Below are 57671 nucleotides of genomic sequence, written 5' to 3' on the forward strand. Positions count from 1 at the left end.
TCCTCGTCGAGGACATCACCGCCGCGCAACTCACAGTGGACGATTTCACATTCCTCTAGAGCGGGCTGCATCTGATCCGGGTCACATCGCCCCGGCCCCCGAGCCGGGGTCTCTGCACCGCCTCATCGAGGCCCCGGGTCAAGCCCGAGACGGGTGCGTTTTCGACGGGGCGCAACACGCCCTAAGGCGTCTCCGTCACTTCCTGCGCTGGCACCGCGCCCGGTGACAGCACGGTTTGGTCCTTTTCCAGAATAACTGGCAGATAGCGATGCGGCTCGGTCACGGCCTGTCCGGGCAGACGGCGATACCGGGCGCAGCGCACCACCTCGCCATGGCAAAGCACCCGCACCGCCACGCCATCCACAATATCCCGCAAGGATGGGTGCAGCGACAGCCCAGCCTCCTCAGACATCGACAGATCATAGAGCGGTACCAGAGCTGCCCTGCGCCCCGCCGCGCGGTCCTCTTCCAACCAGTCCAGCAATTGCGTCACCCCCGCATCCCGCATGGTCATCAGCCCCGCGTAAACCCGGTCGCATGTCACCTCAGCCCCCCCGGAGCAGAGCCGCGCAGGGGCGGGAAAGGGTCGTGCGCCACCGGGCCGATACCACAGATGCAGGGCGCGCGCGTGATGGTGCCGCTGCGCCTCGTAATATTCGCGCCGCACCCCGTAATAGAACCAGTCCATGCCGGTGGCCCCCTCCCCCGTCGCACTTCCCCCGCTCGCGCGTTGCAGGGCAAGGGGGCCGGTCTCGGGCATGGCCACCGCGCTCTCGCCAAAGAGATGCCGCACCCGGCGCAAAAGCTCGCTATCGGCAGAGACGCGCACCGCGTCCCACCCCCCCAGACAGTCGCGCACCAGATCGGTGGGCAGCATGAGCGAGGTCATGTTCTCGAAAATCAGCGCGCCGGTGCCGGTCCAGCGACAGGGGCGCAGATCGGGCATGCACCGCGCCTGTTGGCTCAGACAGCCGACATGGCCGGGATTGCTCAGCAGAAATTCCACCTGATGCCGCAGCCGGTCAGGATGCGACCAGTCATCGGCATCATGCAGCGTCACGAACCGGCCCCGCGCCTCGGCCAGCCCTGCATTGCGCGCACCATAAGCCCCCCGGTTCTGCGCCAGCCGGATCAGGCGGATACGCGGATCGCGCGCGGCATGGGCGGCCACGATGTCAGCCGTGGCATCCGTGCTCGCGTCGTCGATCACCAACAGCTCGAACGCCCGCCAGCTTTGCGCCTGCATCGCCCGGAGCGCGGTTTCAATCGTCGCCGCACTGTCATGCGCGGCCATCAGCACGCTGACCAGCGGGCCTTGCGCGGCCCCCCCGCCGCCCGGTGTCGCCGGGATCAGCCGATCCATCAGCGCCCCCGCCCCGTCCGCCAGCGCCACGGGCGCATGACCGGCCAGCCCCAGCGCAGCGTTGAGAGAGGCCAGCGCCTCGGCCTCGGTCCCCGCCCACCAGATCCGCGCCAGATGCAGCCCCGGCGAGGCTGGCGCCTGCGCGGCCAGGGTTTCTGCCGCCGCTCTATCCCCATCCCGCGCCGCCGCAATCGCCATCACCGGCGCCAGTCGCGCCAGCGCCGCGCCCGAAATCTCCTGGCGGCGTGTCAACCAGGCCCGCGCCTCGGCGACCTCGCCCCGATGCAAGGCCATGAGGCCCAGCGCCTCGGCCGCACCGGCGGCGGCCTCGGGGTCCGCCTCTCCCATGGCCATCTCTGCCAGGGCCGCGCGCGGCCCTGCGTCAAGCCCGCCGGTTTCCAGCAAATCGCGCAGATGCTTGAACCGCCGCAACGCGGCAGGCGCGCGCGCAGGCCCAGCGCCGGGATGCGCCGCACGCCCCTCGGCCCGCCCGGCGCTCTGGTAATGGGTCAGCGGGTCAAGCCCTGCCGCCGCGACATCGGGATTGGCCGCAAGATAGGCGCGCGCCGCGAATTGCGGCCCCGGATCACGCGCCAGATAGGCCCCGAGCCAGGCATAATGCGTCGCCGGGTCCAGCGGCAGACGCGCCACATCCGCATAGGTGCGCGCATACCACGCCGCATCGAACCACGGGGATCGGCGCAGCCGCGCCACCGCCTCGGGATCAACCTTTGGCCGCATGGATCACCGCCACCGGGGGCGCAACCGCGCCAAGAGACCGTGGGGCGCGGGAGGCTCGCTCTCACGATCCAGCAACCGCGCACTCAGCCGGGTAATTTCGTCCTCGCGCGTGGCCAGTGCCGCGCGCAGGGCCTCGACCTGCTCCAGCAACAGCCGGTTCTGGGCGCGCAGCGCGGCGATGGCCCGCGCGCTTTCATCCTCTGGCTCGCTCACGTGACCTCCGGAATGCTGCCGTGCTTGGCACGGATACGGGCCAGGTTCGGCCCCAACGCCTCGCGCGTGGTGATGTTGTCAAGGCCAAGACTGTCCACCACGTGATGCCCCGTGATGACCGGCAGGGCAACGGGTGCCGACCCGGCCGCAAAACGCAGGATCAGGTCCCAATCCACCAGCCGCGTCAACGCCGTGTCAAACCCGCCCAGCGTCTCGACCAGCGCGCGCCGATGCACGAAACTGTTCAGGTCGATGAAATTTTCCTCGGCCAACTGCGCCCAATCAAAGCGCTGAAACAGAACATCGCTCCATCCTTGCGAGAGGTTGTGGCGACAGATCGCGGTATAGGCGCTCTGCGCCTCCGGCACCGCCAGCAACCCGCCCACCGCATAGAGCAGATGATCCGAGTCCCAGTGATTGTCACTGTCGAGATAGGCGATCACATCACCCCGCGCCTGCGCCAGACCGGCATTGCGTGCCGCCGATACGCCTGCGTTTTCCTGCGTGACGATCACGAGACGCCCCGCCGCCACAGGCTCGGGAAACCGCTGCTGCAACAAGGCGACCGTCGCGTCCTGGCTGCCATCGTCGATCACGATGACCTCCTTGGGCGCATAGGATTGCAAGAGCGCCGAGGCGACCGCCGTCGCCACCGATTGCGCCCGGTTCCACGTGGGCAGGATCACGCTGACCTTCGGTCTTTGCTGCCCCAAGAGTGCCAGCGCCTCTGCCCGTACGGTCGCAGGCATGTCGCGACAGAACCTTGGCGGCGGGCAGGTCTCGACCAGTGTCATCAGACCTTCGCCTGTCTCATCCATCCGTTGCGGCGCGCGCCCCTCTGCCGCCCCGCCTGTCAAGTAATGCGCAAGAGGGTCAACCCCGGCCGCCGCCACATCGGGGTTCTGCTCCAGATAATCCCTGGACGAGAAAAGCACGGCTTGCCGGTCTTGCGGCAGATCGGCCAGCGCCTGTGCAAACAGCAGGTTGAGTGCCTGCGCCTTCCCCGAGAGCCTCTCGGTCTCTTCCGCCGCGCGCGCGGCGCGCAGGGTCAAAAGCTCGAATTGCGCGGCCTGCGCGGTGATCCGGCCCTTGAGCCCGTCCTGCGCCAACCGCACCCCCAGCGCGCCGATGAAATCCGCCAATGCGCCCGCGTCATCGGCCTCTTGCTGGCAGAGCCAGGCTTGCGCGGCCTGTAGCTGCGCACCGAGGTCCAGCGATGGCGCGCCGGTCTGATCGGGCTGCGGATGCCCGAGAAACCGCGCAAGCTCTGCCAGAAGCGCCAGCATGTCAGGGGGCGAAACGGGCATGGCAGCGGCCTTCTGTCCGGCCGGACATCCTGTCCGGGGATTGCGGGTCAGGACAACGGCCAGACCAGCCGCTGTCCCTTCCGTCTTACTGCGCTGCCTTCGGTGCTGCAATCCTTTCCCCGGACGCGCTCAGGCTGCCTTGCGCTCTCCCGGCCGATCGCCGCTGCCCTGCCACGTCAGATCCCCCCGATAGCGCGCCGCGATCCGCCCCGCGTCATCGAGCAACATCAGATGCAGCCAGCCATTGTCGAACAGCGCGCGCAGATCGGGATGCCGTGCCAGAATATCCGTCACAGCCTCCGCCGGGGCCGCCACGCAGACCGTCAGGCGCAGCGGCTCATGCACAAAGTCCGTCCCGTCATGCACAGATTGCCAGGGCAAGCCCACCCGCAAGGCACCGCCATTGCCCTCGACCACACCAACCCCGCCGGTGACATTGTGCAAGAGCTTGTTGCCCGCGCCAAACACCTCCGCAGCCACCACCGATCCGTAATATTGCAGGCTGATCCAGCTTGCCACCACCACCGGCGCGGTCAGGATCAATTCCAGCACTCCAAAGCCCTCGTCCTGCCGCCAGTCATAGTCATGCAGAAAGGCGCGGCCCCCCAACGGCTTGCCCCGCGTGACATGGCGCGGCGCGGCAACAAAGGCCCTGCACCCCGCCAGCCCCCATTCAGGCCGGGTTTCGGCCCAATCGGTGCTGCGCGCCGCAACCGCATCGCCGGTGCCCGCTCGCGGCAGACGCAAGGCCCGCTCCGCGCGGGCCAGCGCCCCCGCCTCTTGCAGCCATGCGCGCGCACGCCGCAGCAGATCGGGCGACACCGCACACCCGGGGTCTTGCGCATAGAGCGTCACCGCATCCGTGGTCGTGTCGTGCAACGCGCCAAGGAAAACCGTGTCATGCGGAATGGCGATGCCTTCTGCCGCCAGCCCCGCGCGCACCTCGGCATCGTTCAGCAACCCCGCCAAAAGCCGTGCATTGGCGTCGCCCCGGTAGCCGCCACAGGCCCCGCAGTGCAGCGCGCTGGCATGCGGATTGTTGACCACGCTTGCCCCATGCCCGACCAACAGCACCACGGGCGCGAATTCTTGTGTCAGCGACATCGCCCGCAGGATGGCCGCCGCCGTCGCAATCCGCTCGGGCAGGGTGAATTCGGCGCTGAACTGCGGCGCAGGGGCCTCGGTCGCGCGTGGCACGACCCCCAGCGCATCGCGCAAGAGCTTGCCCAGATAGACCGGCCCCGTCGCCTCGACAAAGGCAAAGGACGACACCGCCGCCAGCTTGAACCGCCCCCAGGCCCGCGCCGCCCGCGCCCCGAACCGTGCCGCCTGATCCGACTCCACAGCACTCGGGGCAGTGGCCGTGCTCCACAGTTTCGGCGCAAGCAACACCGGTAACCGCGCCTCGCTCACATCGGATGCGAAATCCCGATGCGCATGGGCCAGGCCAAAGAACCCGGCAAAACCAAGGGTCTGAATACCGGGATCAAGGCTTTCGAGCGCACGCCGGAACACCTCTGACCGCACGTCGATGCAGAACGCCGCCTGAAGCTGCGGCCGTGCCCCGGCCCGTTCCGGCGCTGCCGCCTCCAGAATCCCGGCCAGATCGCGCTGCGCCGCCCGCTCTGCCGCGTCTTGCAGCACGCAGGCGGCCATCTGCGCCGCCGTAGCGCGCGGCGGGGTGGCGTGGGTGGCGCGGATTTCGGCCCAGCGTTCCGCGATACGGTCGCCATATTGCGCCCATAGCGCCGCGTCCCAGATCACCCGGATGGTCAAGAGATCGGTGGTGATCGGTTCTGCCCGCCCGTCCATCTCGGCTTGCCATAGCCGCTGCCGCGCCAGTTGCGCCCAGCCACCAAGCCCCAGCAAAAGCTGGTGAAAATAGCTTTCCGCCGCCGCCGCCTTCAGCCCCAGGGCATCGCAGGCCAGCGACAGTGCCACCCTTGCCCGTCCCGGCTGTGTCGCCACATGCGCCGCGAACCCGGCCAGACCCGAGATTTCCGGCGTCAGATCCCGGCTGGCAAAGATCTGCCAGCTTTCATAGGCCCCGCGCCCCGCCGTCACCTGCCAGAGCGCTTGACCGGCATCGAAATAGCCCGCCGCCCAGGCCCCGATGCGCGCCTCGATCAGCCCCGGCCAATCCACGCCCGACACCGCCTGCGCCAGATGCGCGATCGTGGGCAAGGCCTCGGGCGTGCCATCCTCGGCCTCGGCGGCAGCTTTCAACGCCGCCACCGTCGCAGGCGCGCCCGCCGGGGCCTCTGCCAGCGCCGCCTCAAGGTCGGCATCGGTGATCCGCCCATCCGCGATCCGCGCGCGATACCAGGCATTCGGCATTGTCACCCGCATCCCGCCAATCCGCCCCAACAGCGCCGAAACCTGCGACAGGCTCTGCCCCGTCTGGCCAAGGAAGGGATTGACCGCAACGGTCGCCTCCAGCGGCCAGAGGGGCGGAAGGACGCGGCTCACCTTCTCGGACAGGGCGATCAGTTCCAGATGGGGGCCGGTAAACCCGGCGTGCGTTTCGATCTTCATGATGCCGCTCCCTTGCGTGCCCGTGGCCGCGACCAGACACGCAGCAGGCGGTCCTCGACGGCGTTGATGTAAAACCCGTTGGTGATATGAACCCGCAGCCCCTGCGCCGCCGGATGATGCGCCCAGAGCGGCAGGGTCGATTGCGCCACCGCCACCGCGCCGAAACTGACCAGCGCCAGAATGATCAGCGCCCATTCGAGCGGCCCCGCCGCCGGTGCGGGTGGCAAGACACCCGAGGTCAGCCATTCCGATCCCCGTTGCAGCGCCAGATAGGCCAATGTGGCCAGCACCGACATCTGCGCCGTGCGCCGTGTGAGCGCGCGCGGGGCCGCATCCGCAAGGCCCTGCGCCAAGAGATAGGCCACCCCAAAGATCAGGATCGCGCCCAGCGCCACCGCCTGCGGCGATTTCGCGCCAAAGCCGATGAGCGCCCCCGAGGCGAGGTAAACCAACCCATAGATCGTGATCGCCAGACCAAAGGCGCGCGCCACAGACCGCAGGCCCGGCACCGCCACCGGCCCCGGCCGCCGCTGCGCCGCCACCCGCTCGACCGCACCGCCCGCCGACAGGAACGCATGCGCCTTGTAGAGCGAATGCGCCACGATATGCAGCAAGGCGAGCGGAAAGAGCGCGAGACCGCATTGCAGGATCATGAACCCCATCTGCGACACGGTGGACCACGCCAGCGAGACCTTGACCGTCGGTTGCGTCAGCATCACCACCCCGCCAAAGAGCGCGGTAAACCCACCGATCCCCACCAGCACGGCCAGAACCAGCGGCGACAAGAGCATGACATCGGCAAAGCGGATCAAGAGAAACCCGCCGCCATTCACCACCCCCGCATGCAACAGCGCCGAGACCGGCGTCGGCGCCTCCATCACCTCGGTCAGCCAGCCATGGCTCGGGAATTGCGCCGATTTCAAGAGCGCCGCCAGCGCCAAGAGCCCGGCCGCCGTGGCGGCCATCCCGCCACCTTCACCCAGACGCGCGGCACTCAGGATCCCCGCGATCTGGGTTGTGCCATAGGCCAGGACCAACAGCACAGCCGCCCCGATCAGCGCGGCATCGCCCAGCCGTGCGGTCACGAATTTCTTGTAGGCCGCGCGCTGTGCCCCGATCCGCTCGGGGTAGAACAGCAGCAGGCGGTGCAGACAGAGGCTTGTGGCAATCCAGGCCCCGACGAATTGCACGACCGAACCCGACAGCACGAGGATCTGAACCGCCGCCAGCGTCGCCAACAGCCAGACCGCAAAGCGCCGTTGCCCCGGTTCGCCATCCAGATAGGTCCGCGCATAGCGCGCCACGACCCATCCGATAACGGCCACCAGCACCAGCATCACGGCGCTGACCACATCCACCCGTACCGCGATGACATGGCCCAGCACCCCCGGCAAGGCGCCGTCGCCCGCCCCTGCACCGATCAGGATCACAGGCATCGCCAAGGCCAGAAAGAGCGCCATCAGCGCGGCCACCTCGCCCCACCTTGCGGCGCGGCTCTGGACCATCTCGCGGCGCAATTGGATCACGACCGCCACTGCGATCAGAACGACAGGTGCGAGCAGGGGGAACAGATGGATCAGCATGAAACCTCCGGGGGCGAAACTTGGGTTGCCCGGTGATAGCCAAGCCCGGAACATAATAAAAATTCATTGTTCCAAACAAATCCTTCTTTTATATAGAACGATATGACCGAAATGAACTACAACCACCTGCGCTATTTCTGGGAGGTCGCCCGCGACGGGAACCTCACCCGCACCGCGGCGCGCCTCAATCTCTCGCAATCCGCCCTCTCGGTGCAGATCCGCAAGCTCGAGGATCGTCTGGGCCAACCGGTGTTCGAGCGGCGCAATCGCCAATTGCACCTGACCGAGGCCGGGCGCATCACGCTCGACTACGCCGAAACCATCTTTGGCGCGGGGCAGGAACTCATCGCCACGCTGCGCCAGACCGGCCATGCGCAACAGGTGCTGCGCGTGGGCGCGCTCGCCACGCTGTCGCGCAACTTCCAGATCGAGTTTCTGCGCCCTCTCCTTGGCCAGCCCCAGATCGAGCTTGTCCTGCGCTCCGGCACCTCGATCGAATTGCTGCAGGGGCTCGAGGCACTCAGCCTCGATGTCGTGCTCACCAATCTGGCCCCCAGCGCCGATGCGCTGACCAGTTTCATCGTGCATCCCGTGGCCCAGCAACCCGTGAGCGTGATCGGCACCCCCGCCCGGATTGACGCGGCCGATAGCCTTGCCGCGCTGCTCACGGCCAATCCGATCATCGTGCCCACGCTCGAATCTCCCGTGCGCGCGGGCTTTGACGCGCTTTGCGCCCGCCTATCCGTCCGCCCCGTGCTGGCCGCCGAGGTGGATGACATGGCCATGATGCGCCTTCTCGCACGCGAGGACATCGGCCTTGCGGTGCTGCCCCCCATCGTGGTCAAGAACGAACTGGAATCCGGCCTCCTGCAAGAGGCCGCCTATCGCGTCGGCCTCACCGAGCATTTCCACGCCGTCACCGCCAAACGCAAATTCCCCAACCCCCTCCTCGCGCAACTCTTCGACCGGGTGTTGTGAGGGCATCTGACCCGTTTTCTTGAAAAGAAAACGAACCGGACCCTTTTAAAGGGTCCGGCGGCAATCCCTCAGCCCCCACCCAGCCCCTTGCCTGCCCCCCGTAAAACCCCTAAAGCCAGCCCATGCTAGACGAGACCGAAGAGATCCATCCGCTGTTCCACGGGGCGCCCAGCAGCACCGAATTCAAAAAGCTGCGCAAACGGATCGTGCGCCACACCCGCGAGGCGATCGAGCAATACGGCATGGTTGCTCCCGGCGGCAAATGGCTGGTCTGTCTTTCGGGCGGCAAGGACAGCTACACGCTGCTTGCCGTGCTCTACGAACTCAAATGGCGCGGTCTCCTGCCGGTCGAGTTGCTCGCCTGCAATCTCGATCAGGGCCAGCCCGGTTTCCCGGCCACCGTCCTGCCCGAGTTTCTCGAACGCATGCAGGTGCCCCACCGCATCGAATACCAGGACACCTATTCCATCGTCGTGGACAAGGTGCCGCAGGGGCGCACCTATTGCGCGCTCTGCTCGCGCCTGCGCCGGGGCAATCTCTACCGCATCGCCCGCGAAGAGGGCTGCACGGCGGTCGTGCTCGGCCATCACCGCGACGACATTCTCGAAACCTTCTTCATGAACCTCTTTCACGGCGGGCGGCTCGCGACCATGCCGCCCAAGCTGGTGAACGAAGAGGGCGATCTCTTCGTCTATCGCCCGCTTGCCCATGTCGCCGAAGAGGATTGCGAGCGGTTTGCCCGCGCCATGAACTATCCGATCATCCCCTGCGATCTGTGTGGATCACAGGACGGCCTGCAACGCCAGCAGGTCAAACAGATCCTCGACGGCTGGGAATCACGCAGCCCAGGTCGCCGTCAGGTCATGTTCCGCGCCCTGATGAACGCGCGGCCCTCGCATCTGCTTGATCCCAAACTCTTCGATTTCATGGGCCTGACCACAGAATCGATAAAATCCGACGCAAATCCCGAAGGATTGCCCAAACTCCGTTAACTCCTGCCGCGCTAGGCTCAACGCCAGATTGCGGGAACAGGGTTGATGGTCAGAACGGGGCAAGAGCGGATAGCAGGGATCGCGGCACGGCTGCGCGCGGGCCATTGGCCACAATCGCTGGCGCTGATCGGCGCGGCGGGGCTGGCGACCCATTGGTTCGGGCTTGCGGCGCTGATCCTGGCATTGCCACTGGCTTTTCTGGCGCTTGCCCTCTCGGATCGGCGCCAAACCCCGCCCCTGACGGATGAGGCGGCGCGCAGCGTGCCCATGCGACAGGCCATCGCCGATACCCTCGGCACTGCGCGACAGGGGCGCGCGCGCACCGCCTGCCTCCTCCTGCAGATTGACGAATTCCAGACGCTGACGGATCGTCACGGCCTCGCCACCGCCGACCGCGTGATCGTTCAGAGCCTTGAACGCCTCGCGCGCACGCTGCGGCCCGCGGACCAGCTTTTCGATCTCGGCGCGGGGCGGCTTGGGGTGCTCCTGGCCCCGATGCCGGGCCTCACACTCGGCCCGCTTCTGGCCCTCGCTGAACGGCTGCGCGCGGCGTTGACTGACCCGATCCCGCTTGATGCGGCCACGCTGCATATCTCTGCCTCGCTAGGTCTCTGCCTTGATGCACAGGCCCCCGCGCGCACCGCCCCGGCGCTCTATGACGCCTGCCTCGCCGCCCTGCACGACGCGCAGCACCACGGCCCCTCGGCGATCCGCGCCTATGGCCGGGGCATGACCGCGCCCGCGCCCCTGCCCCGCGCCCTCGCAGAGGAGGTGACGACCGCCTTGCAAGAGAGGCGGCTCATCACATGGTTTCAGCCGCAGATCTGCACCGACACCGGCCAGATCACCGGGTTCGAGGCGCTCGCGCGGTGGCAGCATCCGACGGCGGGGCTCATCGCTCCGGCGGAATTCCTGCCGCTCCTTGCTGCCTCGGGGCGGATGGAGGTGCTGGGCGATGCCATGCTCGCCAATGCGCTGCGCGCCCTGCAAACCTGGGATCACCTCGGCCTCGACATTCCGCGCGTCGGCCTCAACCTCTCTCCCGAGGAATTGCGCAATCCCACTCTGCCGGAGAAATTCGCGTGGGAACTGGATCGCTGCGATCTGGCCGCGCACCGGCTGGTGATCGAGGTGCTCGAAACCGTGGTCGCCACCTCTGCCGATGACGTCATCACCCGCAATATCGCGGCGCTGGCGCGCATGGGCTGCCCCATCGACCTTGACGATTACGGCACCGGGCACGCCTCGATTGCCACCATCCGCCGCTTTGCCGTCCAGCGTCTCAAGATCGACCGCTCCTACGTCACCGCGATTGACCGCGACCCGGACCAACAGCGCATGGTGGGGGCAATCCTGTCGATGGCGGACCGCCTTGGCCTTGGCACCCTCGCCGAGGGGGTCGAGACGGCAGGCGAACATGCCATGCTCGCGCAACTGGGCTGCGCCCATGTGCAGGGCTTTGGTATCGCCCGCCCCATGCCGCTCGAGGCGACGCCGGACTGGATCGCGGCGCATCGCGCCAAACTCGGCCCCGTGCCCCGGATCGCCCGCGCCAAGGGCTGACCCCTGCGATGAATCCCCGCGCCAATGGCCAAAATCCCCGGAATCCGCTTGACCTTTGCCGCCGCACTCTGTTGAACCGCCCCTGACACGCAACACAGGGATGGCCATCGACGATGGATGATCAGAACAAGAACCTCATCTTGGCAACAGCACTCAGTTTCGTCGTGATTCTGGTGTGGTTCGTGATGTTCCCGCCACCCGAGCCCGCCCCGGTCGACCCCAACGCCGCCGTGCCCACGGCGACCGAGAGCCTGCCCACCCCCACCGCCCAAGGCAGCACCGAGGCAACCACTTCCACAACCGCGGTCCCCGCGGCCGAGCCGGACGCGCCGCGCCTCACCATCGACACATCCAGCCTGAAAGGCACGATTTCCCTGCAGGGCGGCCGGATCGACGATCTCTTTCTCAAGAATTACCGCGAGACGATCGACCCCACCTCAGAGATCGTGCGCCTGCTCTCGCCGGTGGGCACCGAGACCCCCTATTACGCGCTCTATGGCTGGGCCCCCGGCGCGGGCCTGACCCCCGATCAGGTGCCCGGCGCGAATACGCTCTGGCAGATCGAGAGCGGCGACACACTGACCACCGCCACGCCCGTCACCCTCTCCTGGGATAATGGCGCGGGCCTCATCTTCCGCCGCGAACTCAGCGTGGACGAAGATTTCATGTTCTCCGTCCGCCAGTCGGTCGAAAACACCGGTGCCAATGCCGTCAGCCTTGCGCCCTACGGTATCCTTGCCCGTCATGGCCGCCCCGCCGACCTCAAGAAATTCTTCATTCTCCACGAGGGTCTCATCAGCATGGCCGATGGGACGCTTTCGGAAATCAAATATGACGATGTCGAGGAATATCCGTTCAACGCCCGCGAAGGTGCGCCCGCCGAAGTCACCCAAGTGACCGAGAATGGCTGGATCGGCTATACCGATCATTATTGGATGACCACCCTCATCCCAGCCGCTGGCAGCCCGTTCAAGGCCGTGGCCAAGTTCGATCCGCAGCGTGGTATCTACCAGACCGAGGCTGTGCAACCGACCCAGACGGTCGAGCCGGGCCAGACCGCCATCGCCGAAACCCGCCTCTTTGCCGGGGCCAAGGAATGGGCCACCATCCGCAACTATCAGAACGAACAGGGCGTCGACCGCTTTCTCGACTCGATCGACTGGGGCTGGTTCTTCTTCCTGACCAAACCGATCTTCGCGGCGCTGCACTGGCTGCATGCCGTGATCGGCAACATGGGCTGGGCGATCATTGCCCTCACCCTGCTGATCAAGGCACTGGTGCTGCCCTTGGCCTATAAATCCTACGTCTCGATGGCCAAGATGAAGGAACTCCAGCCCCAGATGGAGAAGATCAAAGAGACCGCCGGCGACGACCGCCAGAAACTCCAGAAAGAGATGATGGAGCTTTACAAGCGGGAAAAGGTCAACCCGGCGGCGGGCTGTTTGCCCATCTTGCTGCAAATCCCGATCTTCTTCTCGCTCTACAAGGTGATCTTCGTCACGCTCGAACTGCGCCACGCGCCTTGGGTGGGCTGGATCAAGGACCTGTCCGCCCCCGATACCTCGTCGCTCTTCAATCTCTGGGGCATCCTGCCTTGGGCGGCACCCGAACCGGGCTCGATCCTCGCGCTTATCTTCATCGGCATCCTCCCGCTCTGCTTGGGCATCTCGATGTGGCTGCAACAGAAACTGAATCCAGCCCCCACCGACCCCACGCAAAAGATGATTTTTGCCTGGATGCCATGGGTCTTCATGTTCATGCTGGGCAGCTTTGCCTCGGGTCTCGTGATCTATTGGATCGCCAACAACGTGATCACCTTCTCTCAGCAATACCTGATCATGCGCAGCCAAGGCTATAAACCCGACGTCTTCGGCAACATCACCTCAAGTTTCAAGCGCGACAAGCCTGCGCCCGAAGCCCCGAAAAAGAAGAAATGACCGCGATTCGCGCCCTCTGGCGGCACCCCATCAAAGGCCACGGGCGCGAAGCGCTGACCGCCGTCACCCTCACCGCCGGGCAGGCGATGCCCGGCGACCGTCTTTGGGCCGTCGCCCTCGAAATCGCCCGGCTGACGACCGGCGAATGGGGGCCTTGCGTCAACTTCTCGCGCGGGTCCAAGACCGGGGCGATCATGGCGATCAACGCGCGGTTCGATGAGGCATCCGAGACCGTCACCCTCTCCCACCCCGACCGCCCCGACCTGACCTTTCGCCCCGATCACGACGGGCAGGCGTTTCTTGATTGGGTGCGCCCCCTGATGCCCCCCGAGAGCACGCAGCCGACCCGCCTCTACCGGCTCGACGGGCGCGGCTTTACCGATACCGAGTACCCGTCGGTCAGCCTGCTCAACCTCGCTTCCAACGCCGATCTCGCGGCCAAGATGGGGGCCGATGTCTCGCCTCTGCGCTGGCGCTGCAACATCCACCTCGACGGGCTTGCCCCTTGGGCAGAGTTTGACCTTATCGGCAAGACGCTGCGCCTTGGCACCGCCGAGATGATCGTGCGCGAACCGATCCGCCGCTGCCTTGCCACCACCGCCAATCCGGCCACGGGCCTGCGCGACCTCGACACGCTGGCCGCGCTCAACAAGAACTGGGACCATCAGGATTTCGGCATCTACGCCGAGGTGATCACCGGCGGCACCCTCACCCTTGGCGACCAGATCGAGGTGCTGTGATGGAACTGCGCTTTTCCCTTGCCCCCGACCCCGATCACGAGACCTCCGAACAGGGGCGCAAGCTTTTCGCGGGGCCTGTGGACTTCGTCAAAGGCGTTGTCGCGATGTCCGGCCTGCCGCCCGCCGACCGACTCGAGGTGTGCTTTGCCGGGCGCTCCAATGTCGGCAAATCCAGCCTGATCAACGCCCTCACCGGGCGCAAGGCGCTGGCGCGCGCCTCCAACACGCCGGGCCGCACGCAGGAAATCAACTTTTTCGCCCTGGGCGAGAGCCACTATCTCGTGGACCTGCCGGGCTATGGCTATGCCAATGCGCCCCTCGCCGTGGTGCAAAAATGGCAGGCGCTTCTGAAGCAATACCTCTCGGGTCGCCAGACCCTGCGCCGCGCCTTCGTGCTGGTCGATGCCCGCCACGGGATCAAATCCGTGGACGAAGAGATCATGAGCCTGCTCGACGCCTCCGCCGTGACCTTTCAATGCGTACTGACCAAGACGGACAAGATCAACGCCACCGAGCGGGCGCGTGTGCTGGATCAGGTGCGCGCCAAACTCGCGCCGCATCCAGCCGCCTTTCCCGAACTGATCCTCACCTCCAGCGAGAAGTCAGAGGGTCTGGCCACCCTTCGCGCCACCATCGCCACGCTGGAATAAGGCGCGCGACCGGGCTTCGCGCCCCGGGCCTGACCCGGGGCCTCTCCCCCTCTGCGTGCCATAACCGCAAAACAAAACAGCCCGCGAACCCCTCCTGATCCGCGAGCCGCTCCTCCCGTTGCCAAACGCGCCTTACCGGCCCGCGTCCAGCACATCCTCGACCGTGCGCAGCCCGGTGCGCGGCGCTTGCACCAGCACCGCCATATTCCCCGGCTTATGCTCGTTGCGCAGCATCTTGACATGCGCCTGCGGAATCTCGTCCCACGGAAACACCTCGGACATGCAGGGATCTAGCCGCCGCTCGACCATCAGCTTGTTGGCCGCCGCCGCCTGCTTGAGATGGGCAAAGTGGCTGCCCTGCAAACGCTTCTGGTGCATCCACATGTAACGCACGTCAAAGGTGCAGTTGAACCCGGAGGTCCCGGCGCAGATCACCACCATGCCGCCCTTCTTGCACACCAGCGACGAGACCGGGAATGTCGCCTCGCCCGGATGCTCGAACACCATGTCCACGTTGACGCCCTTGCCGGTGATGTCCCAGATCGCCTTGCCGAACTTGCGCGCTTCCTTGAGCCACTCGTTATATTCCGGCGAATTCACCTTGGGCAGTTGCCCCCAGCAGTTGAAATCCTTGCGGTTGATGACGCCCTTCGCGCCCTGATCCAACACGAATTGCCGCTTGCTCTCGTCCGAGATGACGCCAATCGCATTGGCCCCTGCCGTATTCGCCAACTGGATCGCATAAGAGCCCAGACCGCCCGACGCACCCCAGACCAGCACGTTCTGACCGGGCTTGAGATCGTGCGGCGCGTGGCCGAACAGCATCCGATAGGCGGTGGCCAGTGTCAGCGTATAGCAGGCACTCTCTTCCCATGTCAGATGCTTTGGTCGCGGCATCAATTGCTGCGCCTGAACGCGGGTGAACTGTGCGAACGATCCGTCCCCGGTCTCATAGCCCCAGATGCGCTGCGTGGGCGAGAACATCGGATCGCCACCGTTGCAATCCTCGTCGTCGCCGTCGTCCTGATTGCAGTGGATCACCACCTCATCGCCGACCTTCCAGCGCTTGACCTTGTCGCCCACCTTCCACACGATCCCCGAGGCATCGGACCCCGCGATGTGATAGTCCTGCCCATGCACGTCAAAGGGGCTGATCGGCTGGCCCAGACCGGCCCAGACGCCGTTGTAATTGACGCCCGCCGCCATCACCAGAACCAGAACCTCCTGGCTGTCGATATCCCAGACATCGACCACCTCTTTCTGAAACGATACGTCCGGCTCGCCATGCCGCTCGCGGCGAATTGCCCAGGCGTACATCTTCTTGGGCACATAGCCCAAGGGCGGCATTTCCCCAACCTCATAGAGGTCCTTTTCGGGGGCGTCGTAGGGCGCAATGCCCGTCTTGGTATCCAGGGCCATGGTCAACCTCCTGTCTCAGAATGCCGCGATGCAGAATCGTCCGTCTTGACCCGAGATACAAACGGCCTCGCAATAATGCAATAGCATTTGATCGTTTTTTGTAATTTTATAACCGAGCGGATGCAGAAAATCCGCTCATCCCCCGCTGCACCCGCGAAATAGATGGTCGATCGAGGCGGCATAATAGGCCACCACGGGCCGCTCCGCCTCGGTAATCACAAAGGCGCCATGCCGCTCTTGGATCATCCCGCGCTTGCGCAGCACCTGTATCCCGAACCGCGCCGCATAGCCCAGATCCTTGCGCGGCAGATGCACATGCGCGCGCGGCGCCTCTGCCAGCATCTCCGCCAGCGCCGCATCCAACCCCTCGCGCGTCAGCGGCCCCTCGGCCCGGATCAGCGCGCGCGCCACCAAGGGCACCGGCAGCACCGGCACCTCGGCCCCGATCCGCGCCATCAGCGCCCGCGCCAGCCCCTCGACCCCCGCCGCCGGATGATCGCGCTCGAACTCCGCCAGCGACATCGGCGCGCCAAAACTCACCGCCGCATAGCCATGCCGGTGATAGCGCCGCCTCAGCCGCAGCCAAACCTGCCGCAGCACGAATCCCGCCACCACGGAAATCCGCGCCGGAAACCGCCGCCCGCCCGCCTGTTCTGCGGCCACCAACAGCCGATCCTCGAACACCCGGTCGTAATTGATCGCCACAGGCACAAAAACCACATCGCGGCCACCGGGGCGGCGCTCCTCCACCAGATATTTCAAGAGACCCAGCTTGGGCGGCTGCAACCCGCCTGACAGGCTCAGCCCGCCTTCGGGAAACATCGCCTGCGTCACGCCGCCATCCGTGGCCATGCCCACATAGCGCGCCAGCACCCGCCGATAGAGATCGCCGCGCGATTTGCGCCTTATGAAATAGGCCCCCATCGCCTTGATCAACCGGCTCAGCGGCCAGACCCGCGCCCATTCTCCCACCGCATAGCTCAGCGCCGACCGCTCCGCCGCAAGCCACGTCACCAGCACATAATCCATGTTGCTGCGATGGTTCATCACAAAGACCACCGTCGCCTCGCGGTCCACCGCCGCCAGCGCCGCCTCGTCGAAATGCCCCAGCCGCACGCGATAGAGCGACCGGCTCAGCCATTTCGCGAGGCGGATCGCAATGCCGAAATAGGCCGTGGCGGAGAAACTCGGCACGATCTCGCGCGCATAGCGCCTGGCCTGTTCAAAGGCCACGTTCTCGGGGATGCCCTCGGCCTGCGCATGGGCGGCAATCGCGACGCTCACCTCGGGATCATAGATCAACCGCTGGATCATGTCATAGCGCCGCGCCAGCTTGAACGGCTCGATGGGGCGCTGCAACCGCGTGTTCAGCCGCGCCACCGCCCGCTCCAGCCTGCGCCGCAGAAACCACCGCACCGAGGGAAAGAGAAAATGACTGGCAAAGGTGACGGCCGCAAACCCCACCAGCAACACCAACGCCCAGAGCGGCATCTCCACGGTCTGTCCCATGACGCCACCAAATCAGGGTTTTGGGTTTTCGTAAATGCCCCAACCCATATGCCGCAACGCAGCGAATTGACAGCGCAACCTTCTTGCCTATACCCTGCGTCGAAACGAAACAAAATTGCGCACCCTGATTCACGAGGCCCCGTATGTCGCAGCCGCAGAAAGACAAGCCTTGGTTGATCCGCACCTATGCGGGCCATTCCACCGCCGCGAAATCCAACGCGCTCTACCGCGCCAATCTTGCCAAGGGGCAAACCGGCCTCAGCGTAGCCTTCGACCTGCCCACGCAGACCGGCTATGACAGCGACCATATCCTGAGCAAAGGTGAGGTGGGCAAGGTGGGCGTGCCCATCTGCCATCTGGGCGACATGCGCACGCTCTTTGACGCGATCCCGCTCGACCAGATGAACACCTCGATGACCATCAACGCCACCGCACCCTGGCTCTTGGCGCTCTATATCGCCGTGGCCGAGGAACAGGGCGCCGATGTGACCGCCCTGCAAGGCACGGTGCAGAATGACCTCATCAAGGAATATCTCAGCCGGGGCACCTATATCTGCCCGCCCGCGCCCAGCCTCAAGATGATCGGCGACGTGGCCGAATACTGCTACACGAATGTCCCCAAATGGAACCCGATGAACGTCTGTTCCTACCATTTGCAAGAGGCGGGCGCCACGCCCGAACAGGAACTGGCCTTTGCCCTTGCCACCGCCATCGCCGTGCTTGATGAGTTGCGCCCGCGCGTGCCCGCCGCCGATTTCCCGGCGCTCGCGTCGCGGATTTCCTTCTTCGTCAACGCGGGCATCCGCTTTGTCACCGAAATGTGCAAGATGCGCGCCTTCGTCGATCTCTGGGATGAAATCCTCGAACAGCGCTACGGCATCGAGGACGCCAAGTACCGCCGCTTCCGCTACGGCGTGCAGGTCAATTCGCTGGGCCTCACCGAACAGCAGCCGGAAAACAACGTCTACCGCATCCTGATCGAGATGCTGGCCGTGACCCTCTCGAAACGCGCCCGCGCCCGCGCGGTGCAGCTTCCGGCCTGGAACGAGGCGCTGGGCCTGCCGCGCCCCTGGGACCAGCAATGGTCGATGCGGATGCAACAGATCCTCGCCTATGAAACCGACCTCCTGGAATTCGACGACCTCTTCGATGGCAACCCTGCGGTCGATGCCAAGGTCGAGGCGCTCAAGGACGGCGCGCGGCACGAGCTTGCCAATCTCGATTCCATGGGCGGCGCGGTGTCCGCCATCGCTTACATGAAATCCCGCCTGGTCGAGTCGAACGCCGACCGCCTTGGCCGGATCGAGCGGAACGAGACCATCGTCGTCGGCGTCAACCGCTGGCAGGAAGGAGAGCCCTCGCCGCTACAAACCGAGGATGGCGGCATCATGACCGTCGATCCGGCGGTCGAGGCCGAACAGATCGCCCGCCTCAAGGACTGGCGCGCCGCCCGCGACGAGGCCGCCGTCAAATCCACCCTTGCCGCCCTGCGCGCCGCCGCCGCCGAGGGGCGCAACGTGATGGAGCCCTCCATCGCCTGCGCCCGCGCCGGTGTCACCACCGGCGAATGGGCCGCACAGATGCGCGCGGTCTTTGGCGAGTATCGCGGGCCCACGGGCGTGTCTGCCAGCCCCTCGAACCGGACCGAAGGCCTGGATCACATCCGCGACGCCGTCAACGCGGTCTCGGACCGGCTTGGACGCCGCCTCAAATTCCTTGTCGGCAAACCCGGCCTTGACGGGCACTCCAACGGGGCCGAACAGATCGCCTGCCGCGCCCGCGATTGCGGCATGGACATCGGATACGAGGGCATCCGCCTCACCCCGGAACAGATCGTCAATGCCGCGCTCGAAGATCACGCCCATGTCGTCGGCCTCTCGATCCTCTCGGGCAGCCATATGCCGCTGGTCGAGGATCTGATGGGCCGCATGCGCGCCGCGGGCCTTGGCGATGTGCCGGTGATCGTCGGCGGCATCATCCCCGAGGATGACGCCCGCCGCCTGCGCGAAATGGGCGTGGCACGGGTCTATACCCCCAAGGATTTCGAGCTGAACACGATCATGATGGATATCGTCACCTTGGTCGATCCGCAGGCCGTGGCGGCGGAATGACCGCGGCCCTCACCATCCGCCCGATAGAATCCGCCGATCGCCCCGCTTGGGGCGACCTGTGGCGCGCCTATCTCGATTTCTACGAAACCACCCTGCCAGAGGCGGTTTATGACACCACCTTTGGCCGGTTGCTCTCGCCCGATCACCCGGATCAGAACGGGCTGATCGCGCTCCTTGATGGCCGCGCCGTGGGTCTCGTGCATTTCATCTATCACGCCCATAACTGGCGCGTGGAACAGGTCTGCTATCTTCAGGATCTCTACGCCGCCCCCGAGGCCCGCGGCATGGGTATTGGCCGCGCCCTGATCGAGGCGGTCTATGCCCGCGCCGATGCCGATGGGCGCCCGGCGGTCTATTGGATGACGCAAGAGTTCAACGCAACCGCGCGCCAGCTTTACGATCGCATCGCCACAGTGACCCCGTTCATCAAATATAGCCGTTAGAGCGGCTTGCGCCCCATCGAAGACACACCCGCCCCGCAACCTTTGGGTGGCGTCGCAAGGGGCTTCTCGCCTATGCTCCTATGACGTGCCTTTCGTTTCATCCCCATAGGCCGCCATGACAGACACGGCTAAATACCGCCGCCAGATCGAAATCCTCCGACACGCGGACGCCACCTCCGTGACCGAGATTCTCACGCGCCACGCCATCGTCGTCGGAGGCGCTGTCCTGCTCTGGATCGGCACGGGGCAGGCGCTCATGCTGGCATGGGGCTTTGGCTATAGTCTCCTCAACGGGATTTACATTCTCTTCCTGCGCTCCCCAAAACTGCCCAAAGGGCGCGCGACCTATTGCGCGCTCTTTCTCGCCAGCATGATCATCTCAAGCTGGTATGCAGCCATGACCGTTTATCTAACCACGCTCGATGCCCGGGTGTTCGAATTTATCGGTATCTGCGGGCTGATCGGCCTTGGCCTCTACAATCTCAGCCGGCACACCGATCTGACTTATCTGGCGATGTGGGACACGCTCCTGATCACATTCTGCGTCATCGGCATCGTGCTGGCCTTTGTCGCAAAGACCGAGACCCAGAGCCATCAGATCGCCATCGTCTTTGCCGGGTTCGGCATCAATGCCTATTATATGATGACCTATCTGTCGATGATGCGCACCCGCGCCACCCTGCGCAGCGCCCAAGAGGCCGAAGTGCAATCGCAAAAAATGCGTGCGGTCGGTCAACTGACCAGCGGCATCGCCCATGACTTCAACAATATCCTGACCGTGATCCGCGGCAATCTCGATCTGGCCTCGGAATTGCCCGATCCTGCAGAGCGGGAAACCATGTTGGATGAGGCCCGCACCGGATGCGACCGCGCCGCCCATCTGGTGCGGCAACTGCTGGCCTTTTCGCGCAAATCCCAGATGATCCGCAGCAACATCGCCCTTGGCCCCTTTCTCGAGGAATTTGCCCTCTCACTGCGCCGCCTGCTGCCTGAATCCGTGCGCGTCGTTCTCTCGGGCAACTTGCCCGATCTCACCCTGCACGCAGACCGTCAATTGCTGGAAACAGCCCTCTTGAATTGTGCTATCAATGCCCGCGATGCGATGCACCCCGAGGGGGGCGTTTTGCGACTGTCGGCTCAGGACAATCCCGACGCGCGCGAGGTGGCTTTCCTGATCGAGGATACCGGCCCCGGCGTGCCCCTCGCCATGATCGACCGCATAACAGAGCCTTTCTTTACCACCAAGCAGGTGGGCGAGGGTTCGGGCCTTGGCCTCTCGATGGTCAAGGGCTTTGCCGAGCAGTCAGGCGGACGGCTCGAATTGCGCAACCGGCCGTCGGGCGGGTTGCAAGTTGCGCTGATCTTGCCGCTGATTTGAGGCACGGCCATGCCCCCGCAGATCCCCGCCCCGAACCTGATCCGAGGCTCTCTGCCGATTTAATCGTCACGAGGCCCCCAAAATGCCCCGCGACCTTACAAAATCCCCTTACAAAGCTTACAGAACTTACACAGGCAAACCGCCCAATCAAAAGGGCCGTCCCATCTGGGAACGGCCCTCTAGAAGTCGCGGAGGTGGGCCGGTTAGGCGCACCAATTCAGGTCGTTTTCACCCAAGGGCTGCCTCAGGCGATCCCCTCCCGAACTGTTCCGACACCTCGCTCCAATCCCTCTATAGACACTGGACCACCTCCTTTCGCTTGTTGAACTTATCCACAGGTTGCCACAGATTTTGTGCTTGTCAAAACAAAATCATGTGGTGCCCGCAAAAATTTTCGCATCATGCTGATTTATTCAGCCTGCAACACCGCAACGCACTGGCCCGGCAAATCGGCCATGGTCAATTCGCGCTTGGGCTTGGGCGCGGGCGCATTGGGATCGGGCGGTGGCGGGTTCAGGATATTGCGCACCCACTCTTGCGCATCGGCACAGCCATCCCCCGGCGGCATCGGCTCTTGTGGCACGCAACCCGTTGCTCCGCTTGGACAATTCAGCCTGACATGGAAATGGTAGTGGTGCCCGTACCACGGCCGAACCTTGCGCAACCACTCTCGATCACCGCCCTGTTCATCCTTGCACATCTGCACCTTGGCCCCCGGAAAAATGAAAATCCGGGCTGTGCGCGGGTCCTTGGCGGCGGCCTTTACGATCTCGTGGTGGGCGCGGGTCCATTGGCTGTTGGTATAGGCGCCATTCGCCCTCTGCATTGAAATAGAAGAGATATTTTCCCTCTGCGTCGCACTCAGATTCAGATTGTCCGCCGGTCTCAGCCATATATCGGCATCCAATCCCATCTGATGACTGGCATGCCCTGTCAGCATCGGACCGCCCCGCGGCTGGCTGATATCCCCGACGTAGAGCCCGCTCCACCCCGGCTGCTGCGCCGCGACGCGCGACAATTTCTGAACCAGATCAATAGTTTCCGGGTGTCCCCAATTGCGATTGCGGCTCAGGCGCATGGCCTGCCAGGTGGGTCCACTCTCGGGCAGGGCGACGCCGCCCGCCAGACAGCCCTTGGCATAGCTGCCATAAGCCGCCGGGCTATGCTCTGACGCGCCGCGCTGCGCGCCGAAAAGTTGTTTGGCATGAACACCTTGCATCGCGGCGGGGATACTCTGACTGGACAAGACACCGCTTGCCTCAGGCTCCGGTTTGGATTGCATACAGCCCGCAAGCCCTAGCAACAGCGCACTTATGACGACGATCCGACCCATGTTTCCCTGTCCCCTTCCGCCTTGACCCAGCGTAACAGAACAAGGCCGATCACAAAAAGCAAAATCACCGGCGAAACCCCGATGCGCGCCGACCCGCTCAGCGTGGTCACAAGGCCGATGAGCGCCGGTGCCATAAATGCCGTCGCCCGCCCAGATAGCCCATAAAGTCCAAAGTTTTCAGTGGGTAAAGCCGGATCAGTATGCCGCACCATCAGCGACCGACTGGCCGATTGCAACACCCCACCAAAGCCACCGATCAGCACGCCACACCCGAAAAAGATCATATCCGGCAACTTAGACCCCTCCGCCAGCGGCATCCCAAAAATCTGGCTCCGGTCCATACCCACGACGATCACGCAGACCCCGATCAGCGCCCAGATCGCCAGTTTGATCACCGGCTTGGGGCCGAACCGCTTATCCGCCTTGCCGCCAATCCAGCTGAACACCGCCCCGGCAATCGCCCCGATGATCCCGAAAATGCCCACAGAGGTGATCGACCAGTTCAACACCAGGATCGCATAGGTGCCGCCAAAACCGTAAAGCCCGTTGAGCGCATCGCGGTAGAACATCGACGAGCCGAGATAGGTGCTCAGGCTCAGCCTGTGGCGTAAGCTCTTGATTGTCTTGAGCAATGTTCCAAGTGCCTTGGTCACACCCCCACCCGGCCCCCGTGGCCCCGTATCCCGCACCCAGAGAAAATAGGGCACCATGAACACCACGAACCAGAGCGCCGTGAACGGCCCCACGGCCCGGGTCCCCTCGCGCTGCGTGGCATCGAGCCCGAGGATCGGATCAAGCCCGATCAGGGTCTTGCCGCTCGATTGCTCGACCAAGAGCGCCAGCACGATCATCAGCGACAGGACGCCCCCCAGATAGCCAAAGGCAAAGCCCGAACCAGAAATGTCGCCCACTTCCTCTGGCATCCCAAGAGAGGGCAATTGCGAATTGATGAAGATCAGCGCGTATTCCGCCCCGATGAAACCAAACCCAAAGGCAAAAAGCCCCCACCAGAGGTTCGATCCATCCGGCTGCATGCCCCAGATCGCCGTGGCACCCAGAACGTAAATCATTGAAAATACAATGATCCATGGCAACCGCCGCCCCGTGGTATCGGCAAAGGCGCCCATGATCGGTGCCCCCAACCCGATGATCAACCCCGTCACCGTCAGGCACCAAGACCACATCGCCTGCGCCTGCGCATCCGCCGCCTCTTCGATCAGCCCGCTGCCCATGAAATACTCGGACGCAACAGAGGCGAAATAGGGCCCAAAGACAAAGGTCACAAGCAGCGTGTGATAGGGCTGGCTAGCCCAGTCAAAGAAATACCAGCCCCAGATCCGCTTGCGCTGCGATATGCCTGCCATGCCCCAACCCCTTTGGTTTCAAGGGGATATGACAACCCTTGCAGGGTTTGCGCAAGCTATTCCTGTGTGTCCGGCATGGGCGGCCAAGGACGTGTGGCATCTGCCGCGATCCAGGCAGCGGCCCAGTCCGGCAGATCGGGGGCGCGTATGTCCTGCCCCATTTCGGCAACGGCACGGTCCGGCGCGATGATCCCCTCGCGCCCCGTGATGGCCGCGCGGAGCAGGATGTGGTTGGCGCATTCGCCCGATGCTTTCCACATGGACTGCTCGACGTAGACGAATTTATCATCCCAGGACAGCAGGCGAGACCGCATTTCGATCCGCTCGAACATGGTGATCCGGCGGCGATAACGCACACTCGCCCCGGCAATCGCCAAACCCCAGCGATTGCGCTTGAGCGCGCCAATCAGGCCCACACGCCCCGCCAGTGGTATCCGTCCCAGATCAAAGATCGTCAGCGTCCGACCATTGTTCAACTCTCGCCACAGGTCGATGTCCCAAGGCATGCAAATGTGGTGCGACACATGCGTCCCCGTCAGCGGCAGGCGCGGGGAATTGCGGTGCAGGTAGAATTGCCACATCAGGCGCAGAACGGGATACATGCTCGGTCTCCTTCGCGGGCGGCTTGGCATCCGCGTCGGGGCGCGTCAACCGCGACCGCGCGTCAGGCTTGCGCTTTGGCGCGCGCTTGCATAGGTCATAGGCGGCCAGACCCAGAGGATATCCGCCCATGCAATCGCTTTTCCAGATCCTAATGCTCATTCTCGACATCCTGTGGTTCTTCATCATCGCGCATGTGATCATGTCCTGGCTGATCAATTTCCAGGTTCTGAACCCGCGGCAGCAATTTGTGGCGCAGGTCTGGTATGGCCTCAATCGCCTGCTAGAGCCGATTTATGGCCGTGTACGCCGCATCCTTCCGCCCATGTCCGGGATTGATCTGGCCCCACTGGTGGTTCTGGTGGCGGTTTATGCCCTGCGAATCGTGCTGATCAACAACGCTGCGGCATTTTACTGATTTCCAGGGCTTGTTCACCTAATCTTAGTATGAAAAACCTCTTGTAAGAGCAGATATAGTCAAACCTTACAGGGGTCTCATGCCAAGCGCCGCCACGCTTTTGCGCGATGTGTTCGGATTCGATGCCTTTCGTCCCGGGCAGGAAGAGATCATTCACACCGTCGCCACCGGCTGCAACACGCTGGCTATCATGCCCACTGGAGGCGGCAAATCCCTGTGCTTTCAAATCCCTGCGCTGATGCGCGAGGGTGTGACCGTGGTCATATCCCCCCTCATTGCCTTGATGCGCGATCAAGTCCGAGCGCTCAGGGCGGCGGGGGTCGAGGCCGGCGCGCTTACCTCTGGCAATACCGACGAAGAGACGGCCGAGGTTTGGCAGGCACTGGAGGCGGGTCGTTTGCGTCTGCTCTACATCGCGCCCGAACGACTTGCGGCGGGCTCTGCCCTTGGCATGCTGCGCCGCATCGGTGTAGGCCTCATCGCCGTGGACGAGGCCCATTGTGTGAGCCAATGGGGCCATGATTTTCGCCCCGATTACCTGCGCATCGGAGAACTCAGGCGCGCGCTCAACGTGCCGCTTGCCGCCTTTACCGCCACCGCCGATGCCGAAACCCGCGACGAGATCGTCGACAAGCTCTTTGACGGGCAGCCGCCGCAGACCTTCTTGCAAGGTTTTGACCGGCCCAATATCCACATGGCCTTTGCCGCCAAGGACAATCCGCGCGCGCAGATCATGGAGTTTGCCGCCGCGCGCAAGGGGCAGTCGGGCATCGTCTATTGCGGCACCCGCGCCAAGACCGAAACCCTTGCGCGCGCGCTCTCTGACGCCGGCCATTCCGCCTGCGCCTATCATGGCGGGATGGAGGCCGAGGCGCGGCGTATCGTCGAAGGGCGGTTCAGCAGCGAGGACGGGCTGATCGTGGTGGCCACCGTCGCCTTTGGCATGGGCGTGGACAAACCGGATATCCGCTGGGTCGCGCATGCCGACCTGCCCAAATCCATCGAAGGCTATTATCAGGAAATCGGCCGCGCCGGGCGCGATGGTGCCCCCGCCGAAACGCTCACGCTCTTTGGTCCCGATGACATCCGCCTACGCCGCACTCAGATCGACGAGGGATTGGCCCCGCCTGACCGGCGCATGGCCGACCACGGACGTCTCAACGCCCTTTTGGGTTTAGCTGAGGCGTTGGAATGTCGCCGCGCCACGCTCTTGCGCTATTTCGGAGAGAGTGCCACGCCTTGTGGCAATTGCGATCTCTGCGACACCCCGCCCGAGACATTCGACGGCACAGAGTCGGTGCGCAAGGCGCTCTCGGCAATTCTGCGCACCGGCGAGAGTTTCGGTTCTGGCCATCTGATCGACATCCTGACCGGCACGGCCACCGACAAGGTGCGCCAACGCGGACATGAGGCACTGCCCACCTTCGGCGTCGGGCGTGACATGGACAAACGCGGGTGGCAGGGCGTGTTTCGCCAGATGATGGGGCGTGACCTCATTCGTCCTGACCGCGAGCGGCATGGCGCGCTGGTGATGACTGAGACCGCCCGCCCGATCCTGCGCGGTGAAGAGGGCGTGACCCTGCGTCGGGATACGATCGACCATACCCCCCGCCCCGTCGTGCGTGCGCTGGTGTCTGACGAGGATGCGCCGCTGCTCTCGGCGCTCAAGGCCAAACGCCGCGCGCTGGCAGAGGCGGCGGGCGTCCCAGCCTACATCGTCTTCAACGACCGGACCCTGATCGAAATGGCCGAAAACCGGCCAGAGACACTCGATCAAATGGCCCGGATCAGTGGCGTGGGAGCAAAGAAACTGGAACGCTTTGGAGCGGAGTTTCTTGAGGTGATCACGGGGGCACGAGAGCTTGTTCATCCCACCCGCCGCAAGCTTGCGGGCAGCTCCGCAGGCGAGGTTTACGACCGCCTGATGCAAGCACAGGCCGATCTGAGCCGGGGCGAAACGGGCATTGATCGCCCGCTCAGTTGTTCTGCCGCACTTGTTGCGAAGGTCGCAAGCCAACGACCCCGCACCGCGCAAGAAATGGAGCGCCTCTTGGGCGAGAAGTATGCCGCCCGTTTTGGCGCCGCTTTTCTGGACGTTCTTCACGCCGCGCCCTAAATCACAGACTGCGTCACCCAAAGGAACATTGCATGCTTGTCGTCGTCTCCCCCGCCAAGAAACTGGACATGACCCCGGTCGAGGGGATCATGCCGACGCGCCCCGCCTTTTCCCAGCAGGCCGAGGATTTGGCACAGGTTGCACAGGGGCTGAACGTGGGCGATCTGCAAAAACTGATGCATATCAGCGAGAGCCTCGCGCGCCTCAATGCCGACCGCTTTGCCGAATTTGGCCAGATGGAGGAGAAGCCCGCCGCGCTCGCCTTTGCCGGCGACACCTATCAGGGGCTTGAGGCAGGATCGCTAGACCCGGACGAAATGTCTTGGGCGCAGGATCATTTTCGCATTCTGTCCGGGCTTTACGGGCTATTGCGCCCCCTCGATGCAATCCAGCCCTACCGCCTTGAAATGGGCAGCCGGCTGAAGACCGCGCGCGGCAAAACGCTCTATGACTATTGGGGCACGCAGATCTCAGAGGCACTGAATGCGCAGGCGGAAACGCTCCGAACCGACACGCTGATCAATTGCGCCAGTCAGGAATATTTTGGCGCTGTTGACCGCAAGGCGCTGCGCCTGCGGGTGGTCACGCCGGTGTTCATGGAGGAAAAGGCGGGCACGCCAAAGATCGTCAGCTTTTACGCCAAGCGGGCACGGGGCGCGATGGCACGCTTCATCATCCAGAACCGCCTGACGGATCCCGACGCCATTCTGGATTTTGACAGCGGCGGCTATCGCCATGAGGCCAGCCTGTCGAAACCCGATCAGCCAGTGTTCCTGCGTGATCATCCGACCGCCTGAACCGAGCGGGGCACGCCGTCGGGCGCACGTGCGCCGCTGGGACAGGCCGCGCGGATGTGGCCAAGGATCATCTCCTTGCGCAGCGGCTTGGTCAGGTAATGATCAAGACCCGCCGCCATGATATCCGTGTCATCCCCGGTCATCGCATGGGCGGTCATTGCCACGATGGGAACGTGGCCACCGCTGTGCGCCTCAAGCGCGCGAATGGCGCGCGTGGCCTCTTTGCCGTCCATCTTGGGCATCGAAATATCCATGAAAATCACGTCTGGCGCCAGAGCGCGAAAGAGGTCAACCGCCTCGCAACCATTCTCGGCAAAGCTCAGCTCGATGTCCAACCCCTTGACCATGTTGGAAAATACCAGCCGATTGGTGCGGTTATCCTCAGCCGCCAGCACCCGCATCGCGCGGTCGGGCGCGGTGACAGGGGGCATCACGGCGGCCAGGGCAGCAAAGAGATCCTGCCGCGCCACAGGCTTTTGCAGCACCGCCTGCACATGGACGCGCGCCGGATCCTGTTCGGCATAGCCGGTGTTGGGACTGAGCAGCAGAAAGGGTATGTCCTGCCCACTCTCGCGCAGCGCCTCTGCCAACTCCAACCCATCCATCCCGACCATGTTGTGATCGCTCACCACCAGGTCAAACCCCGCGCCCACCTGCGCCAAGGCCTCTGCCGCGCTCTGGCAAGAGACCGCCGTGATCCCCAACTGGTCCAATTGTCGCTCCAGAATGGCGCGGCTGGCTGTCTGCGGCTCGACGATCAGCGCCCTGCACGGGCCGTTGATCAGGTTGGGCACGTCGACCTCGACAATCTCTGCCAGTGGCAAAGAAACCGAAAACCCAAAGATCGACCCTTTGCCCTGCTCGGACTCGACCCAGATCTTGCCACCCATCATCCGGATCAGCTTTTGCGAGATGGCAAGGCCCAGACCCGTGCCCTCGAACTTGCGGTTGCGTTCGTCGTCGACCTGATTGAACTCACCAAATATGTGGTCAATCTTGTCCGGCGGAATCCCGATCCCGGTATCCTCGACTGTGACATGAATGCTCGCCCGCCCCTCGGCATCAGGATGCAGGCCCGTCACCCGCACCAGAACATGACCCGTTTCGGTGAATTTCACCGCATTGCCCAGAAGGTTGGTCATGATCTGGCGGATACGCCCCGGATCGCCCACGAAGCGCGTCGGCAGGAAGAGATCGTAATCCACTAGAACATCCAGCCCCTTATCACGGGCATTGACCTGCATCAGTGTCACCAGCTCGTGAATACATCGTTCCAGATCAAAGGGTTCTGCGTGCAGAACCAGCTTTTCAGCCTCGATCTTGGAGTAGTCCAGCACATCATTGATGATCACCAGGAGAGCTTCGCCAGAGTTCTTGATGGTCGAGGTAAACAGCCGCTGTTCTTCGGTCAGCTCGGTCTCCATCAACAGTTCTGCCATGCCGACAACCCCGTTCATCGGCGTGCGGATTTCATGACTCATATTGGCGAGAAAGGATGATTTCGCCCGGTTCGCGGCCTCCGCCCGACGGCGGGCATCCTTGAGCTCTTTTTCATAGCGGATCGTGTCGGTAATATTGAGCGCGAGGCTAACGACATCGCCCCCATGGCCGCGTTGATCAATCAGCTTGATATACTGGCCATTCCAGAGGCGGATCACCTCTGGTTCAGGTTGCGTCCCCTGCCAACGGTCCAGCATTTTCTCGCGCCATTCATGCGGCTTGAGCGCCCCGATGTTGACGATCCCCTCTTCGGTGATGAATTGCAGGATCTCGATGTAGCTGACACCGGGCTTGACCGCCTCCAACCCGTCAAAGACCGCGAGGTAGGCATTGTTGGCGGCAATCATCCGGCTATCGGCGTCGAAAAAGGCGAAACCGTCCTGAATGGTCTCGATCGAATGCCAGAGGCGGCGCTCGGCAATCTCGACCTTTTGATAGGCGACGTTCAGATCGGATTTAACACGCTGGTTCTCGTCTCGGACGGTTTGAACCTCTGCCCGTGTTTCGTGAATCTCGTGCGAGAGAGCCAAGGCATGCTTGCCCAGCTTGCGATTGGCGGCCTGTAATTCGGCCTGTTTCTGTTCCAATAGCCGCTCTGCGGCCAGTCTGGCGCGCCGTTCTTCTGCCAGTTTGTTCGCAAGGCTCATGCCCGTTCTCCGACATGCCGGATCGTGATCGTGTCACCATCCGGCATCGTCGTGAACATGCGGTTAAAGCCGCTGAAAATACCCGCTCAGAGACGCTCGATCGCGAGGGCAATCCCCTGACCGCCACCGATGCACATGGTGATGATCGCACGCTTGCCCCCGGTCCGCTCCAGCTCATAGAGCGCCTTGACCGTCAGGATCGCCCCAGTCGCCCCAACCGGATGGCCAAGCGCGATCGCGCCGCCATTGGGATTGACCCGGGCGGGATCAAGACCAAGCCCCTTGTTGACCGCAAGCGCTTGGGCCGCAAAAGCTTCGTTGGATTCGATCACATCAAAATCGGATGCCTCTTGTCCAATCCGCTTGAGCAGCATCTCCACCGCAGGCACCGGGCCAATGCCCATCACCTGAGGGCGCACACCGGCGTGGGCGTACCCAAGGATACGCGCGCGCGGCTTGAGACCGGCCGCCTCAGCGGCATCGGCACGCGCCAGAACAAGGGCGGCAGCGCCATCGTTGATGCCGCTCGCGTTACCGGCGGTGACGGAGCCGTCCTTCTGAAACACCGGCTTGAGACCGGCAAGCGCCTCGGCGGTGGTGGCCTTGGGATGCTCGTCGGTGTCAAAGGCCACCATGTCACGCTTCACGCGCACCTCGACCGGCACGATCTGGGATTTGAAACGGCCCTCGGCGATAGCCGCGGCGGCGCGGCTCTGGCTTTCGAGTGCGAAAGCATCCTGATCGGCCCGGCTGATATCGTGCTCTGCCGCGACATTCTCGGCGGTGACGCCCATATGCCCGGTGCCAAAGGGACAGTTGAGCGCGCCCAGCATCATGTCGAGCGTCTTGATGTCGCCCATCTTGGCCCCCCAGCGTTGATCGGGGATGATGAAAGGCGAGCGGCTCATGTTCTCGGCCCCACCAGCAAGACCGAAATCGGCATCGCCCAGCATCAGGGATTGCACGACCGAAACAATCGCCTGCGCGCCAGAGCCGCAGAGGCGGTTGACGTTCATCGCCGGCGTGGTGTCGGGAATACCCGCCTCCATCGCCGCTACCCGGCTGACATACATATCGCGCGGTTCGGTGTTGATGACATGGCCAAAGACCACATGCCCGATTTGCCCGCCCTCAACGCCCGAGCGCGCCAGAGCCTCGCGCGCCACGATGGCTCCGAGAGCGGTGGGCGGCGTGCCCGCAAGCGCCCCACCGAAAGTACCAATCGCCGTGCGGCATCCGTCCAGAATCACGATGTCAGTCATGGGTATCCTCCCCCCGGGTTGCTTTGGCACGAGCCTAGCGGCAGGGGCACACCCATGGCAACGGGGACGTGTCGTCAGAGGCTAGACATGCCCCAATCAGAGAGGGATTCGGCCCGTCTCCGTCAAGAGCCAGGCATCGCGCCCCTCGAACACCGCAGGCCAGAGCGGACGGCCATAGGCAGCCCCGCCATCAAGGTCGATGCGGTTGCCGAAATGAGTGGGCATTTCGAGGGCGGTGTGCCCATGAACCACAAGCCAGGGGTGCGGGGCCTCGTAATCCAGAAATCCGTCCCTGATCCACATCAGGTCGGCAGGGTCTTGGGCGGGCAGGCTGAGGCCGGGGCGGATACCGGCATGGACAAAGAGCAACTCCCCCGCCTCTTGCCAGAGCGGCAGAGCGGTCAGCCAGTCACGATGCGCCGGGGGCACGGCACGGCGGGCGGCCTCCCACTCTGTCGTGTCTTCGCTCACGTCGAGCCCGTATGAGGCGAGCGTCGCGGCCCCACCCAAGCGGTGATGCAACCACGACAAGCCAGAGCGGATATGCGGGGACTGAATCACGCCGCTATCCAGAAAATCGACGAACATCTGGTCGTGATTGCCGCGCAGCACGGTCCATGGCCGCCCCTGTGCCTGACCCGTCATAAGACGGTCGATCACGGCCCGGCTATTCGGCCCCCGATCCACCAGATCACCCAGAAATATGATCTGCGCGTCTTTCCCACCATCGCGAGCAATCCGGTCAAGCGCATCTTCGAGCAGGGCATCCTGCCCGTGAATATCGGGAATGGCATAAATCGCTTCAGTCATGGTGCCGTTGAACCCCTGTGCGCGGCGGATGTCCAGCGATTCCCACTAGGGTTACAGGATGCAGGCCAAACGCTCGCGCAGCCAACGATGGGCGGGATCATTTTCCGACCGGACATGCCACATCATCGCCACCTCGGTCGCGGGAGATGGATCAGGCAGGGCGTACACAGCCAGACCCTGACGCGCGGCCAGATGCTCGGCCAAGGGCCGTGGCAGTATCGACACCAGCGGAGTGCACCCCAAGAGGGTCGCAAGCGTATGCAGATCAGGCAGAGTGATCACCGCCCGCCCGTGCCCATTGCCGGGGGCAGCGACACAATCCGCACGCGGCAATTCTGCCACCAGGTCTGGAGAGAGCGTGTCACCGGGGGCAATCCCTGCCGCGGCCAAACGCGGATGATCGGCCCGCGCCAGCACCATAGGACCCGCGCGATAGAGCGGCTGTGCCGCCGCCCAATCCGGCAGGTCGCACATCGGGCAAAGCGCCATATCAGCGCGCTTGAGCAAAAGCGCTTCAGTGGGATCAGCGCCGGGCATTGTCGCACAAAAAAGAGTGACGCCTGGCGCCTCGGAAGCCAGATACGCCATCAGCTCGGGCAAGAGATGCGCACCCCAGAATTCCGCCCCCAAGATATGGAAATGCCGTTCGGACCGAGCAGAATCAAAGCTCGTTGGACGTGCCAGCAGCGCTTCGGCTTCGGCGAGAATGGCCCGTACGGGTTGGGCGAGGGATTGCGCATAATCTGTTGGTACCAGATGCCGTCCTTCACGCAGAAAAAGAGGATCATTCAACGCCTGTCGCAACCGCCCAAGGGCCGAAGACACGGCTGGCTGGGAAAGGCCCACCTGTTGCGCTGCAATGGTCGTGGAACGGGTGATAAGCAACGCGTCGAGTACGCGCAAAAGGTTCAAGTCAAACTTTGCAAAATCCATCGGGTTCAAGACAGCCTGTCTGGCAGATTTTCCTGATCTTAAGATGCCCACACCAAGAAATTAGGCAGGCACCGAGTGGTTTTAGAGCGGCGAAAGGCGCTATCAAGAAATTTTTACCCAAAACTTCAGCAAGACAGAAAGCCGCCGCCCTGCGCATGCAGGACGGCGGTCAATCGGTAGAAATAGGGCCCTAAGCCAAGTCTGGGTGGGGCGTCAGCTCACGTCGAATTTCAACTCGCGAATTTGCTGGAACTTTCCCGTGTCATGCAATGCCTTGATCGCCTCAGAGGGCACCGGGGCATCAACATAAAGAAGCGCAATCGCCTCACCGCCCGCATCGGCGCGCCCGAGGGTAAAGTTGGCGATATTGACGCCATGATCGCCCATCGTCTGACCAAGCGTACCAATAATGCCCGGCACATCCTCGTTGGTGGTATAGAGCATGTGACGACCGATTTCGGCGTCGATGTTGATCCCCTTGATCTGAATGAAACGCGGCTTGCCATCCGAGAACACCGTGCCGCCGATCGAGCGCTCGCGCTTGTCCGTGACCACGGTGATCTTGATATAGCCTTCAAACGCGCCGGATTTGTCCTGCTTGGTGGTGCTGATCTTGACACCGCGTTCCTTGGCCACGACGGGGGCCGAGACCATGTTGACCTCGGGGTTGACCGATTTCATGATCCCCGCCACCGCGGCGGAGGTGAGCGCGCCAAGGTTCATCTCGGAAACGACACCATCGTAGAGGATGTTGATGGCCTTGATCGGCTCATCGGTCATCTGGCCGATGAAATTGCCCAAGTGATCCGCCAGCTTGATCCACGGCCCCATCACCTTGGCCTCTTCTGCCGTGACCGACGGCATGTTGAGGGCATTGGTGACAGCCCCGGTCAGAAGGTAATCGGACATCTGTTCCGCCACCTGCAAGGCAACATTTTCCTGCGCCTCTGTCGTGGCAGCCCCAAGATGCGGCGTGCAGACCACATTAGGCAGGCCAAAGAGCGGGTTTTCCACCGCCGGTTCCTCGGTGAACACATCAAAGCCCGCGCCCGCAACATGGCCGGATTTCAGGAGGTCCGCGAGCGCCTGCTCATCCACCAGACCGCCACGCGCGCAGTTGATGATGCGCACGCCCTTCTTGGTTTTCTCCAGGTTTTCGCGGCTGAGGATATTACGGGTCTGATCGGTCAACGGCACATGCAGCGTGATGAAATCGGACCGCTTAAGCAATTCCTCAAGCTCGACCTTTTCCACGCCCATCTTGTCGGCCTTTTCCTGACCAAGGAAGGGATCGTAGGCGATCACCTTCATCTTGAGGCCGCGCGCCCGGTCACAGACGATGCCACCGATATTGCCTGCGCCAATCACCCCAAGGGTCTTGTTGAAAAGCTCAACGCCCATGAACGCGTTCTTTTCCCATTTGCCAGCATGGGTCGAGGCAGAGGCCTCGGGCAGTTGGCGTGCGACGGCGAACATCATCGCAATCGCGTGCTCGGCGGTCGTGATCATGTTGCCAAAGGGCGTGTTCATCACGATCACGCCCTTCTTCGAGGCGGCTTCCTTGTCGATGTTGTCGGTGCCGATACCGGCGCGCGCGATCACCTTGAGTTTATGGGCATTGGCAAGGATTTTCTCCGTGACCTTGGTCGCGGAGCGGATGGCGAGGCCATCATAGTCACCGATCACTTCGGCGAGTTTTTCCTTGTCCTTGCCCAGTTCCGGGCGAAAATCCACCTCGATGCCCCGATCACGAAAGATCTGGACGGCGGTTTCAGAGAGTTTGTCGGATACGAGAACCTTGGGGGCCATCTGTCTGGTCCTTTTATGAAAACTTTGGGGGAGGGGCCCGGAGTCTTTGAAAGACTCCGGACCGATTTCTTTTCAAGAAATCGGGATCAGGCTGATACGGACAGCGCTGCGATCTCGGTCTCGAACGCCCATTTGATCCACGGCATGAGGGCCGCGACATCAGCGGTCTCGATCGTGCCACCACACCAGATGCGCAGACCAGCGGGCGCATCTCGATAGGCGCCGATGTCATAAGCCACACCCGCTGTTTCCAGCCGCTTGGCAACCGCCTTGGCGAACGCGGCGCCATCGGTGATCCGGGCATCCTCAAAGGTCAAACACACCGATGTATTCGAGCGGATCGCCGGATCAGCCGCGAGAAACGCCAGCCAATCATTCTGCGCCACGAATTCCTCGACCGCCGCCAGATTGGCATTGGCGCGCGCTTGCAGACCGGCCATGCCGCCCACCGAAGCCGCCCAATCGAGCGCAACAAGGTAATCCTCGACCGCCAGCATCGAAGGCGTGTTGATGGTCTCGCCGACAAAGATGCCGTCGATCAGCTTGCCACCCTTGGTCAGGCGGAAAATTTTGGGCAGGGGCCATGCGGGGGTATAGCTTTCGAGCCGCTCCACAGCGCGCGGGCTAAGGATCAGCATACCATGCGCCGCCTCGCCCCCCAGCACCTTTTGCCAAGAGAACGTCGTCACATCGAGCTTGTCCCAGGGCAGATCCTGCGCAAAGGCCGCGCTGGTCGCGTCACAGATCGTCAGACCCTTACGATCCGCCTTGATCCAGTCGCCATTCGGCACGCGCACGCCAGAGGTGGTGCCGTTCCAGGTAAAAACCACATCCTTGTCGGTATCGACCGAGGCCAGATCGACGATCTGCCCATATTCGGCGGTCTTAACCACCGCGTCGAGCTTGAGTTGCTTGACCACGTCCGAGACCCAGCCTGCGCCGAAACTCTCCCACGCCAGCATCTCGACCGGCCGCGCCCCCAAGAGGCTCCACATCGCCATTTCCACGGCGCCGGTGTCAGAGGCGGGCACGATGCCGATCTTGTAATCGGCAGGCACGCCCAGAATGGCGCGCGTATTCTCGATTGCGGCCTTCAGCTTGGCCTTGCCCACGGCAGCACGGTGGCTGCGGCCCAGAGGGGCGTCAGACAGCATGTCGAGCGTGAATGTGGGGATCTTGGCACAGGGGCCAGAGGAAAAACGCGGATTTGCCGGCCGCGTCGCCGGTGCTTCAATAGCCATTTAGCTACCCTCTCAGATAAGCGCCCCTCGTTGGGGAGGGGTGTCCCACGGACCGGATTACGGGCAACCGGGGTCTTTCGCAAGCGCAGAAATGACGCTAGAACGCCGCTTGAGTGAGAAATTGCGACACCGCGCGCCTACGATCGGAAACTTGCCCCATGTTCACCACCACCTTGATCGCCGCACCCGGCGCGCTGCAACCCGCTCTGGCCGAGGCGTTGCGCAACGCTTGGGGCGGCGGCGTTTTGCAATGGCTAGCCCCCGACGAGGCGGCAGAGTTCAACTTACCCGATCTGCCTAGCAACCGGTGGGAGGTCTGGGCCGAGTTGCAGAACATGCGCGTCGATCTGGTGGTCCAGCCCGCCGAGGGGCGGCGCAAGAAGATGCTGCTCGCGGATATGGACAGCACCATGATCCAGCAGGAATGCATCGACGAGCTGGCCGAGGTTGCGGGTGTGGGCGCCCATGTCCGCGCCATCACCGCGCGGGCGATGAATGGCGAGCTGGATTTCGAGGGCGCGCTGATCGAACGCGTTGCGCTGCTGCGGGATTTGCCCGAAACGGTGATTGGCGAGGTCCTGACAAACCGGATTACCTATATGCCCGGCGGCGCTGCCTTGGTGGCCACGATGCGGGCCAACGGTGCCTATTGCGCGCTGGTCTCGGGCGGGTTCACCGCCTTTACAGCCTCTGTCGCTGCGCATCTCGGATTTGACGAAAACCGCGCCAATACGCTTTTGGCCGAGAATGGGCGTCTGCTGGGTGATGTTGCCCGGCCCATTCTGGGGCGCGCGGCCAAGGTGCAGGCGCTGGAAGAGATCAGCGCACGGCTGGGGATCACAGAAGCCGACGTTCTCGCGGTCGGGGATGGGGCCAATGATCTGGGCATGCTGGGCCGTGCGGGCGCGGGCGTGGCGCTTCATGCCAAGCCAAGCGTTGCCGCCCAATGCGACATCCGCATCAATCACGGCGACCTGACAGCGCTGCTCTATCTCCAAGGCTATGCCCGGGATCAGTTCGAGACCTGAGCCCCACGCAGAGGATTAGAAATTGGCGGTCACACCCGGCAGGTTCAGTGCCTTGATCAATTCGCGCAATTCCTGACGCGCGGCGATGTTCGAGATATTGAGACCCTTCACGCCAATATCCTTGAGGTCAAGCAAGGTCAGGCCGCGCGGGAACAATTCGCGAAAGATCACCCGCTCGTTGAACCCTGGCGCCACGCGAAAACCGATCCGCTTGGCAAGGTTATCGACGGCATCGCCCATCTTCTTCTTGTTGACCATCTGTTGCGCGCCAAGACGGTTGCGCACCACGACCCAGTCAATCGCGCGCAATCCGGCTTGCGCCCGCAGTTGTCGCGCGCTCCAGACCATTTCGGAATAGACCGAGGGGCCAAGGATCTTCTTGCCGTCGCTGTCGATCCGGGCCAGCAGGTCAAAGTCGATGAAACTGTCATTGAGCGGTGTGACCAGCGTATCGGCGAGGCTATGGGCCACCTGGCTCAGTCGGGTGTGCGAACCGGGACAGTCGATCACGATGAAATCGCTGTCCGCCTCCAGTTCCGCCACCGCCGCCGAGAGGCGCCGATCATAGACATTCTCGCCCGGCTTGAGCTGATCCGCGGCCACTTCGGGCAATTCGTGATACCGTGGGCTGGGCAGGTCGAGGCCAGACGCCGCCATGAACTTGGCGCGGTTTTCGGCGTAGCGCCCAAAGGTACGCTGGCGCAAATCGAGATCAAGCGCGCTGGTCTTGTGGCCCATCCGGGCCAGAGCCGTCGCCACATGCATCGACACGGTCGATTTGCCCGCGCCGCCCTTTTCATTGCCGACGACGATGATATGCGCCATAGTCCATTTCCCCTTGGTCGCGAGGTGCGGATCGTTGCCGCCCCCGGTCTTTTTGCCGGACATTACCCGGCTGCGCTGCAATAGGGAAGTGCGCGCCGGCTGGTCAAGCGCCTTTGGCTCTGGCACCTGCCGCACACCAAGGCTAGGGTCGCGCCATGACGCAAACCGCACTGACCTATTCGCCCGATCAGGCCGAGGCGCACGATCGTATCGCCGCGGCGCTGCGCGGTGTTGGCGTGGATATCGACACCGTTATGTTGACACCGCCACGCGAAGGCAAGCGTGTGGTTCTGGCTGTTACCGGCAAGGCGGGATCTGGCAAGACGCTGCTCTTGGCGGCCCTCTACCGCGCGCTGGAGGAGGCCGGCGTCGAGATCGTTTCGGGCGATTACGAAAGCCGCAAACGCCGGGACAAACGCACCCTGGCCATTCTTGCCCCCACCAACAAGGCGGCGAGCGTATTGCGCATGCGTGGCGTGCCGGCCACCACCATCCACCGCATCCTCTACACCCCAGTCTATCACCCGGAGTACGAGAAGATCGCCGAATGGCTGGCCGGTCAGGGTGAACGCCCCGAGATCGAGGGGTTGACAGATCTGGCGCTCGACCGAGCCTTTGCGTTTTATCAGAGCAACAAATCCATTCCCGGCGCGCTCGCGGCGGCTGGCCTGCGCGGGTCGGATTTCATCACCGGCTGGAAGCGCCGTGAAGAGCCGCTGGATATTGGCTTTGTCGATGAAGCAAGCATGCTTGACGCACAGCAGTTCGAAGACCTGCAAGAGATTTTCCCGACCCTTCTGCTCTTTGGCGATCCGGCACAATTGCCGCCTGTCAAATCTACGGGCGGGATGGTGTTTGAAACCTTGCCCTCTCCTGCGCGGCTGGAGCTAAGCCGTATTCATCGGCAGGACGCGGATAACCCGATCCTTGATCTGGCCCACGCCCTCGCCGATCCTGCGCTGGAATTTCACCATTTCGAGCGGATGATCGAGGACGCAGCGCGAAAGGATGAGCGGGTAAGATGGGCCGAGCGGGTTGAGGTCGATCTGATGGCGCGATCACCGGTTCTGGTTTGGCGCAATGCCACGCGCATCCGCCTGATCAATGCCTTTCGTGCCGTGCATGGCGCGCCCGAAACCGCGCTCTTGCCAGGCGAGCCGCTGATCTGCGACGGAATCGAACTGCCGCTCAAGCATCGCAAGAAGCGGCTTGATCTCGAGGCGCGCGGGCTGATCAAGGGGGCGCAGGTGGTTTACCTGGGGCCGGGGCGCAAACCCGGCTTTTCGCGTCTGCATGTGATCGGGGCCGAAGACCCGCAAATCTCGGCCGCTTCCATCGTCAAGATCGAAAAGCCGGATGAGGAAGAGCCGTTCATCCCCTTTGCCGCAAACATGGGGGCCACCTTTTTGCATGGCGCAGCAGTGACAATCCACAAGGCGCAAGGAAGCCAATGGTCCGATGTACAGGTGTTCGCCCCAGACATCTATGCCGCCGCGCAGATGGGCCGGTCAGAGGCGGGCCAACCCCTCTGGAAAAGGCTGGCCTATGTTGCGATCACCCGCGCCGAAGAGCGCCTGCACTGGATCGTGCGCAACCGACTGTCCAAACCGACGGCACCGCTCACGGTCGATGATTTGCGCGGAGGGCCTGCACCTCTGCAACTCGAACAGGAGGAAGAGACATGAAAACCGTGCTGATCACCGGGGCGAGCGCCGGTATCGGGGCCGCCTGCGCGCGTGCCTTTCTGGAGGCTGGATGGCATGTGGGGCTGATGGCGCGACGCGCCGAGACGCTCGAGGCGGTGGCCAACGGGTATGAAAACGCCGTGATCCTGCCGGGCGATGTCACGGACCCTGGCGATGTGGTGCGGGTGTTCGAGGATTTCATCGCCCGCGCCGGTCGGCTTGACGTGCTCTTCAACAACGCCGGCAGTTTTGGTCGCGCCGCGATGATCGACGAGTTGAGCTATGAGGAATGGCGCCGGGTCGTGGATGTGAACCTGCATGGCATGTTTCTCTGTGCGCGGGCTGCCTTTGCCCAAATGCGCAATCAATCCCCGATGGGGGGGCGGATCATCAACAATGGCTCGATTTCCGCACATGCGCCGCGCCCCGGTTCGGTGGCCTATACCACCACCAAACATGCAATCACCGGCTTGACCAAGACACTCAGCCTTGATGGCCGCCCCTATGACATCGCGTGCAGCCAGATCGACATCGGCAACGCCCGCACCGAATTGCTGGAAGGGATCATCGCCGCAAATCCTGATGCACCCCCTCCCACGATGGACGTCGCGCATGTGGGCGCATCGGTGCTGCACATGGCAGAGTTACCGCTCGAGGCGAATGTGCAGTTCATGACGCTGATGGCGACGAAGATGCCCTATATCGGGCGAGGTTAAAGGATCACATCCGCCGCACGTCGACCTTTTGCCAGAGTGGGCGCGCCCACTCTTCGGTTTCCATAAAGGCAACATCGCTTGCGTCCCGACCCGAGCCGATCACCACCATGTCGGCGGCGTGGCTCATGCCGGTGGCATCGACAAGGTGCCACGCCCCCTCAAGCCACACCTCGGCCACCGCGTGAAAATCCGGCGGGTCCACGTCAGCCCCATAGACCGAGGTGTAGCGCGCCGGAATATTGCCCGCGCGTGCTAGGCTGCAGACGAGGTGGGCGTAGTCACGGCACACGCCCCGGCGGGCGACGAAACTGTCCACCGCTGAGGTTGTGGCACTGGATGAGCCGGGCACATAGCTGATCTCGGACCGGGCCCAGTCCATAATCGCCGCAATACGCGCGCCGCCGTCCAAACCGCGAAACTGCTGCGCCGCATATTCGGTCAAGAGATCGGATTGGCAAAACCTAGAGGGACGCAGGTAGCTGACCACGTCGCCGGGCAGGTCGCGCATCGGCGTCCCTGCGAGCCGCTCTAACGCGACCTCCGCGCGCGTCACCTCGACCAAGGCCCGATACCGCAGCTTCATCCGGTCGCTGGTCACATGCGCCCAGACCCGCCGCCCCGGCATACCCTCGACATCGATCCAACGCAGATCGGCACCCTCAACCTCGAGCTTGCTTTCGATCACGACTTGCCCATCGGTCTGGGCCGCCTCCAGCGTCAGGAGCACGGTGTCATGCCCTGTCAGTTGATAATCCATGGTCACGTCGATGTTCAGGCGCATGGGCTCTCTATCGTGGTCAAAGGGTTTGGGCATGGGCGGCAGGGCACGCGGCCCACGGCAGCATCAGCCGCGCCGCATCGCTTGAAACGCCGCCGACGCGCCCCAGCCCGCCGCGATGGCAATAGCCAGAGACATCAAGCCGTAAACCAGCGGCTGCTGGCGCGACAGGGTGTAGAGCCAGCGTTCCAACCCCACTTTCTGGACGTCGATCACTGTCTCAAGTTGTGACACCACGCGCCCCTCTCGGGTCAGGAATATCCTGGTCAGATACTCACCTTCGGTCAGATTGGCCGGGAGTTGGATCGCGCCGCGAAAGAGCGTTTCCTGATCCAGCACCACGGCGCCTTCGCGCATGGCATAGGCCCCTTGATCGCGCCGGATGCGGATCAGGGCGTCCGTGAACCGCTCGGCATCCTCGGCCATGCTGGCCGCGCCCACGGACCGGATCGCGCGCGGGATCGAGACGCGATGACGCAGATCCTCGGTATCGGACATGACCTTGTCCAGCGGGCCCGTCGTGGCCACGGCATAAAAACTGGGCGCAGAATCAAGAACAACCACATCGGTATTGACCCATATCCCAAAGCGACGGTCCTTGCGCCGCACGGTGACGGGCTCTGACGGCCCTGCGACGGCGATGACGACGTCCAGCGGAACATCGGGAATCGGCTCTTCCCGCTTGACCGCGCCAAAGATCAGGATCTCGGAACCCTCAAATGTAGCGGTGATGGCGACCTTGTCCTTGCTCAAGCCCAACACGACCTCTTCGGCACGGAGTGGCAGGGCGGCGAAGCAAAGCAAGAGCACCAGACGCCAGAGCATCATGCGCCCTCGCCCGCACCAAGCGAGTAGAGTTCCGATGGCGTGATCAAGAGATCCAAGGCCAGCTTGCCACAGACCGCGAGAACCATGATCGCAAGGAGGATGCGCAATTGCTCGGCCTTCATCCGGGTACCGATCGACGTGCCAAACTGCGCGCCGATCACGCCTCCCACCAGCAAGAGCACAGCGAGTGCAATATCCACCGTGTAATTGGTCGTCGCATGCAGGAGCGTGGTAAAGGCCGTCACGAATATGATCTGAAAGAGCGAGGTGCCCACGACCACTTTGGTCGGCATCCCCAGGATATAGATCATCGCGGGCACCATGATGAACCCGCCACCGACACCCATGATTGCCGCCAGAACACCCACACTGGTCCCCACCAGAAGCGGCGGGATCACCGAGATATAGAGGCCGCTGGTCCGAAACCGCATCTTGAACGGCAGGCGATGCACCCAGCCGTGCTTCTTGCGCTTAGGGGGCACACCGCGCCGGGTGTTGCGGATGGCGCGCAGGCTCTCGAAAAACATCATGCCGCCGATGACGCCCAGAAAGACCACATAGCACAGAGTGACCAGCAGATCGACTTGGCCCAACGACTTGAGATAGTTGAACACCATCACCCCGAGGGCAGCCCCGATAAGGCCGCCTATGAGCAGCACTGTTCCCATCTCGAGATCGACAGTCTTGCGCCTGAAATGTGCCAGCACGGCAGAAAAGGAGGCGGCCATGATCTGATTGGCCCCCGTGGCCACCGCAACAGCAGGCGGGATACCGACAAGAAACAGAAGCGGCGTGAGAATGAAACCTCCGCCCACCCCGAACATGCCCGAGAGAATCCCCACAAGACCGCCCAACCCCAAAAGGAGAAAGGCGTTGACCGACACCTCGGCTATGGGGAGGTAAATCTGCATGGCAATTCCTAGCCCCATGTCCTGTCGCTTTGCAAGGGCGGGGGGCGTGCAGAGCCGTGCAGGTCTGATGATTTTCTTGCAACTGGACCTATCTCAGGGCCATTCTCATCAGACCAGCGTTTTGCTCAGGATCAAGGCGGCGACCTTGGGCCCTTGGTTGCGGGCATAATATCCGGCGCGGCGCGCGGTTTCCCGATAGCCTGCGGCGCGATAGAGCGCCAATGCGGGAGCATTGTCCTCGGCCACCTCGAGAAAAGCCGTGATTGCGCCGCGTGCCCGCGCGCGTGCCTCAAAGGCGCTCAGACAGGCCCGCGCCAGACCTTTGCGCCGATGATCGGGGTCGGTGGCGAGCGTCAGCACTTCGGCCTCGTCCGCGATCACACGACCAAGAATGAACGCCCGCGCGTCGCCCACGGCAAAAACGAAGGCACTGTCCAGAAGCGTCGCGAATTCCTCGGCAGACCAGGCGCGGCCCGAATTGGCAAAGGCGCGGGCGTGGCAGGTGGCGAGGGCTTCAGGCGTCATCAAGAACCACTGGCGGCAAATCGCGCGCGGGGGCGGCATCGGCGGGGCGCACATAAAGCGGCGCAGGCGGCGGGCTTTCCTGCGGTGCCTGAACGGCCAGACACGCCATCAGTTCAGCCAGGTGGGCGGGATCGGGCGGCAGGACAGGATCGGCGACAGTGGCGATCTCCACCAGTTCCGGCACATCCTTGCCGGTCTGGATATAGGCCATGTCACGAGGCGCTGGCACGCAGGGCGTCCCCGTGCCCCCCTGTGCGCGGATTGCGTCAAGCGTGCTGATTCCGATTGTCGGAATCCCAAGGCTGAGGGCCAGACCCCGTGCGGTCGCCACGGAAATTCGAATGCCAGTGAAATTTCCGGGACCGACTCCCACACCGATACGGTCAAGGTCGGACCATGTGATCCCGGCCTGATCCAGAATCTCCTGCAACAGAGGCATGAGGCGTTCGGCCTGTCCGCGCCCCATCACTTCGGTACGCGCAACCAAGACCTGATTCCCCCGCAACAAAGCGGCCGCGCAATGCGCGGCCGATGTGTCAAACGCCAGGATCAGTGGCTCAGAGACCAACAGGACGCACCTCTGTCACCTCGGGGATGTAATGGCGCAGCAGGTTCTCGATTCCCATCTTGAGCGTGATGGTCGAAGACGGACAACCCGCACAAGCACCCTGCATGTGAAGATAGACGACACCGCGGTCAAAGCCGTGAAAGGTAATGTCGCCCCCATCCTGCGCCACGGCCGGGCGCACGCGGGTGTCGAGCAATTCCTTGATCTGGTTCACGATCACCGAATCCTCGCCGCTGTGTTCGGCATGACCCGACGCACCGCCGCCCTCGCCCAGCATGACCGGCTGACCGGATTGGTAATGTTCCATGATCGCACCCAGAATAGCGGGTTTGATATGGTCCCATTCGATCGCCTCACCTTTGGTTACGGTGACGAAATCATTGCCGAAAAACACACCCGAAACGCCCGGCACGCGGAAAATACGCTCAGCCAACGGGGAGCTACCGGATTTCTCGGCACTCGGGAAATCTGCGGTGCCAGCCTCGAGCACGGTCTGACCGGGCAGGAATTTCAGTGTCGCGGGATTGGGTGTGGATTCGGTCTGGATGAACATGGCGCGCCCTTTCGTGGTTGCCCAAGATATGCGCCCGACGCCCCGTGCTGTCAAGGATTGGAACGATTCTAAACTGGGGCGGAAGCACCTCAGGTGATGGCCTCGAGCCTTTCTTTGGTCAGATCGCCTGGCACGATGGTAATGGGGATTGGCAGGGTGCCGGCGGTCTTGGTCAGTTGCGTGACCAGCGGGCCCGGGCCTTTCTTGCCAGTGGCGGCCCCTAGAACCAGCACGCCGATCGCCGGGTCATCCTGGACCTGCGCGATGATCTCGACCGCCGGATCACCTTCGCGGATCACCAGCTCCGGGTTGATCCCCTGCTTGTCGCGCATCCATTTGGCAAAGACCTCGAAATGCGCCTCGATCCGCTCGCGCTGTTCCTCGCGCATAAGGTCACCCACCCCGATCCAGTGGTTGAATTCCTCGGGCGGGATCACCGCGAGGATTTCCACCCCGGCCCCGGTGTGGGCGGCGCGCATAGCGGCAAAGCGCATCGCATTGAGACATTCGCGGCTGTCATCCAGCACGACGAGAAACTTGCGCATCGGTCTATCTCCTCAGGCGCGCATCATGCCGTGGATTTTTCGCCGGGGCAATCGCAGAGTCGGGGGGCGCTGCCCCCCGGACCCCCCGAGGTATTTGAGGCCAGATGAAGCCGGGGCGGCATTAGTCAAAGGTTCCGGCGACCCGGCCCAAGAGCATGAAGGCGCGGGCGGTGCGGGTTTCGGAAAGCTCCGAAATTTCGGCATCACTCGCGGTCTCGGCAAACTGGGTAAACATCTTGTCAAAGCGACGCAGGAAATGATGCGCCGCATCGCGAAAGATCATGTCCTGCTTCATTCGGGCCGCCGTCAACGCCAGAGACGAGCGGTCGCGGATACCGCCCAAGGCGGCGATGGTGCGACCACGCTCTCCCCCGGCAAAGCGGCGCCATACCTCGGGGCGGGCCATATCGGGGCGCAGATCGTCCATATAGATGCCATCATGTGACATCAACGTCAGGATATCCTGTGAGGCGCGGATCAATTGAGCGGTGGGCCGATCCTTGAGCGCGCGACGCAGAGCGGCAAAGCCGACCTTGTCCTCGGGGTTGTCGGGGAAATTCAGAGCGCGAATAAAATCAGCGCGCTCGAGTGGGGCCTGAATATCCTCGGCAGAGGTACCAAGCGGCAGCGACACCTGATCGCCGGGGTCGCTGGGCGAGGGGACCGGGGCCAGTATCGGGCGCGGTTCGGGTATGCCCGCACGGATCGAGGAAAACGTCGCCAATGCCGTTTCGGTTTTGCGTTGAGCGGCGGCGATTTCGTCGAGCTTTTGGCTGACAGTCTTGTCCACGGCTTGACCAATCGTCTGGCTCTGAGCAACATAGGCCGCGCGGATTGCGTCAATGGCCGCGCGCAGGCGGCGGCTCTCCTCGCGCATCACGCGGCTGGTGCGGGCGGCAGTCGCCCCAACCCAAATCATCGCCACAGGCATGAAGACCGCAATCAAAACGATGACGAATTGCAGCGCGCCGCCGCCAGTTTCCTCTCGTGGGGTAAGAACCAGAAAAAACACCGCTGAGCCTAAAAGCCACAGCGCAGAAAGAGCCACCGCAATCCATTCGATCGAGGTGACTCCTTCGGCTTCGGATTTTGAGTCAAACCCCGTGGCGGGGCTATTTTCGGTGCGGGCTGGGCGCATGATAGGGTGCCTGATCAGATATAGGCGACCTTTATCACCTCATAGCCGCGATCACCACCGGGCGTTCGCACTTCGACGCTATCGCCCTCTTCTTTGCCGATGAGCGCCCGGGCAATCGGCGATTTTATGTTCAAAAGCCCTTTTTCGATGCTGGCCTCATGCTCGCCCACGATCTGATAGGTGCGTTCTTCGCCGGAGTCCTCGTCCACCAGCGTCACGGTTGCGCCGAACTTGATCGGGCCCGACAGCTTGGCCGGGTCGATCACCTCGGCAAGGCTCAGGATACCCTCGAGTTCCTTGATGCGGCCTTCGATGAAGGACTGTTTCTCCTTGGCGGAATGATACTCGGCATTCTCGCTCAGGTCACCATGCTCGCGCGCCTCGGCAATCGCACGGATGATCGCCGGTCGCTCGACCGATTTCAGCTGCTTCAACTCGACCTCAAGCGCGGCATGGCCGCCAGCCGTCATCGGTATCTTTTCCATATCAACCGTCCATTGTCAGAAGCGGGGCCGCTGGATAGCAGGCCCCGTCACATCACATCTCGAATTTCGAAGCAGATTGCCCGAAGCGCGCGCCCGATTGCAAGAGCGGATCGCGGAGAGCGCGAGATTAGGCCGCTGTCGCGTGACAAATTGCCGTTTTCCAATTGGTTTTACGTCGTGTTTCAATTGACGCTTGACACATGCGCAGGCTAGTCACACTCGCAACTTTGTTGCGCGACAAGCCTTGATAGCCGCGCCCCGGGAAAAGGATGAGGACGATGACCGAGACAACACGCGAGACGATGGAATATGACGTTGTGATCGTGGGCGCGGGCCCGGCCGGTCTCTCGGCGGCGATCCGCCTCAAGCGGCTTGATCCCGATTGCGCCGTTGTGGTGCTTGAAAAGGGGTCAGAGGTGGGGGCGCATATCCTGTCCGGCGCGGTGCTGGATCCCTGCGGTCTTGATGCGCTGATCCCGGATTGGAAAGAGCGCGGCGCGCCGCTCAACACGCCGGTGACCGAGGACAACTTTTACATGCTGGGCGAGGCGGGCAAGATCCGGGTGCCGAATTTGCCGATGCCCCCCCTGATGAACAATCACGGCAATTACATCGTCTCGATGGGCAATGTCTGTCGTTGGATGGCCGAACAGGCCGAGGAACTGGGCGTCGAGATCTTCCCGGGTATGTCCTGTTCCGAGCTGGTTTTTGGCGAGCACGGCGAGGTCAAGGGCGTCGTGGCTGGCGAGTTCGGCAAGAACGAAGACGGCACCCCCGGCCCGAATTACGAGCCGGGGATGGAATTGCACGGCAAATACGTGTTCCTGAGCGAGGGGGTGCGCGGTTCGCTCGCAAAAGAGGTCATCGCCAAATACGATCTCTCCAAGGGCAAGGAGCCGCAGAAATTCGGCCTCGGCATGAAGGAGATCTGGGAGATCGACCCCGCCAAGCATCGTCCCGGCACAGTCACGCATACGATGGGCTGGCCGCTTGGCAGCAACGCCGGTGGCGGATCGTTCATCTATCACCTTGAGAACAATCAGGTCTATGTGGGTTTCGTGGTGCACCTGAACTACAAAAACCCCTACCTTTTCCCCTATATGGAATTCCAGCGGTTCAAGCATCATCCGATGGTGGCCGATCTGCTCAAGGGCGGCAAGCGCGTGGCCTACGGCGCGCGCGCTATTTCCGAAGGCGGATATCAGTCTATGCCCAAGATGGTTGCTCCGGGCGTGGCGCTCTTGGGGTGCTCGGTGGGCATGGTCAACGTGCCGCGCATCAAGGGCAACCACAACGCCATGCTCTCGGGCAAAGCCGCCGCAGAGGCGGCGCATGCCGCGCTGGCCGCAGGGCGCGCCAGCGATGAGTTGAGCGATTACGAGACCGAAGTGCGCAGCGGTGCGATCGGTAAGGACCTCAAAAAGGTCCGCAACGTCAAGCCGCTCTGGTCGAAATATGGCCTTCTGGCCTCGCTCGGCCTTGGTGGGTTCGATATGTGGACCAACACCATCGGGTTCAGCCTGCTGGGCACGCTGAGCCATGGCAAGACCGATGCCGCCGCGACCGAACCGGCAGCGAAACACAAGCCCATCGACTATCCCAAACCCGATGGAAAGCTGAGCTTTGACCGGCTGACCAATGTCAGCTTCTCGATGACCAATCACGAGGAAAGTCAGCCCGCGCACCTGCACTTGAAAGATTCATCGGTGCCAATTGGCGTGAACCTGCCGAAATATGACGAACCCGCGCAGCGCTATTGCCCGGCGGGCGTTTATGAGGTGGTTCGCGAAGAGGGCAAGGACCCGCGTTTCGTCATCAACTTTCAGAACTGCGTGCATTGCAAGACCTGCGATATCAAGGACCCGAGCCAGAACATCAACTGGGTCACGCCGCAGGGTGGGGATGGGCCAAACTATCCCAATATGTAAGCAGAACGTGATGTTCGGGAATGCGGCGTGGCAATTGTGCCGCGCCGCATTGCCTTGGGGGGGCGGGCATATTACGTTTGCATCGAACCGGACCATAAAAGGCAGGACAGCGTGACCTATCGACCCCTTACGGCGCTTGCATTCACCGCCCTTTTGCAGGTCATGCCCCTGCCCCTCATGGCAGAGCCATCCGCCGGGGCCTATCTTGCAGCGCAACAGGCACGCGCGACGGGCGATTTTTCCGCCGCCGCCCAGTATTATGCGCAGGCACTCACCCGCGATCCATCCAATCCGGCGCTGCTTGAAAATGCGACTGTGGCCTATCTTGCCCTGGGCAAGCTGGAGCCTGCGGTTGCCGTCGCACGCAAAATCGAGGCGGACGGGCTGCGAAGCCAGGTAAGCCAGATGGCGCTTGTTGCCGACGAGACGCGAAGAGGGCAATGGGATGCGCTCTTGAAGCGGATCGAAGAGGGGCGCGGGGTTGGCGATCTTGCAGATGGGATGATTTCCGCATGGGCCGATCTGGGCAAGGGCGACATGACATCGGCGCTGTCGCGATTCGATGCCGTGGCGCAAGAGCGCGGACTGCGCAGCTTTGCAATTTACCACAAAGCTTTGGCGCTGGCTTCGGTTGGGGATTTCGAAGGCGCGGACAAAGTGTTCAGCGGCGAGGATGATGGACCCATTCAGCGCACACGGCGCGGTGTTATCGGCTGGTCACAGGTTCTGAGCCAACTGGGTGAACAGGAGCGCGCAGTCACCATTATCGACGATACATTTGGCACCGATCTCGATCCCGAGATTGAAACCCTCCGCGCACGGCTCGCGGCGGGAGAGAGCGTGCCATTCAATCTGGTCAACAGCGCGTCGGACGGGGTTGCCGAAGTATTTTTCTCGCTCGGTCGCGCGCTCATGCAAGAGGCCAATGACGAATATGTCCTGATCTATGCCCGTGTGGCAGAGATGATCAAGCCTGCCCATGTCGATGCGGTGTTGATGGCCGCTGACCTATTAGAGGATCTGGAGCGGTTCGATCTGGCCATTGAAGCCTATAAAAAAGTGCCGCGCGATCATCCCTCGTATCATCTGGCGGAACTCGGGCGCAGCGACGTGTTGCGCCGCGCAGGCAAACCGGACGCGGCCATCGAAGTGCTGGAGCAATTGGCGCGAGACTATCCCAACCTAGCGGAGGTGCATGTTGCGGTTGGCGACCTCTACCGGTCACAAGAGAACTTTGCTGCCGCGGTGCCAGCCTATGACCAAGCGCTCGATCTCTATCAGGCGCGGGGCAACGATCAGTGGTTCGTGCGTTATGCCCGCGCCATCAGCCACGAGCGGCTGGACAACTGGCCCGAAGCCGAGGCCGATTTTCGTCGTGCATTGGAATTGAACCCGGATCATCCGCAGGTATTGAATTATCTCGGCTACACGATGGTGGAAAAGCAGATCAATCTAGATGAGGCGTTGAACATGATCGAGCGCGCCGTCGCGGCACAGCCCGACAGCGGCTATATCGTCGATAGTCTGGGATGGGTGCTCTATCGTCTTGGACGCTATGAAGAGGCCATCGTGCAGATGGAGCGCGCCGCCGAGTTGATGCCGACCGATCCGGTGGTCAATGACCATCTTGGAGATGTTCTCTGGGCTGTGGGCCGCAAGGTAGAGGCGCGGTTTCAGTGGAAACGCGCATTGTCCCTGAATGAAAGCGAACCCTCGCCCGACCTGGAGCCAGAGCGCGTGCGCCGCAAGCTGGAAGTCGGGCTGGATCAGGTGCTGAAGGACGAAGGCGCGGAGCCGCTGAAACTTGTCAAAGATGGCAACTGACGGATTCGCCCCCGCCAAGATAAACATATCATTGCATGTCACCGGGCGTCGGCCGGATGGCTACCACCTGCTTGATTCCCTGGTGGTCTTTGCCGATATGGGCGACCGCCTGCGCCTGCGACTTGCGCCCGAACCTCTGCTAAGCGTGACCGGTCCGATGGCCGAGGGTGTGCCGACGGGCGCTGGCAACCTTGTGCTGCGGGCGGCTGCACTGATGGGGATCACCGCGGATATAACGCTCGAAAAGCATCTGCCAGCCGCGGCGGGCATTGGCGGTGGGTCCAGCGATGCGGCGGCCTGTCTGCGCGCGCTCTCGGAGATGTGCCGTCTGCCGGTGCCAAGCGATGTCTCGGCGCTTGGGGCCGATGTGCCGGTTTGCCTGATTGCACGCGCCGCGCGGATGCGCGGGATTGGCGAGGAGGTCGTGCCGTTGGACGGCTTGCCCACGCTTGATGCCGTGCTGGTCAATCCCGGTGTTCCGGTCTCGACGCCAGCGATCTTTCGCAGGCTTACACAGCGCGCCAATCCGGCGATGCCTGCGCAATTGCCCAAATGGCCTGACGCCGCCGCTCTGATCGACTGGCTGGGCGCGCAGCGCAACGACCTGCAAGATGCGGCTATTGCCGAAGCGCCGGTGGTGGCCAATGTCCTGCAAGAGATCGCATCGTCCCAGCACTGTGCCCTTGCGCGGATGTCCGGATCAGGAGCCACCTGTTTCGGGCTCTATCCCGATGCCGCGACCGCCACGCGCGCCGCGCAGGCGCTGAGTGCCGCACACCCCGGTTGGTGGGTGCAGGCCACGCGGCTTAGCTGATCCGCGCCACCACATAGCCAGCAAGCGCATCAAGCATGCGCCGCACCGGATGATCCGGCAACACGGAAATCGCGCTGCGCGCACGTGCGGCCCATTCCAGCGCTTCGGCGCGGGTTTGCTCCAGGGCCCCATGTGATCGCATCAGCGTCAAGGCATGCTCCAGATCGCCCTCTTGTTGATCGCCCTTTTCGATGGCGCGTTTCCAGAAAGCGCGCTCTTCGGCATTGGCTGCTGCCACCGCCTTGATCACCGGCAGGGTCAGTTTGCGCTCACGGAAATCATCACCGACGTTCTTGCCGGTGGATTTGACGTCGCCCTGATAATCAAGCAGGTCATCGACGATCTGAAAGGCGATCCCGAGCGCATCGCCATACTCGAAGAGCGCCTTGACGTGATCCTCTGGCGCGCCCGCAATCACGCCCCCCACTTCGGTCGCGGCAGAAAAGAGCGCCGCTGTCTTGCCGCGCACCACTTGGAGATAGATTTCCTCGGTCGTTGCCAGGTCTTGCGCCGCGCTCAGTTGCAGCACCTCGCCCTCGGCAATCGTAGCCGAGGCGTTGGAGAGAATGTCGAGAACCCGGAGCGATCCGGGCTCGACCATCAACTGAAAAGCACGGGCGAAAAGATAGTCGCCCACTAGCACGCTGGATTTATTGTCCCAAAGCAGGTTGGCGGTGGGGCGCCCGCGCCGCTGAGCGCTCTCATCCACCACGTCATCATGCAGAAGCGTGGCCGTGTGAATGAACTCAACCGTCGCCGCCAGATGCACATCGAAGGGACCATCGTAACCACAGAGATCCGCCGCTGCCAGAACCAGCATCGGGCGCAGGCGCTTGCCCCCTGCCTCGACCAGATGCGCGGTCACTTGCGGGATGCGCGGTGCATGGCGGGACGCCATCCGCTCGCGGATCAAGAGATTGACCGCATCCATCCTGACCGCAAGATGCGCGGCCAATTGTTCGTGCGGTTTCGTGGCGATTTCATCCAATCCCATAAGTCCCCCGTCAACATGGCTCGACATAGTGCGCGCCCTGCTCTTATCTATGGCCCATGAAACAGCTTTTGCGAACCAATGACATTGCGTCCATCGCCTTTGCTCAGGCTCTTCTTCAGGGCGAGGGTATAGACTGCTTTGAAATGGACGTAAACATGAGCATCCTTGAGGGTTCGATCGGTGTCTTCCCACGGCGCCTGATGGTCGCCAATGAGGATTATGAGGACGCGCGGATCACGCTCATAGACAATGGGTTCTCGCTTGAGGGCTGAGCCTTTTGCCGAGGAAGACCTGAGTCACGACGCCTTTTTTGGGGGCCGTCTGCGGATTGCGCAACCAAGGACAGGTTATCGTGCCGGGATTGATCCGGTGCTGCTGGCAGCCAGCGTGCCAGCCCGGGCGGGTCAGAGCCTGCTTGATCTGGGGTGCGGATCGGGAATCGCCGCGCTTTGCGTTGCGGCGCGGGTGCCGGGCGTCGTGCTTGCGGGGCTGGAGATTCAGCCCGCCTATGTGGCCCTCGCACTCCGAAACTCTGCGGCCAACGGTCTGTCGCTCGAGGTAACAGAGGGCGACATTGCCGACATGCCCGCCGCCCTGCGCGCGAAGCAATTCGATCACGTGATCGCCAACCCTCCCTATTTCGACCGAAGCCACAGCACCGCAGCCGAGGATGCCGGCCGCGAGCGGGCGATGGGCGAGGCGCTACCGCTGGCGGACTGGGTGCGCGCCGCGGCCAGACGCACGCGCGCAGGGGGCACCGCGACCTTCATTCAGAGGGCAGAGCGATTGCCGGATCTTCTGGCGGCGATGGCGGCACATCTGGGCAGCATCGAGATTCTGCCGCTGATACCGCGCCGGGGCCGTGCGGCGCGGCTGATTCTGCTTCGGGGGCGCAAGAACGGACGCGCAGCACTACGACTGCACGATGGCTGGCTGCTGCACACCGGAGAAAATCACGGGCAGGATGGAGAAGATTACACCGCCGCCACCTCGGATGTGCTCAGGAAGGCGGCAGCGCTGCCATTCCCTGCCTGATTTACTTAAAATGCCGCAGGCAAAGCGCCGCGCAGTTTGCAAGTGCAGCGTGACAGTATTGTAAAAATGTGGTGCACTTCCCATGTCGAATAGACACACCCACACCACAGAGGAGACTGCCCATGAGCTTGAGTTCGCATATCGAAGAACTGAAGAAGAAACATCTCGCGCTCTCGGAACAAGTGGAACGGGCGCAGCGCGCGCCGGGCAGCAGCACGCTGGAAATCGCGGAGCTGAAAAAGCAGAAACTCAAGATCAAGGAAGAAATCGAGCGCCTTTCTGTCAGCGCCTGACAGCGCCGTTTCTCTCATCACGGGTCTTGTCCGCTGGCTTGCGGACAAGGCCTTTTTCATGCGCTGCGGCATTGCGCGTCACATAACCACCCGGCAGGTAAGATTGATCCGCCCTCCCCCGCGCAAGAGGCTGGAACTGCCGGGTCTGATCCGGTCAATCCCGTGATAAACCAACCGCGCCGCACCCCCCATCACCACCACATCGCCAGACGCGAGCCAGAGAGAGTCGGTCTTGCCGCCACGTGTCAGATTGCCGATGCGAAAGAGCGCGTCATCCCCCAAAGAGACCGACAGCACCGGCCAACTGAAATCGACCTCGTCGCGATCCTGATGGAGACCCATGCGCGCCTCTGTCGTGTAATGATTGATCAAGCAACAATCGGGAAGGCGCGTTTCGCTAACCAAGGCACGCCAGATTGCTAGAACAGGCTCGGGAATCGGAGGCCAGGCCATACCGTTCGGATGGTGGCGAGCATAACGATACCCTTGCGCGTCACTGATCCAGCCATAGCGGCCCGCCGAGGTCATTCGCACACTCATCGCGCGGCCGGTGGGCGTCACGGGCTGAAAGAGCGGTGCTCTAGCCACGACATCGCGCAAAGCGGTAACAAGTGCCGCCTGTTCCCCAAGATCAAGCCACCCTTTGTAGATTGCGACATCCCGCAGAATCAGCGTGGGCTCTGACATCCTCTGTCTCCTTTTGTGCCGAACAGCACCAATTCGGACCAAATTCGAGGAATTGCCCCGCAGCCACCGCTTGCAGGGGCACAATCCCCTGCCTATATACGCCCGGAAACACTGGTCACGCTACGAGCAGACCTGTAATTCACCGGGGGCCGGATGCCGGAACGGGTCGGGCCTCTGTCACATCGCCTAAGTTAGAAGGGATCGAACAACATGGCCAAAGTTATTGGTATTGACCTCGGCACCACCAACAGCTGCGTCGCGATCATGGACGGCTCTCAGGCCCGCGTGATCGAAAACTCCGAAGGTGCGCGCACCACCCCCTCCATCGTCGCATTCACAGAGACAGAGCGTCTTGTGGGTCAGCCGGCCAAACGGCAGGCCGTGACCAATCCGGAAAACACGATCTTTGGTGTGAAGCGCCTTATCGGCCGTCGCGCTGACGACACCTATCTCGCCAAAGACAAGAAGAACATGCCGTTTACCGTGATTGACGGTGGCAACGGCGACGCTTGGGTTCAGGCGCGTGGCGAAAAGTATAGCCCGTCGCAGATTTCCGCGTTTATCCTGGGCAAGATGAAAGAAACCGCCGAGAGCTATCTCGGCGAAGAGGTGACGCAGGCCGTCATCACCGTGCCCGCCTATTTCAACGACGCACAGCGTCAGGCCACAAAGGATGCCGGCAAGATTGCCGGTCTCGAAGTGCTGCGCATCATCAACGAGCCGACAGCGGCTGCGTTGGCCTATGGTCTCGACAAGAAAGATACGCATACCATCGCCGTCTATGACCTTGGCGGCGGCACATTTGACGTGACCATCCTCGAGATTGACGATGGTCTCTTTGAGGTGAAGTCCACCAATGGCGACACCTTCCTTGGCGGTGAAGACTTTGACATGCGGATCGTCAACTACCTCGCCGAGGAGTTCAAGAAAGAGCATGGCGTTGACCTGACCAAGGACAAGATGGCGCTTCAGCGCCTAAAGGAAGCGGCAGAAAAGGCCAAGATCGAGCTGTCCAGCTCTTCGCAGACGGAAATCAACCAGCCGTTCATCTCGATGGGGTCGAACGGCCAGCCGCTGCACATGGTCGTCAAGCTGACCCGCGCCAAGCTCGAAAGCCTGGTTGGGGATCTCATCACCGCCTCGCTCAAGCCCTGCAAGGCCGCGCTCAAGGATGCTGGCCTGACAGCGGCGGATATCGACGAGGTGGTCCTTGTTGGCGGTATGACCCGCATGCCGCGCGTGGTCGAGGAAGTGACCAAGTTCTTTGGCAAAGAGCCGCATAAGGGTGTGAACCCCGATGAGGTGGTTGCCATGGGTGCGGCCATTCAGGCCGGTGTGCTTCAGGGGGACGTCAAGGATGTGGTCCTGCTCGACGTGACGCCGCTGTCGCTCGGGATCGAGACCCTTGGAGGCGTGTTCACGCGCCTGATCGACCGCAACACGACCATTCCGACCAACAAGAGTCAGATCTTCTCGACAGCCGAGGACAACCAGTCGGCTGTGACGATCCGCGTGTTCCAAGGCGAGCGGGAAATGGCGGCGGACAACAAGATGCTGGGCCAGTTCAATCTGGAACACATCCCGCCCGCACCGCGCGGCATGCCCCAGATCGAAGTGACATTCGACATCGACGCGAACGGCATCGTGTCGGTGTCGGCCAAGGACAAGGGCACCAACAAGGAACAGAAGATCACGATTCAGGCGTCGGGCGGTCTGTCGGACGAAGACATCGAAAAGATGATCAAGGACGCCGAAGAGAATGCCGAGGCCGACAAGGCCCGTCGCGAGTTGGTCGAAGCCCGGAATCAGGCCGAAAGCCTTATCAACGCGACGGAAAAGTCGATCGAGGAGCATGGCGACAAGGTCGATCCGACCACGGTCGAGGCGATCGAACTGGCCATTGCCGCGCTCAAGGACGAACTTGAGACCGACAATGTCGGCAAGATCAAATCTGGCATCCAGAACGTGGCCGAAGCGTCGATGAAGCTGGGAGAGGCGATCTACAAGTCAAGCCAGAGCGAGTCTGACGACGAGCCGCGTGCAGCCGATCGCGGCGGCGACGAGGATGATATCCTTGACGCCGATTTCGAGGATCTCGACGACAACAAGCGCGCCTGAGGCCCGTCTTGACCCACTGGGACCGATCCGGAATTGCACCGGACCGGTCCCGACAGGGTTATACCAAGGAGATCCCCGATGGCCAAACGTGACTATTACGAAGTGCTCGGGCTGTCCAAGGGCGCCTCGGCAGACGACATAAAGAAGGCCTATCGCAAGAAGGCCAAGGAACTGCACCCAGACCGCAACGCCGACAATCCCGACTCTGAACGCCAGTTCAAAGAGGCAGGAGAGGCGTATGACGTGCTGAAAGACCCCGACAAGAAAGCCGCTTATGATCGTTTCGGTCATGCGGCCTTTGAGGGCGGCATGGGCGGGGGTGGTGCGCGTCCGGGTGGCTTTGGCGGAGGCGCCGGCCAAGGTGATTTCGCCTCTGCTTTCTCGGATGTGTTTGATGACCTGTTCGGCGATTTCATGGGTGGCGGGCGTGGCGGCGGACGTCAACGCGCGGCCCGTGGCGCAGACCTGCGCTATAACCTTCGCGTGACGCTGGAAGAGGCCTATGCCGGCCTGCAAAAGACGATCAAGGTGCCCTCTGCCGTGCCCTGCGATGCCTGCGAGGGCTCCGGGGCCGAAGGTGGCGCACAGCCCAGCACTTGCCCCACCTGTTCAGGCATGGGCAAGGTGCGTGCGCAACAGGGCTTCTTTACGGTCGAGCGGACTTGTCCCACCTGTGGCGGTCTGGGGCAGATCATCAAGAACCCTTGCAAAAGCTGTCAGGGTCAAGGCCGCGTGCAAAAGGATCGCGCGCTCTCGGTCAATATCCCGGCCGGGGTGGAAACCGGCACCCGTATCCGGCTTGCGGGTGAGGGCGAGGCAGGCATGCGCGGCGGTCCGTCAGGTGACCTTTATATCTTCATCGAAGTGGCCAAGCATGAGCTGTTCGAGCGCGATGAAACCAACCTCTTTTGCCGCGTCCCTGTGTCGATGACCAAGGCGGCCCTAGGGGGAGATATCGAAGTGCCCACCATCGACGGGGGACGCAGCCGGGTCAAGATCCCGCCGGGATCGCAATCAGGTCGGCAGATGCGCCTGCGCGGCAAGGGGATGCCCGCGCTGCGTGGCGGGGCCCCTGGCGATATGTTCATCGAGATGGCGGTG

The 57671-nt window shown here is 62.8% G+C and carries 50 protein-coding genes and 1 pseudogene (1 of these 51 running past the window's edge); 23 read left to right on the forward strand and 28 right to left on the reverse strand.

Annotated elements, in window-relative coordinates; all coding sequences use genetic code 11:
• Positions 1-181: 181 nt before the first annotated feature.
• The 5 genes from AACZ65_RS08600 to AACZ65_RS08620 form a co-directional block, all read right to left on the reverse strand.
• Positions 182-2104, reverse strand: a complete 1923-nt coding sequence (locus AACZ65_RS08600; RefSeq protein WP_339669905.1) for a glycosyltransferase family A protein — start codon at positions 2102-2104, stop codon at positions 182-184.
• A gap of 3 nt (positions 2105-2107) precedes the next feature.
• On the reverse strand, positions 2108-2317 hold the full coding sequence (locus AACZ65_RS08605; protein ID WP_339669907.1) for a hypothetical protein: 210 nt from the start codon (positions 2315-2317) through the stop codon (positions 2108-2110).
• Complete coding sequence (locus AACZ65_RS08610) at positions 2314-3624, reverse strand: glycosyltransferase family A protein (protein WP_339669909.1); 1311 nt, start codon at positions 3622-3624, stop codon at positions 2314-2316. The genes AACZ65_RS08605 and AACZ65_RS08610 overlap by 4 nt, the downstream gene beginning before the upstream one ends.
• Positions 3625-3753: 129 nt before the next feature.
• Entirely contained in the window at positions 3754-6159 is a 2406-nt protein-coding gene (locus AACZ65_RS08615) for a DUF2309 domain-containing protein (RefSeq protein WP_339669910.1), read from the reverse strand.
• Positions 6156-7742 carry an NADH-quinone oxidoreductase subunit L gene (locus AACZ65_RS08620; protein WP_339669912.1) on the reverse strand — a complete coding sequence of 529 codons (1587 nt, stop codon included), beginning with the start codon at positions 7740-7742 and terminating at the stop codon, positions 6156-6158. Before AACZ65_RS08620 ends, AACZ65_RS08615 begins: the two co-directional genes overlap by 4 nt.
• 102 nt (positions 7743-7844) lie before the next feature.
• Between AACZ65_RS08620 and AACZ65_RS08625 the strand changes: the two genes are divergently transcribed.
• The 6 genes from AACZ65_RS08625 (at position 7845) to yihA (ending at position 14602) form a co-directional block, all read left to right on the forward strand.
• Entirely contained in the window at positions 7845-8720 is an 876-nt protein-coding gene (locus AACZ65_RS08625) for a LysR family transcriptional regulator (RefSeq protein WP_339669914.1), read from the forward strand.
• 122 nt (positions 8721-8842) lie between these two features.
• Positions 8843-9712, forward strand: coding sequence for a tRNA 2-thiocytidine(32) synthetase TtcA (gene ttcA / locus AACZ65_RS08630; RefSeq protein WP_339669916.1), 870 nt, complete (start codon positions 8843-8845; stop codon positions 9710-9712).
• Positions 9713-9757: 45 nt separating this feature from the next.
• A complete protein-coding gene (locus tag AACZ65_RS08635) occupies positions 9758-11275 on the forward strand; it encodes a bifunctional diguanylate cyclase/phosphodiesterase (protein ID WP_339669918.1) in 1518 nt (505 codons plus the stop codon).
• Positions 11276-11388: 113 nt separating this feature from the next.
• A complete protein-coding gene (gene yidC / locus AACZ65_RS08640; protein ID WP_339669919.1) occupies positions 11389-13212 on the forward strand; it encodes a membrane protein insertase YidC in 1824 nt (607 codons plus the stop codon).
• The gene (locus AACZ65_RS08645; protein ID WP_339669920.1) at positions 13209-13952 is read left to right on the forward strand and encodes an MOSC domain-containing protein; all 744 of its coding nucleotides are present in this window, start codon (positions 13209-13211) and stop codon (positions 13950-13952) included. The genes yidC and AACZ65_RS08645 overlap by 4 nt, the downstream gene beginning before the upstream one ends.
• Positions 13952-14602 carry a ribosome biogenesis GTP-binding protein YihA/YsxC gene (gene yihA / locus AACZ65_RS08650; protein ID WP_339669922.1) on the forward strand — a complete coding sequence of 217 codons (651 nt, stop codon included), beginning with the start codon at positions 13952-13954 and terminating at the stop codon, positions 14600-14602. Before AACZ65_RS08645 ends, yihA begins: the two co-directional genes overlap by 1 nt.
• 132 nt (positions 14603-14734) lie before the next feature.
• Here the strand turns inward: yihA and ccrA are convergent, their stop codons facing one another.
• Together ccrA and AACZ65_RS08660 are read right to left on the reverse strand one after the other, a co-directional pair.
• Positions 14735-16021 (reverse strand): crotonyl-CoA carboxylase/reductase, encoded by a 1287-nt coding sequence (ccrA, locus tag AACZ65_RS08655; protein WP_339669925.1) that lies wholly within the window; start codon positions 16019-16021, stop codon positions 14735-14737.
• 135 nt (positions 16022-16156) lie between these two features.
• The gene (locus AACZ65_RS08660; RefSeq protein ID WP_339669926.1) at positions 16157-17530 is read right to left on the reverse strand and encodes a 1-acyl-sn-glycerol-3-phosphate acyltransferase; all 1374 of its coding nucleotides are present in this window, start codon (positions 17528-17530) and stop codon (positions 16157-16159) included.
• Between the two features lie 140 nt (positions 17531-17670).
• Between AACZ65_RS08660 and AACZ65_RS08665 the strand changes: the two are divergent.
• The 3 genes and pseudogenes from AACZ65_RS08665 to AACZ65_RS08675 form a co-directional block, all read left to right on the forward strand.
• Positions 17671-19641 (forward strand): annotated as a pseudogene (locus AACZ65_RS08665) (protein meaA); the annotation flags it as partial.
• Entirely contained in the window at positions 19638-20084 is a 447-nt protein-coding gene (locus AACZ65_RS08670) for a GNAT family N-acetyltransferase (protein WP_339669928.1), read from the forward strand. The pseudogene AACZ65_RS08665 and the gene AACZ65_RS08670, both read left to right, overlap by 4 nt.
• A gap of 115 nt (positions 20085-20199) precedes the next feature.
• A complete protein-coding gene (locus AACZ65_RS08675; protein WP_339669930.1) occupies positions 20200-21462 on the forward strand; it encodes an ATP-binding protein in 1263 nt (420 codons plus the stop codon).
• Between the two features lie 409 nt (positions 21463-21871).
• Here AACZ65_RS08675 and mepA read toward each other — a convergent pair whose 3' ends face one another.
• Genes mepA through AACZ65_RS08690 form a run of 3 tightly spaced genes read right to left on the reverse strand, consistent with a single transcriptional unit; the run spans position 21872 to position 24761 of the window.
• Complete coding sequence (mepA, locus tag AACZ65_RS08680; protein ID WP_339669932.1) at positions 21872-22795, reverse strand: penicillin-insensitive murein endopeptidase; 924 nt, start codon at positions 22793-22795, stop codon at positions 21872-21874.
• A complete protein-coding gene (locus AACZ65_RS08685) occupies positions 22774-24159 on the reverse strand; it encodes an MFS transporter (protein WP_339669934.1) in 1386 nt (461 codons plus the stop codon). The genes mepA and AACZ65_RS08685 overlap by 22 nt, the downstream gene beginning before the upstream one ends.
• Before the next feature lie 56 nt (positions 24160-24215).
• Positions 24216-24761 carry an acyl-CoA thioesterase gene (locus AACZ65_RS08690; RefSeq protein WP_339669936.1) on the reverse strand — a complete coding sequence of 182 codons (546 nt, stop codon included), beginning with the start codon at positions 24759-24761 and terminating at the stop codon, positions 24216-24218.
• A 128-nt stretch (positions 24762-24889) separates the two neighbouring features.
• On the opposite strand from AACZ65_RS08690, the gene AACZ65_RS08695 reads away from it, so the two are divergent.
• The 3 genes from AACZ65_RS08695 (at position 24890) to yaaA (ending at position 28090) form a co-directional block, all read left to right on the forward strand.
• Positions 24890-25177, forward strand: a complete 288-nt coding sequence (locus tag AACZ65_RS08695) for a YggT family protein (RefSeq protein WP_339669938.1) — start codon at positions 24890-24892, stop codon at positions 25175-25177.
• Positions 25178-25256: 79 nt separating this feature from the next.
• Positions 25257-27293 (forward strand): DNA helicase RecQ, encoded by a 2037-nt coding sequence (recQ, locus tag AACZ65_RS08700; RefSeq protein ID WP_339669940.1) that lies wholly within the window; start codon positions 25257-25259, stop codon positions 27291-27293.
• Positions 27294-27325: 32 nt separating this feature from the next.
• Complete coding sequence (yaaA, locus tag AACZ65_RS08705; protein WP_339669942.1) at positions 27326-28090, forward strand: peroxide stress protein YaaA; 765 nt, start codon at positions 27326-27328, stop codon at positions 28088-28090.
• Here the strand turns inward: yaaA and AACZ65_RS08710 are convergent.
• The 6 genes from AACZ65_RS08710 to AACZ65_RS08735 form a co-directional block, all read right to left on the reverse strand.
• Positions 28075-30237, reverse strand: coding sequence for a response regulator (locus AACZ65_RS08710; protein ID WP_339669944.1), 2163 nt, complete (start codon positions 30235-30237; stop codon positions 28075-28077). The genes yaaA and AACZ65_RS08710 overlap by 16 nt on opposite strands.
• Before the next feature lie 86 nt (positions 30238-30323).
• The gene (locus AACZ65_RS08715; protein ID WP_339669946.1) at positions 30324-31499 is read right to left on the reverse strand and encodes an acetyl-CoA C-acyltransferase family protein; all 1176 of its coding nucleotides are present in this window, start codon (positions 31497-31499) and stop codon (positions 30324-30326) included.
• 96 nt (positions 31500-31595) lie between these two features.
• Positions 31596-32309, reverse strand: coding sequence for a metallophosphoesterase family protein (locus AACZ65_RS08720; RefSeq protein WP_339669948.1), 714 nt, complete (start codon positions 32307-32309; stop codon positions 31596-31598).
• A 51-nt stretch (positions 32310-32360) separates the two neighbouring features.
• A complete protein-coding gene (locus tag AACZ65_RS08725; protein ID WP_339669950.1) occupies positions 32361-33242 on the reverse strand; it encodes a LysR family transcriptional regulator in 882 nt (293 codons plus the stop codon).
• A 213-nt stretch (positions 33243-33455) separates the two neighbouring features.
• Positions 33456-35051 (reverse strand): phosphoglycerate dehydrogenase, encoded by a 1596-nt coding sequence (gene serA / locus AACZ65_RS08730; protein ID WP_339669953.1) that lies wholly within the window; start codon positions 35049-35051, stop codon positions 33456-33458.
• Positions 35052-35137: 86 nt separating this feature from the next.
• Entirely contained in the window at positions 35138-36292 is a 1155-nt protein-coding gene (locus AACZ65_RS08735) for a phosphoserine transaminase (protein ID WP_339669955.1), read from the reverse strand.
• A gap of 158 nt (positions 36293-36450) precedes the next feature.
• Here AACZ65_RS08735 and serB point away from each other — a divergent pair, with 158 nt between their 5' ends.
• On the forward strand, positions 36451-37320 hold the full coding sequence (serB, locus tag AACZ65_RS08740) for a phosphoserine phosphatase SerB (protein WP_339669956.1): 870 nt from the start codon (positions 36451-36453) through the stop codon (positions 37318-37320).
• A 15-nt stretch (positions 37321-37335) separates the two neighbouring features.
• On the opposite strand, the gene AACZ65_RS08745 is transcribed toward serB, so the two are convergent.
• Positions 37336-38145, reverse strand: coding sequence for a division plane positioning ATPase MipZ (locus AACZ65_RS08745; RefSeq protein WP_297539141.1), 810 nt, complete (start codon positions 38143-38145; stop codon positions 37336-37338).
• A 155-nt stretch (positions 38146-38300) separates the two neighbouring features.
• Between AACZ65_RS08745 and AACZ65_RS08750 the strand changes: the two genes are divergently transcribed.
• Together AACZ65_RS08750 and AACZ65_RS08755 are read left to right on the forward strand one after the other, a co-directional pair.
• Positions 38301-39830: an AAA family ATPase gene (locus tag AACZ65_RS08750; protein WP_339669958.1), complete on the forward strand. Its 1530-nt coding sequence runs from the start codon at positions 38301-38303 to the stop codon at positions 39828-39830.
• Positions 39827-40546 carry an SDR family oxidoreductase gene (locus AACZ65_RS08755; RefSeq protein WP_339669960.1) on the forward strand — a complete coding sequence of 240 codons (720 nt, stop codon included), beginning with the start codon at positions 39827-39829 and terminating at the stop codon, positions 40544-40546. Before AACZ65_RS08750 ends, AACZ65_RS08755 begins: the two co-directional genes overlap by 4 nt.
• 4 nt (positions 40547-40550) lie before the next feature.
• Here the strand turns inward: AACZ65_RS08755 and AACZ65_RS08760 are convergent, their stop codons facing one another.
• The 9 genes from AACZ65_RS08760 to greA form a co-directional block, all read right to left on the reverse strand.
• Positions 40551-41327 (reverse strand): transglutaminase family protein, encoded by a 777-nt coding sequence (locus AACZ65_RS08760; RefSeq protein ID WP_339669961.1) that lies wholly within the window; start codon positions 41325-41327, stop codon positions 40551-40553.
• Between the two features lie 63 nt (positions 41328-41390).
• Positions 41391-42149: a TIGR02186 family protein gene (locus tag AACZ65_RS08765; RefSeq protein ID WP_206018491.1), complete on the reverse strand. Its 759-nt coding sequence runs from the start codon at positions 42147-42149 to the stop codon at positions 41391-41393.
• Positions 42149-43063, reverse strand: coding sequence for a sulfite exporter TauE/SafE family protein (locus AACZ65_RS08770; RefSeq protein WP_037276565.1), 915 nt, complete (start codon positions 43061-43063; stop codon positions 42149-42151). Before AACZ65_RS08770 ends, AACZ65_RS08765 begins: the two co-directional genes overlap by 1 nt.
• A 108-nt stretch (positions 43064-43171) precedes the next feature.
• Positions 43172-43588 carry a GNAT family N-acetyltransferase gene (locus AACZ65_RS08775; protein WP_339669965.1) on the reverse strand — a complete coding sequence of 139 codons (417 nt, stop codon included), beginning with the start codon at positions 43586-43588 and terminating at the stop codon, positions 43172-43174.
• Entirely contained in the window at positions 43578-44156 is a 579-nt protein-coding gene (tsaB, locus tag AACZ65_RS08780) for a tRNA (adenosine(37)-N6)-threonylcarbamoyltransferase complex dimerization subunit type 1 TsaB (protein WP_339669967.1), read from the reverse strand. Before tsaB ends, AACZ65_RS08775 begins: the two co-directional genes overlap by 11 nt.
• A complete protein-coding gene (locus tag AACZ65_RS08785) occupies positions 44146-44709 on the reverse strand; it encodes a NifU family protein (RefSeq protein ID WP_296638291.1) in 564 nt (187 codons plus the stop codon). The genes tsaB and AACZ65_RS08785 overlap by 11 nt, the downstream gene beginning before the upstream one ends.
• 89 nt (positions 44710-44798) lie before the next feature.
• A complete protein-coding gene (locus AACZ65_RS08790) occupies positions 44799-45254 on the reverse strand; it encodes a universal stress protein (protein WP_008281314.1) in 456 nt (151 codons plus the stop codon).
• Positions 45255-45375: 121 nt separating this feature from the next.
• The gene (locus AACZ65_RS08795) at positions 45376-46392 is read right to left on the reverse strand and encodes a hypothetical protein (RefSeq protein WP_339669976.1); all 1017 of its coding nucleotides are present in this window, start codon (positions 46390-46392) and stop codon (positions 45376-45378) included.
• A 14-nt stretch (positions 46393-46406) separates the two neighbouring features.
• The gene (gene greA / locus AACZ65_RS08800) at positions 46407-46877 is read right to left on the reverse strand and encodes a transcription elongation factor GreA (protein WP_008281312.1); all 471 of its coding nucleotides are present in this window, start codon (positions 46875-46877) and stop codon (positions 46407-46409) included.
• A 278-nt stretch (positions 46878-47155) separates the two neighbouring features.
• Between greA and AACZ65_RS08805 the strand changes: the two genes are divergently transcribed.
• The 3 genes from AACZ65_RS08805 (at position 47156) to AACZ65_RS08815 (ending at position 51443) form a co-directional block, all read left to right on the forward strand.
• Positions 47156-48805 carry an electron transfer flavoprotein-ubiquinone oxidoreductase gene (locus tag AACZ65_RS08805; RefSeq protein ID WP_339669980.1) on the forward strand — a complete coding sequence of 550 codons (1650 nt, stop codon included), beginning with the start codon at positions 47156-47158 and terminating at the stop codon, positions 48803-48805.
• Positions 48806-48916: 111 nt separating this feature from the next.
• Complete coding sequence (locus AACZ65_RS08810) at positions 48917-50629, forward strand: tetratricopeptide repeat protein (protein ID WP_339669982.1); 1713 nt, start codon at positions 48917-48919, stop codon at positions 50627-50629.
• Entirely contained in the window at positions 50619-51443 is an 825-nt protein-coding gene (locus AACZ65_RS08815) for a 4-(cytidine 5'-diphospho)-2-C-methyl-D-erythritol kinase (protein WP_339669984.1), read from the forward strand. Before AACZ65_RS08810 ends, AACZ65_RS08815 begins: the two co-directional genes overlap by 11 nt.
• Here the strand turns inward: AACZ65_RS08815 and AACZ65_RS08820 are convergent.
• The gene (locus AACZ65_RS08820; protein WP_339670219.1) at positions 51436-52437 is read right to left on the reverse strand and encodes a polyprenyl synthetase family protein; all 1002 of its coding nucleotides are present in this window, start codon (positions 52435-52437) and stop codon (positions 51436-51438) included. The two genes, AACZ65_RS08815 and AACZ65_RS08820, sit on opposite strands and share 8 nt — an antisense overlap.
• A gap of 56 nt (positions 52438-52493) precedes the next feature.
• On the opposite strand from AACZ65_RS08820, the gene AACZ65_RS08825 reads away from it, so the two are divergent.
• The 3 genes from AACZ65_RS08825 (at position 52494) to AACZ65_RS08835 (ending at position 53765) form a co-directional block, all read left to right on the forward strand.
• Positions 52494-52709: a DUF2007 domain-containing protein gene (locus tag AACZ65_RS08825; protein ID WP_339669986.1), complete on the forward strand. Its 216-nt coding sequence runs from the start codon at positions 52494-52496 to the stop codon at positions 52707-52709.
• Positions 52699-53472: a methyltransferase gene (locus AACZ65_RS08830; protein ID WP_339669988.1), complete on the forward strand. Its 774-nt coding sequence runs from the start codon at positions 52699-52701 to the stop codon at positions 53470-53472. Before AACZ65_RS08825 ends, AACZ65_RS08830 begins: the two co-directional genes overlap by 11 nt.
• 122 nt (positions 53473-53594) lie before the next feature.
• Positions 53595-53765: a DUF465 domain-containing protein gene (locus AACZ65_RS08835; protein WP_075571776.1), complete on the forward strand. Its 171-nt coding sequence runs from the start codon at positions 53595-53597 to the stop codon at positions 53763-53765.
• Between the two features lie 78 nt (positions 53766-53843).
• Here AACZ65_RS08835 and AACZ65_RS08840 read toward each other — a convergent pair whose 3' ends face one another.
• Positions 53844-54452, reverse strand: a complete 609-nt coding sequence (locus tag AACZ65_RS08840; protein WP_339669991.1) for an alpha-ketoglutarate-dependent dioxygenase AlkB — start codon at positions 54450-54452, stop codon at positions 53844-53846.
• 210 nt (positions 54453-54662) lie between these two features.
• Between AACZ65_RS08840 and dnaK the strand changes: the two genes are divergently transcribed.
• Together dnaK and dnaJ are read left to right on the forward strand one after the other, a co-directional pair.
• The gene (dnaK, locus tag AACZ65_RS08845; protein WP_037276545.1) at positions 54663-56570 is read left to right on the forward strand and encodes a molecular chaperone DnaK; all 1908 of its coding nucleotides are present in this window, start codon (positions 54663-54665) and stop codon (positions 56568-56570) included.
• A 78-nt stretch (positions 56571-56648) separates the two neighbouring features.
• Positions 56649-57671: the 5' portion of a molecular chaperone DnaJ gene (gene dnaJ / locus AACZ65_RS08850; protein WP_339669993.1), read on the forward strand. Its footprint extends 135 nt past the window's final position; 1023 of the gene's 1158 nt are visible here — the first part of the coding sequence; its start codon is at positions 56649-56651; its stop codon lies off the right edge, out of view.

The sequence above is a fragment of the uncultured Roseovarius sp. genome (assembly GCF_963972555.1).
GTDB classification, from domain to species: Bacteria; Pseudomonadota; Alphaproteobacteria; order Rhodobacterales; family Rhodobacteraceae; genus Roseovarius; species Roseovarius mucosus.

Excerpts from the sequence above, each read along its gene's own strand:
- AACZ65_RS08750 (WP_339669958.1), top strand. The coding sequence starts at position 38,301 with ATGACGCAAACCGCACTGACCTATTCGCCCGATCAGGCCGAGGCGCAC.
- AACZ65_RS08795 (WP_339669976.1), bottom strand. The coding sequence starts at position 46,392 with ATGCGCCCAGCCCGCACCGAAAATAGCCCCGCCACGGGGTTTGACTCA.
- ccrA (WP_339669925.1), bottom strand. The coding sequence starts at position 16,021 with ATGGCCCTGGATACCAAGACGGGCATTGCGCCCTACGACGCCCCCGAA.
- AACZ65_RS08610 (WP_339669909.1), bottom strand. The coding sequence starts at position 3,624 with ATGCCCGTTTCGCCCCCTGACATGCTGGCGCTTCTGGCAGAGCTTGCG.
- AACZ65_RS08615 (WP_339669910.1), bottom strand. The coding sequence starts at position 6,159 with ATGAAGATCGAAACGCACGCCGGGTTTACCGGCCCCCATCTGGAACTG.
- AACZ65_RS08765 (WP_206018491.1), bottom strand. The coding sequence starts at position 42,149 with ATGCTCTGGCGTCTGGTGCTCTTGCTTTGCTTCGCCGCCCTGCCACTC.
- yidC (WP_339669919.1), top strand. The coding sequence starts at position 11,389 with ATGGATGATCAGAACAAGAACCTCATCTTGGCAACAGCACTCAGTTTC.
- AACZ65_RS08690 (WP_339669936.1), bottom strand. The coding sequence starts at position 24,761 with ATGTATCCCGTTCTGCGCCTGATGTGGCAATTCTACCTGCACCGCAAT.
- AACZ65_RS08840 (WP_339669991.1), bottom strand. The coding sequence starts at position 54,452 with ATGTCAGAGCCCACGCTGATTCTGCGGGATGTCGCAATCTACAAAGGG.
- AACZ65_RS08760 (WP_339669961.1), bottom strand. The coding sequence starts at position 41,327 with ATGCGCCTGAACATCGACGTGACCATGGATTATCAACTGACAGGGCAT.
- greA (WP_008281312.1), bottom strand. The coding sequence starts at position 46,877 with ATGGAAAAGATACCGATGACGGCTGGCGGCCATGCCGCGCTTGAGGTC.
- AACZ65_RS08670 (WP_339669928.1), top strand. The coding sequence starts at position 19,638 with ATGACCGCGGCCCTCACCATCCGCCCGATAGAATCCGCCGATCGCCCC.
- AACZ65_RS08775 (WP_339669965.1), bottom strand. The coding sequence starts at position 43,588 with ATGACGCCTGAAGCCCTCGCCACCTGCCACGCCCGCGCCTTTGCCAAT.
- AACZ65_RS08715 (WP_339669946.1), bottom strand. The coding sequence starts at position 31,499 with ATGACTGACATCGTGATTCTGGACGGATGCCGCACGGCGATTGGTACT.
- AACZ65_RS08770 (WP_037276565.1), bottom strand. The coding sequence starts at position 43,063 with ATGCAGATTTACCTCCCCATAGCCGAGGTGTCGGTCAACGCCTTTCTC.
- serA (WP_339669953.1), bottom strand. The coding sequence starts at position 35,051 with ATGGCCCCCAAGGTTCTCGTATCCGACAAACTCTCTGAAACCGCCGTC.
- AACZ65_RS08695 (WP_339669938.1), top strand. The coding sequence starts at position 24,890 with ATGCAATCGCTTTTCCAGATCCTAATGCTCATTCTCGACATCCTGTGG.
- dnaK (WP_037276545.1), top strand. The coding sequence starts at position 54,663 with ATGGCCAAAGTTATTGGTATTGACCTCGGCACCACCAACAGCTGCGTC.
- AACZ65_RS08745 (WP_297539141.1), bottom strand. The coding sequence starts at position 38,145 with ATGGCGCATATCATCGTCGTCGGCAATGAAAAGGGCGGCGCGGGCAAA.
- AACZ65_RS08710 (WP_339669944.1), bottom strand. The coding sequence starts at position 30,237 with ATGAGCCTTGCGAACAAACTGGCAGAAGAACGGCGCGCCAGACTGGCC.
- AACZ65_RS08735 (WP_339669955.1), bottom strand. The coding sequence starts at position 36,292 with ATGGCTATTGAAGCACCGGCGACGCGGCCGGCAAATCCGCGTTTTTCC.
- AACZ65_RS08645 (WP_339669920.1), top strand. The coding sequence starts at position 13,209 with ATGACCGCGATTCGCGCCCTCTGGCGGCACCCCATCAAAGGCCACGGG.
- AACZ65_RS08675 (WP_339669930.1), top strand. The coding sequence starts at position 20,200 with ATGACAGACACGGCTAAATACCGCCGCCAGATCGAAATCCTCCGACAC.
- AACZ65_RS08600 (WP_339669905.1), bottom strand. The coding sequence starts at position 2,104 with ATGCGGCCAAAGGTTGATCCCGAGGCGGTGGCGCGGCTGCGCCGATCC.
- AACZ65_RS08625 (WP_339669914.1), top strand. The coding sequence starts at position 7,845 with ATGACCGAAATGAACTACAACCACCTGCGCTATTTCTGGGAGGTCGCC.
- AACZ65_RS08620 (WP_339669912.1), bottom strand. The coding sequence starts at position 7,742 with ATGCTGATCCATCTGTTCCCCCTGCTCGCACCTGTCGTTCTGATCGCA.
- mepA (WP_339669932.1), bottom strand. The coding sequence starts at position 22,795 with ATGGGTCGGATCGTCGTCATAAGTGCGCTGTTGCTAGGGCTTGCGGGC.
- ttcA (WP_339669916.1), top strand. The coding sequence starts at position 8,843 with ATGCTAGACGAGACCGAAGAGATCCATCCGCTGTTCCACGGGGCGCCC.
- AACZ65_RS08835 (WP_075571776.1), top strand. The coding sequence starts at position 53,595 with ATGAGCTTGAGTTCGCATATCGAAGAACTGAAGAAGAAACATCTCGCG.
- yihA (WP_339669922.1), top strand. The coding sequence starts at position 13,952 with ATGGAACTGCGCTTTTCCCTTGCCCCCGACCCCGATCACGAGACCTCC.
- AACZ65_RS08820 (WP_339670219.1), bottom strand. The coding sequence starts at position 52,437 with ATGGGATTGGATGAAATCGCCACGAAACCGCACGAACAATTGGCCGCG.
- AACZ65_RS08805 (WP_339669980.1), top strand. The coding sequence starts at position 47,156 with ATGACCGAGACAACACGCGAGACGATGGAATATGACGTTGTGATCGTG.
- AACZ65_RS08725 (WP_339669950.1), bottom strand. The coding sequence starts at position 33,242 with ATGGATTTTGCAAAGTTTGACTTGAACCTTTTGCGCGTACTCGACGCG.
- AACZ65_RS08720 (WP_339669948.1), bottom strand. The coding sequence starts at position 32,309 with ATGACTGAAGCGATTTATGCCATTCCCGATATTCACGGGCAGGATGCC.
- AACZ65_RS08825 (WP_339669986.1), top strand. The coding sequence starts at position 52,494 with ATGAAACAGCTTTTGCGAACCAATGACATTGCGTCCATCGCCTTTGCT.
- serB (WP_339669956.1), top strand. The coding sequence starts at position 36,451 with ATGTTCACCACCACCTTGATCGCCGCACCCGGCGCGCTGCAACCCGCT.
- yaaA (WP_339669942.1), top strand. The coding sequence starts at position 27,326 with ATGCTTGTCGTCGTCTCCCCCGCCAAGAAACTGGACATGACCCCGGTC.
- AACZ65_RS08755 (WP_339669960.1), top strand. The coding sequence starts at position 39,827 with ATGAAAACCGTGCTGATCACCGGGGCGAGCGCCGGTATCGGGGCCGCC.
- AACZ65_RS08660 (WP_339669926.1), bottom strand. The coding sequence starts at position 17,530 with ATGGGACAGACCGTGGAGATGCCGCTCTGGGCGTTGGTGTTGCTGGTG.
- AACZ65_RS08790 (WP_008281314.1), bottom strand. The coding sequence starts at position 45,254 with ATGCGCAAGTTTCTCGTCGTGCTGGATGACAGCCGCGAATGTCTCAAT.
- AACZ65_RS08685 (WP_339669934.1), bottom strand. The coding sequence starts at position 24,159 with ATGGCAGGCATATCGCAGCGCAAGCGGATCTGGGGCTGGTATTTCTTT.
- AACZ65_RS08815 (WP_339669984.1), top strand. The coding sequence starts at position 50,619 with ATGGCAACTGACGGATTCGCCCCCGCCAAGATAAACATATCATTGCAT.
- AACZ65_RS08635 (WP_339669918.1), top strand. The coding sequence starts at position 9,758 with ATGGTCAGAACGGGGCAAGAGCGGATAGCAGGGATCGCGGCACGGCTG.
- recQ (WP_339669940.1), top strand. The coding sequence starts at position 25,257 with ATGCCAAGCGCCGCCACGCTTTTGCGCGATGTGTTCGGATTCGATGCC.
- AACZ65_RS08785 (WP_296638291.1), bottom strand. The coding sequence starts at position 44,709 with ATGTTCATCCAGACCGAATCCACACCCAATCCCGCGACACTGAAATTC.